Raw genomic sequence first — 54184 nt, 5'->3', positions numbered from 1 at the left:
TTCCCGTGCCCGGGAAGTGCATGACGCCGATCGGCAGGAGTTCGAGCATGGCGTCGTTGCGCTTGAAGGGCGCGGCCTTGGCATGCTTCGTCCAGTCCGGCTTGAAAGCGATCTGAGCTACCTTGCGGGTGGTCGCCCATTTGCAGGCGATCAGCTCGGCACCCTTCGGGGAGCCGCCATGGAGCAGGACCATGTCGGGATGCTTGGCATGAACCTTGTCGAGACGATCCCAGATGAGGTGGTGGTCGTTGAAGTCAAGCCCTCCGGTGAGCGCGATCTTCGGACCAGCGGGCAGCATGACCTCGGTCTCGGCGCGGCGCTTGGCTGCGATGAAGTCGCGGGAGTCGATCATCGCTGCGGTCAACGTGCGGTGGTTCACCAGCGATCCCGATCGAGGGCGCCAGAATGAGCGGGTATGAGCCTCGAAGCGCTCTATGGCCTGGTCACGGAAGAGCTCCAGGCAGTTGCGGCGCTCAATCAGCGTGATGCCTTCCGCCGTGATGCGTTCGAGTTCGACGGATCGCACTTCGGAGCCGTCCTGCTCGCGCTGGCTTTTTTGCTGCGCCTTTTCGTTGTCGTCAAGTTGGCGTTCGATGCGGTCTACGGCACGATGGAACAGGTTGACAGTCGACCAGAGCAGATCGTCGAGGTCCGGCTCGAGCCGAGTGTCGCTCAACGTGGCGACCAGGGCATCGAAGATATCAGCGACGGCACCGGTAACGATCCTGCCCTCGGGAAGCGGCCGCGGATCGGGCTGGTCGTCGAAGGGACGGTACCCGAAGAGCTGCAATTCGGTAAGAACGTGTTCGGTCGCAGATGCGGCGTGCGGCGGTTCGATGTCATCGTGGTCGGTCATGGAGGCGATCCTTTGCCGGATCGGCCGCGACCATCGCGGCCTTCGTGGCGATCACTCAAACGGCAGGCTGAACGGGCCAGAACCCGGAGCGGCTTGTCCGCCGAAGCCCCGCGTAGGCGGAAGCGGAGGGCCGAAGCGCAGCGGAGGATGGCGGAGTCCGGCTATTTTGCTTCGCGATGCAAAGCGCGCTCGCCATGTGGCTAATATGTCTTCTCGTCGCCGGCGCGCGGCGGAAAATAGCCGGACACAGCCATTGCCGGCCCGAGCCGCCTGCCGTCCGATCGCCCTCTAGAAGGCCGTGGTTGCGTCCTCTTCCGGCAGTGGCCGCACCGCGACCGACCTGTCGACGCCCATCGAAATGCCGAGGCTATTCCGCAGTTGCCATCGACAAATGCAGGAAACGGACGACGTCCTCCGGTGCGAGTTGAAGTAGCAACGCTGCTCGAAGGGCCTCGAGGCCGAAGATGTGCAGATCTTCGTTGAAGTCGCCTAGCCGGGGCGACAATCCGATCGCTTCGATGCCGGCGGCTTCTGCGCGCTGGGTGAGAATAGCCTGTACGGCATCTCCGGCGGCATCTGCGTCACGAGCGATATAGAGTCGGCGTAGGCCAGACGGCAGCAACATGGCTGAGAGGTGATTGGCCGAGAGCGCAGCGGTCATGGGCAAGGTTGGCAGCACGTAGCGAAGCGAAAGCATGGTCTCGATCCCCTCGCCCGCAGCGAGCACGTCGTCCACCACGCCGAAGCGAACGGCGTTACCAAGCAGGTCGCCCATGGCCCGTCGTGGCGTGTCGATCGGGGCCTTGCCGAGCCGCACGCGATCAAAGCCGTGTGGATCTAGCCAGGTGCGATGCACGCCGGTGATCCGTCCCTCGAGGTCCGTGACCGAGCCTATCATCGCCGGCCATGTTTCGCTCGGCAAATGCTCGTCCGGTCGGTAGTAACAACGCGGGTGGAAGCGAAGGCTGCCACCATGATGGATTTGGCCTATTTCGCGGCCTTGCAAGTACGTCTCGGCTAGCGTCCCTTCAATCGGGCTTGATATCGCAAAGAGCCGACGAGCGGCTTCCTGCGATCCGGCTGGCGCGACTGAACGAATGGGTTTCGGAGCGAATTGCAGTTCTGAACGAGGCAGCTTTAGAAACCGCCTCGCCTCCTCGGCGACCTCGCGAAAGTCTCGCAAGGCCAGACTTTCGCGGATGATGTCGAGGAGATCACCATGTTCTCCGGTCGCGGCGTCGGTCCATTTCCCAGCGGGTCCCTTCGGCGATTCGTGCAGCCGCACGAACAACGAGCGGCCCGGCGTGTTGTGGACGTCGCCGACCAGCCAGTACCGCCCCGCCCGCCTGCCATTGGACAGATAGTGTCGGCACACCGCCTCAGCCTCGCGCGAGAGGCGGTGTGCCAGTTCGGAAGCATCGCGGGACATCAGGCGGCCTCCCGCCCGCCGATGCGCGCTACCGGATACGTGTCGAGCACCTTGGATAGAACCTCCACGCCGCTCGTATCCGTGGGCACGAACATGCGCAGCTTCCAGGAGATGATCTCCCCAAAGAGGCCGTAAGCACGGAGGCGATCGCGCATCGTGTCGTTGAATCCCGACAGCTCGATGCGATATGCACCCATCACCCGGACGCGGCGAAGCTGGAGCCCCTCCGCAAGATCGAGGACGGTCCGTCCCTCCATCAGTGCGGCAAAAGCAGCGGCCGGTGTCAGCGCAGGGGCGTCCGTCGCAAGGACGCTTGCGACCCAGGCGGCGGAGACCTTGCGGCCGATGATGCGTTCGCCCGCGTCGGTCTGAAGCCGATAGACGCGGGTCGATTCGTTCGGTAGCCGCTTCCAGATGGGGAGCAGCAAGCCCGCCACGACGTGGATCGTGCTTTCCGTGAACTCGGGCACCTCGGCAAGCTCCGCCAGCCAGGTCGAGGCAAAGCGTTCACGATCCGCTTCGTCCCAATGACTTTCGGCCATGGTGGTCAAGGGGACCGTGTGCTGATCCATCGGCCGGAACAGACGGACGCGCCGCTCGATCTCGCCGTCGTCGAGCATGACGCTCGCCGCGGGCACTTGCACGGCGGCTCGTCCCGAGCGCTCATTGACCAACAGGACGGCCTGACGATCGGAAAGACGAGCAAGAGCGTCATCCAGACTCACCGGATGATTGCGCTGGCGCTGGGTGACCGTGAGCAGCCGGGTTTCGGCGCCGGTGCCCGGATGGTCATAGATCGTCCGCCGGTCGGTGACGACAAAGCTTTCAGCGCGCAGCGTTTCCAGGCCGAGGTCGTAAGTGCCGGACGCAACCGCGCCTTCGATCCGAGCGGTCAAAAGCTGCTCGAAGGCGGTGAAGAGGACATTCTGCAGATCGATGGTGAGCGCCAGCAACCTGTTGAGGAAGGTCGTGATCGGCGGCAGGTCATCCCTGAGCCCATTGGCATCCATGAGCTTCAGACCGGTCGCATCCTCGAACCTCCCAAGCGAGCAGCCGTCGACCTTGCCTCGCGCGAGCAGGATGTAGAGCTGACGCAAGGCATCACGACCGTACTGGCTTTCAAGGTTGTCCTCTGGCCGGAACAGGCCCTGCCCCCCGGTCTGGCGTTGGCCGCGCGTGATGGCCCCCAGCGTGTCGAGCCGGCGGGCAATGGTGCTGAGGAAGCGCTTTTCGGCCTTCACGTCGGTCGCAATCGGACGAAACAGAGGCGGCTGCGCCTGGTTGGTCCGGTTGGTCCGGCCGAGCCCCTGGATCGCGGCGTCGGCCTTCCAGCCGGGCTCGAGCAGGTAATGGACCCGCAGGCGGCGATTCCGAGCCAACAGTTCGGCATGGTAGCTCCTCCCTGTGCCGCCCGCGTCGGAGAACACAAGGATCCGCTTGACGTCATCCATGAAGGCCGAAGTCTCCGCGAGGTTGGCCGATCCGGCTCGGTTTTCGACCACCAGCCGGTCGCGCTTGCGCACAATGCGGCGCGAGCGGCCGGTGACCTCGGCGACCATGTCGGTGCCGAAGCGCTGGACGACTTGATCCAGCGCGCCGGGTACCGGCGGTAGCGATGCAAGCTTCTCGATGAGGCGGTCGCGTCGTGCGACGGCTTCCCGGCTCTCGACCGGCTGGCCGTCGCGATAGACAGGCCGGGAGCAGAGGTTACCTTCCGAGTCGGTGAAGGGTTCGTAGAGCTGGACTGGGAAGGAATGAGCGAGGTAGTCGAGGACATACTCGCGCGGCGTGATGTCGACTTGGATGTCGCCCCACTCTTCAGTCGGGATCTCAGCGAGCCGGCGCTCCATCAGCGCTTCGCCCGTCGACACGATCTGGATGACCGCAGCGTGTCCGGCCTCAAGATCGTTCTCGATCGATCGGATGAGCGTCGGCGTCTTCATCGAGGTCAGGAGGTGGCCGAAGAAGCGCTGCTTGGCGCTTTCGAAAGCGGAGCGTGCCGCAGACTTGGCTTGCCTGTTCAGCGTTCCCGTTGCGCCGGTGATGTTGGCGGCTCGCATCGCCGCATCGAGGTTGTTATGGATGACGCTGAACGCACCGGCATAGGCATCGTAGATGCGAACCTGCTCCGGCGTCAGCTGGTGCTCAACGAGATCGTAAGCGACGCCCTCGTACGAGAGCGAGCGGGCTGCGTAGAGGCCGAGCGCCTTGAGGTCGTGCGCCAGGACCTCCATGGCCGCGACGCCGCCCTCCTCTATGGCTTCGACGAACTCGGCACGCGTGGCAAACGGGAAGTCGGCGCCGCCCCAAAGGCCAAGGCGCTGGCCATAGGCGAGGTTATGGACCGTGGTGGCGCCCGTCGCCGACACATAAACCACGCGTGCATTCGGCAAGGCGTGCTGAAGCCTCAAGCCCGCGCGCCCCTGCTGAGAGGCCGCCTGATCGCCGCGCTCGCCCTTGCACCCGACCGCATTCTGCATGGCGTGGCTCTCGTCGAAAATGATCACTCCGTCGAAGTCCGAGCCCAACCATTCGACGATCTGCCTGACGCGCGAAAGCTTTTCGCCGCGCTCATCGGTGCGCAGCGTAGCGTAGGTGGTAAATAGGAGGCCTTCCGCGAGGCGGATCGGGGTGCCCTGGCGAAAGCGAGAAAGAGGCGTAACCAGCAGGCGCTCCATGCCGAGCGCGGACCAATCGCGCTGCGCGTCCTCGATCAGCTTGTCGGATTTGCTGATCCAGATCGCACGGCGGCGGCCCTTGAGCCAGTTGTCGAGCAGGATCCCCGCGACCTGCCGCCCCTTGCCCGCCCCGGTGCCATCGCCCAAGAACCAGCCGCGGCGAAAGCGGACGGCATTTTCCGCGTCGTCGCGCGCGGCGGCTAAAACATCAAAGGTCGCGTCGACCGTCCAGGAGCCCGCGAGAAACTCGGAATGCGCCTCGCCGGCATAGATGACGCTCTCGAGCTGAGCGTCCGACAGAACTCCGTCTGCCAACAGAGTCGAAGGCAGGTGCGGACGATAGGATGGCTTCGGTGGCGCAACGGAAGCCATCGCCGCGGATTGCACGAGCTTTGTAGGGTGTGCGCACGATCCCGGAATACGGATTGACTGCAATCCATACTCCTCGTAAAGCGCATCGGTCAGTCGGGTGCCTTCCGGCGACGACCATTCGATGGTCTCATACGCAAGTTCGAGGCCTTCTGGCGCGGCGCTTATCGAAGAGAGCGGTGAACGCGGTGCAATGGCGCCGACCGACGGCGACATCGCTGACCGGCCGATAGCAACGATTTCCGATGGCGCGGCGACGGGCAGCCGTGGAGGCACATGCTGCTTCACCCAGCCAAGCAAGGCAGCGACATCGGCCGCCATTCCTGGCGAGGCAGGAAAAGCTTTCGGATCTGCGGCGGGCAGCTTGTCGATCACAAGCAGCCTCGTTTCCGCCCGAGTGCCATGCTTGGCGTAAAGGCTGCCGTCGATAGCCGCAGAAAACACGACCCGCCCGCGTTCCTGGAGCCCTACAAAGGCATCTCGCCATGCCGGGTTATCCGGCGCGAGGTTAGCGCCAGCGATGGCGACAAGGCGTCCACCGTCGCAAAGACGCGCGAGCGCCGAAGCGATGTGGCGGAGGGCCGCATCCGCCATCCGCCGATCGACATTTGCCAGCGCGGAGAACGGCGGGTTCATCAGAACGACACTCGGCGCGACACTCACGTCGAGGTGGTCATCGATCTGAGCAGCATCGAACCGCGTGACCTCAACACCCGCAAATAGATGATCGAGCAGCTCCGCACGGGCCTCGGCCAACTCGTTCAACACCAAGGCGCCGCCGGCGAGCTCGGCAAAGATGGCGAGCAAACCGGTGCCCGCCGATGGCTCAAGAACACGATCAGCCCGCGTAATGCCCGCTGCGGCGCATGCCGCCAGCCCGAGCGGGATCGGCGTCGAGAATTGCTGAAATGCCTGGCTGTCCTCGGACCGCCGCGTGTGGGTCGGCAGGCAGTTCGCGACCTTCGCAAGCATCGGCAGCATGGCGACGGTCGAGCCGGCCTTGGCGCGCATGGCCGGGCCGAACTTGCGAAGGAACAGAACGGTTGCCGCCTCGCAGACGTCATAGGCGGTTTTCCAGTTCCAAACGCCGGCTGTGTCCGAAGCGCCAAAGGCGGCTTCCATGGCGCTACGCAAAACAGCGGCATCGATGCGCCGGCCCCGTTCGAGCTCGGTCAGGAGCTGTCGCGCAGCCCTGACGGCGGCGGAGGTGAAAGTTGCAGCGGCGCGCATCGAGAGCGGCGCGGCGGCAGCGCCGCCCGCGAGAGATTCGGTCATGGCAGGATTTCTTTCGGAGAGCAGGAACGGGTCGAACCATCAGGCGCTCTCCTCCGCCCCAACGGCTCAAACCCTTCCCGGCCTGCCTCTCCCTCTGAGCCCTCGCCCATAAGAATGGGGACCGGCGCTGAGCACCGGTCCCCAAGCAACCGCAGGACGGCCGGAGCCGTCCCGCTTTCTGTTTTCACTCAGCCGCGTCGAGCTGTTGCGGATCTTCGTCGCCGGCGTTCTCCTGATCCTCATCGTCGGCGAGGAATTCGGGCAGCGGGCCCGCTTCGCCCTCCTGTCCCACTGGCGCCGCATCGGGATCGACGAGACGCAGCGGCTCCGGCAACCAACCCGAGCCATCCAGAAGGCGCTCAGCCTCCTTGGCCATATCGGCCTTCTTCAGATGGTCGATCAGTTGGGCCGACGGCTCGCCCTTCGCTTCCCGCACCGCTTCCAGAATACGCGGCTTGGTGACCCGGCCGAGATAGTTGTCGACGGTCGGTCGCCAGCCGGCCTGCACCATGTCGAGCCCGACCGCGCGGGCCAGCACCTCAGCCTGGTCGAGACGCGTGCGAACGCCATTGGCGGAGACGCGCCCCTGATTGTAGCGATTCGCCGGCTCATAGACGGCGTTGACGGCAAATGATGCACAATGGGCGAACAGCGATGCCTGTGCACCACCATCAAGAGCCGTGAGCGCATCCCAGAGATCGTTTTCGCTCTTCGGCAATCGTGCCTTCCAGGCCTCATGCCGCGCCTCGACCGCCTTCGCAGACACGCTTTCTCTCAACCCAGGAGCTTGAGCGGGAAAGTTCGGCGTGCGAAGGCCGATCTCAAGACAGCTCCCAGACGATGCGAACCGGTAAAAGGCCGTCAGCACGAAGTTGTGCAGGACCGCCTGGAACGCGATCGCAGGATTTTCTACCAGCGCATCCCGCAAGGCCAGCGTCCGATGCGCCGTCAGCTCGGTGATCAGCCGATCCGGCAGAGGCTTGGCCGCGTCTTCATCATCATCCTCGGCATCGGACGCACCACCCGCGACCGCGATGACCGTGCGCTGGAGGGAAGGGCCCTCTTCTTGACCTTTGGTCGACGACACGTCGGTGTCATGTCCGACATCAGAATCCGTTGCCGGCACCTCGTCCTCTGGCCGGACGTAGCCCCGGTCCACGGAGAGACGTCCTTCGGAATCGATGCTGATGAAGACGCCAGCTCGGGCGATCTCGGTCGCTTCGTAAAGCATCGACCGGTCTTCGAATGCCGCCAGCGCCGACTCGATTTCGCCGAGACGCTGATCGACCTCATCGGGCAATTCATCGGCGTCCTGATAATCGGACTCAAGCTTGGCCTGCTCGGCGTTCAGCGCATCGATGGTGGCCTGCTCCTGAGACGAGAGATCGACAGGTCTGCCCTCGATTTCACTTAGGCCTTGGGTGTGACCGTAGGGGAACTCTACGGCGACCGATATCCACTTCCAACCTTCGGCCGCAATCGTCTCAGCCTCGGCCTTGAGCTTTTCGGTTACGAGGCGGTCGAGCAGCACGACGTCCTGAAACCAGCCGCCGTCATCGTGCTCGAACAGATCCCGCAGAACGCCGCCACCCGCGTTCTGATAGGCATCAAGGCCCACAAATTGGGCGCGGCGATCGGACGCGCGTACGGTGTTCTCGGTGAGCAAGCGCCGGATCTGGTAAGGCTCGTCATAGCCGGAACGGCTGACATTCTCCCAGACTTGCTCCTGGCGGGCGTGATCGGCCGTGACCGAGAACGCCATGAGCTGCTCGAGAGGCATGCCGTCTTCGGCATAGACCTCATGCAGCTTCGGCGACACCGACGCCAGCCGCAGGCGCTGCTTGACAATTGCAGGGTTCACGAAATGGCGGGCGGCAATGTCTTCCTCGCTCATGCCGAGATCGCGGAGTGTCTGGAAGGCCCGAAACTGATCGAGCGGATGCAGGCCGACCCGCTCATCGTTCTCCGCCACCGAATCGTCCGCGGCGATACCCCCTTCACGCACAACGCACGGTACCGCCTGCGTCTTTGACATGCGTTTTTGCTTCACCAGGAGTTCGAGAGCGCGATAGCGCCTGCCGCCCGCTGGCACCTCGAACATGCCGGTCTCGTTGCCATCTGCATCAACAACGGCCCGGACACTCAGACTTTGCAGAAGCGTCCGCTGCGCGATGCTCTCGGCTAGCTGCTCGATCGAGACACCGGCCTTGACCCGGCGAACGTTCGACTGGCTGAGCACGAGCTTGTTGAAGGGAATGTCCCGGGAAGGCGACAGCGTGATCTTTTGTACGGCTTTCGTCATTTTAGCTCTCCACGACGGGCGGCCGTGAGACTCTCTCTCGGCTTCCAACCCGTCGCAAACAGCTCCCCTCCTCTTACTCTCGCGCGAGGCCAGGCATCACGCAGCCTCGTGATCGGCGATAGCCGAATCCAGCGATGCGGGCTCAATGGACCCGGGAACGAAACCGAGCAAATAGTCCGCGGCCTTGCTGGCCTGCGAGGCGGCCCGCACGATGGCGCGATTGTCTTCGCGCAGGACTTCCAGCCAGGAGCCGATATAGTCGGCATGGCGCACGGTGGGGACGATCCCGAGCGATGCGCAGCTGAACGCGGAACTCAATTCGGCGACCAGCTCTTCGAAGGCATACTTCTTCGTACCGTAGGATCCGCTCTGGTCGCGATTGAGGCGCGAGGGATGCCCGGTCGCATGACCGAGTTCATGCAACGCGGTGCGGTGCCAGTTGATGGGTTCGAAATAGGCCTGCGGCGGCGGGACCTGAACATAGTCTTCGGCTGTTGCGTAGAATGCGCGATCTCCACCAATTCGAAATGGAATTCCACTGGCCTTGATCAGGGCGTCAACCGTGGGTTCAATCAGGCCAGCCGGCGGTGGCGGCGCAGCGGTGGCAATCTCGTGAGGCAGATCTGCGCACTGATCGACGTTGAAAACGGTAAATCGTTTGAGGAATGGAATCGCCTGCGCGTCTTCACCGGTCTCGGCGGCGCGGCGCTTTTCGTCATCCGGCACGAAACGATCAGCATAGACGACTGTGGTGCCGCGCTCTCCATTGCGAACGTGGCCGCCAAGCGAGAGCGCCTGACGAAATGTGAGCCAACTTTGACCGCCAAATCCGCGCGCGATCACGGCGCCCCAGAGGATAAGGATATTCACACCGCTGTATTGTCGGTTAGTCGATGCGTTTTTCGGCATTGTCAGCGGCGCTTTCGCCACGGCCGTACCCCAGGGCTGAACCCAGGGGACGCGTCCGGCCTCAAGCTCGGCGATGATCTTGTCGGTGATTTCGTTATAGAGGTTCGCCCGGTCCTGGCCGGCGCGCGCGCGAGCAGTAGGGTTTGACATCGCGGGTCTCCGCGACGGGCACCGCGAGCCTCTCTCGCAGCTTGTAACCCGTCACGGAAAAACCCAGCCTGCACTCTTACTCTCAGCTTCTAGCGCAATCTGCCTTAGGCCGCAGGCCCGATCAGGCGTGCGCCCAAGGGCGCATCGCCTCATCGGAAAATGGCACCCGGAGAGCGTGAGCATAGCGACCCGAAGGGGCACGCGGGTCCGAGTGCAGCGACGAGACCGGTTCAATAGCGGCACCCGGGAACGGGGCAGTGATAGCGATCGCCGCAGGCGAGCCCCTTTCCCGAGTGCCCCCGGCGAGGAGCACCAAAGCTCTAGCGCGAGGGATCGAAGCCGCAAGCCCGAGACGATGCGCGGCTCGGTTCACGAGAGCCCGGTGTGGCCCTGGCCGCACGCGCCAAAACCTGAGCGAACGTGATGCAGGCAATGATACGAGAACCGCCTGACATTTTCACAGGCGTCTCACAATTGTGGAAGAGAGGGCCTGTGGGCGGAGCGAAAGCGAAGACCACTTGCGGACGCGGCGAAAGAGGCACCCGCAGGAGGGTCAGCATAGCGCCGACGCGTAGCGGCGGGACCCGGGACCGAGTGCCGTCGCGAGACCGGTTAAGAAGGCACCCGACCCGAAGGGCAGTGATAGCGACGCCGGCATGCAATGACTGCGGGCCCGAGGGCGAGTGCCTCCGGCGAGCGACTCAATGCGGCTTCACGTCTGCTTGGTATCAATTTTGCTTTTGTGATAACGTCTCACTCGTGCGCATGTCTATGCACGTCGTGGGCATGTTCACTGAGAGCCAATTCTTATAGAGGACGACATGGCCAAGAAAGCGAAGAAGGCAAAGAAGGCGACGAAATCAGCTACCAAGAAGGTGGCGAAGAAGACTTCAAAGAAAAAGAAGTAGTCGTATCGGCTACTGATCTATTGCCGCCTCCGGGTCGCAACCCGGATGAAAAGCGAGACCTTCCCAAAGGATATGAAGCGTCCTTTGCAGCCGTTTGGTATCGCGGCACGCTAAGATAAGGCCGGACCTTTGTGCAGGTGGCTGCTGCATAAAGGTCCGGCTTTTTGTTTCTGCCCCGCGAGGGCGTTATCTTCTCGTGCGTGAGGGATCGAAGCCGCAAGGCCGAGACGCTGCGCGGCTCGGTTCACGAGAGCCCGGTGCGGCGACAGCCGCACGCGCAAAACGGAGCAAGGAGCAACCACCTGGGCTCGGACGTCTGAAGCATCGGAAAACGGTTCTTCTGTTCGTTCTTGCCCACCCTAGCATCTGGCCGGGCGGAAAATTCGGGCTTTGAAGGACCACGAGGTCCAACGATCCGGAATCCCAGCCGTGTGTTAGCAATGGGGAACGTCTGCGGGACTAAACGATTCGTCTCAGCGTGGGAGAACCTTTCAATGCTGATGACCAGGCAGAGACGGCCGGCGATACGCACCTTGGGCGGTTGGGCGATCAACGTGCTGAACGAGGCCGGCGCCATTCGCGAGTGCGAGGAGCACGGTTGGATGCAGGACCGGGCCGACCCGCATGCACGACAGCGCGCTTTCGATATCGCCCGTCGAGACCGGCCGGAAGGTGTATCCCGTCAAGCAGCGGAGGCCGCGGTTCGCGACGTGCTGGACTCGATTGGTGATACCTGCCCAGAATGCCCTCCTGACGAGGAGGACCGGCTCTAGGCCCCGACCCCGACCCTTCTCCGCCTCAGCGGCCCAGCCGTTTCTCCACGCGCTTGCGCGCGTTGCCGACCTTTTTGACGGCCTTCTTCACCGCTGGCGCCGACCTTCCCGTCTTCTTTGCCTCGTACTGCACTTCGTAGTCCTGCCCGCCTGCCACCCGCGCCCGGTCCTGCCTTCGTCCGCGCGCCGTTTTGCTCTTTTTCGCTGCCGCCATCGGTGCCCTGTTGTGACATTGAAGCAACGCGACACGGATTCGCAGGTTCCGGAACGATTCGAACTGTGCCAATTTGAATCGGCTGTAGCGTAGAGTTCTCCATGGCGTCTCGCGCGTAATAGGCCGGCAGCTTTCGGCGGCAAGGCGCTTCTCCCCGGCTTCATCGAACCGGCCCTGGCCACCTCGAGCGATAAGGTGCCGTCCCTGCATTACGCAACACGCACTGAAGGATTGGCCCTTGAATGAGCCGGACGTCGACCCTGCCCAAGCGCTTGCAGCCGATGCTGGCTACGCTCACCGACGCGCCGTTCGACGACCCCGGCTGGGTTTTCGAGGACAAGTACGATGGTTTCCGGATGATCGCAGAAATCCGGCGGGGCAAGGTTGCACTCTACAGCCGCAACGGCAAGATCATCAGCCGCAGCTATATCGAGGTCGCCAAAGCGCTAGAGGGGGTGAAGGGCGACGTCGTAATCGACGGCGAGCTTGTCGCGATCGGAAAGGACGGCATCTCGCATTTCCAGCTGCTGCAAAACGCGCTGCGTCATGAAGCGAAGCTCCTGTATTGCGTCTTCGATCTCATGTTTCAGAACGCAGTTGACTTGCGCAAACGGCCTCTTCTCGAGCGCAAGAAGCGACTGAAAACGATCCTGCCGAGCCACCGGCTGATCGCCTTCAGCCGTCACCGCAAAGCGAACGGCACGAAATTTTTCGCCGAGGCCGAGCGGAAGGGTCTGGAAGGCGTCATGGCGAAGCGCGCCGACAGCGCGTATGCGTCGGGAAGCCGGACGGTGGATTGGCTGAAGGTCAAGACAGCCAAGCGGCAGGAAGTGGTGATCGCGGGCTTCACAACGCCGAAGCGCACCAGGCCATTCTTCGGCGCCCTGGTCCTCGCCGTGCGGGAAGACGACGCGTGGCGCTATATCGGACATGTCGGCACTGGCTTCAGCCACAAGGTCCTAGGAGACCTCCATGCCAAGCTCGTGAAGCTCACGACCCCGAAATCACCCTTCCCTGCCAAGGTGAAGGACGAGGCCGCCACGACCTGGGTCAGGCCCTCGCTCGTTGCCGAGATCAAGTTCGCGGAGTGGACGAGTAAGGGCGAACTGCGCCAGCCCGTCTACCTCGGGCTCAGGTCCGACAAGCGGGCGAAGGACGTCGTGCGCGAGCGAGAACGTCCGCGCAAATAGCGCTTCCCTTCGGGCGTAATCGGCAAACGGAACGAATTAACGCACTCGCCTCCTCCACTCTGAATTCCCAGCCCGGCTGGTGCGCTCAGTCGCCTCCGAGGTCGTGGATTTCCGGTCGCATGCCCTCAGGCGTGACTTCGAGCGTCACAAGCGTGATCGGCAGCTTGAAGCGTCGCGGTCCCGCACTGCCTGGATTCAAGTAGAGAACGCCACCGACCGTGTCGATCTTCGGCACGTGGGAATGCCCGGAGACAATGACGTCGATGCCGGCGCCAAGATCGGCCTGCAGCGTCTTCAGGTCGTGCAAAACGTAGATCGACTTTCCCGCCAGTTGCACGAGCTTCGTGTCGGGATATTGGTGGGCCCACTCGCCCTTGTCCACATTTCCGCGGATGGCGGTGACGGGCGCAATCCGGCGAAGCGCGTCGACGATCTCGGGGCGCCCGATGTCGCCGGCATGAATGATGTGATTGACGCCCGCCAGGCCTCGTTCCGCCTCGGGCCGCAACAGGCCGTGCGTGTCTGAAATGATTCCAATCCTGAACGTCATTTCCCGGCGCTCTCAACCGCGATCGCCAAAAGACGATCGAGAAACTCTACCTGAGCGGACAGCATGTTGGTCCGCGCGAGCTCGATATCAAACCATTCGGCGCGGTCGACTTCGGGAAAGCTCTGCCGTCGACCGCTTCTGGGCGGCCATTCGATATCGAAGGTATTGCTGGAAAGCGTCGCCGGGTCAAAATGGCCTTCTCCGGCGAATGCGATAACGCGCTTCCCTCCTCGCTGTCGGACCTCCCCCAGCGGCTGGAGTGGACCAATCGAAGCATTCGGACCGAGTTCTTCGGCAAACTCGCGCCGCGCGACCTGCTCCGGAGCATCCGCGGCGTCGATCTCGCCCTTCGGAATGGACCAGGCGCCATCATCCTTCTTACGCCAGAACGGACCGCCGGGATGAACGAGCAGAACCTCGAGCCCGCGAGCGCCCTTGCGGTAGGCGAGAATGCCCGCGCTCAACATCGATCTCCCTGAAGTCTTTTTCAGCGCAGCCATATCGAAGTAACGGCCGTCTGGCATCACTGGTTGCTTCAGGACACGCTACGCTGACTTCCGCTGCGGTTTGGCCGCCGGCTTCTTCGCGGCCGCCTCTTTCGCCGGCTTCTTGCCTGCGATCGGCATCAGCATTTCCTTCTGCCCGGCCGCCGCCTTGCGCGGCTTTTTGGTTGCCTTCTTGGGTGCCTCTGTCGTGGCCGCCGCGTCTCTTCCAATGCTCTTGCGCAGCGCGTCCATCAGGTCGACGACGTTCTCGCCGCGGGGACGCGCCTTCGCGGTGATGGGTTTGCCGGCGCGCTTCTGGTTGATGAGATCGATGAGGGCCGTTTCGTATTGGTCTTCGAACTTGTCCGGCTCGAAGTGGCCCGCCTTCTGATTGACGATGTGCCGGGCCAGGTCGAGCATGTCCTTGGTGACTTTGACATCCTGGATATCGTCGAAATACTCTTCCGCGGGCCGGACTTCGTAGGGATAGCGCAGCAGGGTTCCCATAAGCCCCTTGTCCAGCGGCTCCAGCGCGATGATGTGCTCGCGATTGGTCAGCACCACGCGACCGATCGCGACCTTGTTCATCTCGCGGATGGTTTCGCGGATAACGGCGAAGGCGTCGTGCCCGACTTTGCCGTCTGGAGTTAGGTAGTAAGGGCGGATCAGATATCTTGGATCGATCTCGCTGCGGTCGACGAACTCGTCGATCTCGATGGTTCGCGTCGATTCCAGCGCGACGTTCTCGAGCTCCTCCTTCGTCACCTCGATGAATGTGTCGGTGTCGACCTTGTAGCCCTTGACGATGTCCTCGTTGTCGACCTCCTCGCCGGTATCAGCGTCCACCTTGGCGTACTTGATGCGGTGGCCGGTCTTCCGGTTGAGCTGGTTGAAGGAAACCTTTTCGGATTCCGACGTGGCCGGATGAGCGCTACCGGACAGGTGACGAGGGAAAGACGCAGGAAGCCTTTCCAGTTTGCGCGGGGAGCCATCGCGGGGAACTCCGATACTGATGCCGGATTCAAGACGAACGACCCGGCTTGGTTCCGACATCGCGACCCGTCCCAAAGGAGGATTTTTCTCCAACGGCTGCCTGGTCGGACTCGACATTTGTTTCTTTTTCCGGAGACGAAGAAGAAGGACGTCGTGTGGTTTGCGCTTGACGACAACCGATCGCTGTTCTGTTTCGCTGGCATCTGGACTGAATTCAGGGGCGATCGCGGCACCAAGTCCAAGCCGATCCCGGGTCCCCATTTGGTGTATGGGTTCCTGACGACATCCCCGAACGCAATCGTCGAGCCGATCCATCCGAAGGCGATGCCCGTGATATTGACGACTGAGGAGGAACGCGAAGTTTGGATGCGCGCGTCGTGGGACGAAGCGAAGGCGCCGCAGCGCCCAGTTCCTGACGAGGCGCTCAAGATTGTCATGCGTGGCGCCGACAAGGAGGACAAAGTCGTCGGAGGGATCACAGGATGAGCAGCTCTATCTACCCTCTGACGCACGATCGATCCTACACGTTCGGCGAGCGATTGAGCGAAATTAACGACGTCGGGCCCGCCACTCGTCAAAATTAAAAGGCGCACTATCCGCAAGGGATAAGAGCGAGAACACGTAGTCGTATTTGTCGGCCACCATTGCCATCTCAACTGTCGGCTCGGCAAACCACACGTTAGCGGGATGCTCCTTCGTTATCGTTCCTGCTGTAATCGCGGCGGGTGTCGCGGCAAGGGATGCGGGAGGAATCGCGATAGGCCCAACCGATGTCCGGAAAAACGCTCCCGTCTTCAAAGCAGGTTTGCTGGAGCGAGCCCAAAGGATGAAACCATCACGCGAGACGACAAGCACGGCGCGCTTATGGGTGTAGTCCAGCCATCGCAAGGTCGCGGCGGCGAGCGAAACGCGGTAGCGGTCGGCGCAATGCGAGAGCATGTCCAATGTCACGTTCTCGGCAGGCTTGATCTGACGCCGATAGTCGTCCAGAGGCATCAGGAGATTGGCCGAGAAAACGTTAGCCTGGTGTTCGATCTGGCCGAACTCGGAATCCCATTGCACCATATCGTCTTCGCCGCATCGGATGCCTTCGGGATACGCCAAGCGATGCAAGAGGTAATGGCCGAGCTCATGCGCGAGAGTGAAATTGATCCGGCCCTTGGAGCTGAGGCGATTGTTGTAGAAGATTCCCCACCCCTTCTTGCCAGCTGGAGCCTTGAACAAGGCACCTTCAAAGCCCGGCAGATCCTCACCCTGGATACGCACGATTGGATCGGAGGGAAATTTTTGCGCCGTGTACTCGCGCGCGACGGCGGTTACGTCGATCGGAAAATGGTCGGCACCGAGCACGGTGTTTAGGACGTGCGTAATTTCAAAGGCCCATCTCTCTGGAGAGAAGCCTTGGTTCACGTATCATCGCTCCAGAGCTTCACCATTTGCCGTATCTTGGCCTTCGTGCTGGGGTCCATCTGTCGGTACTGGCGATAGAACTTGGCGTCGGTAGCATCCTCGGTAGAAATCTCGCCACCGCTGTCCAAAAGGAACTCTAAGGTTGTATCGAGCTTGTTGGCAATCTCGGCGAGCTTAGCAGCGGAAGGACGTGGCGGGTTCTTGTTTTCGAGTTCCCAGATATAGCTTTTGCTGGAGCCCGTTAACTCAGCCAGCTGATCAAGGCTAAGCTTCTTCTCCGTACGGAGGCGTCGAATTTTTGTTCCTAAGATCGTAGGCATCTGCGTCTACTCCCTCCCAAACGCGGAATAAAGCGCGTCACGTCAACCTCTGCCCACAGACTTTTCCGCCGCTCTCTCCCGAATAAGCCGAAATAGCTCTGCTTGGTACTGTGCATCATGCAAGGCGGTATGATCGGATTTACGCGTTGGTTTCAAGGCCGCGTCCATCACACTCGAGCGGGTATCCCCCCAAGCGCAGCCTGTTAACCCCATATAATACGCCTTGATATCCAGTCCTGCGAAGCCAAAAGGATTGCTGCCGCTGAACTTGTGGAAATAATAGTTGATGAAAGACCAATCAAACGGAGCGTTGAAGCCTACAAAGACCAAGCTTTCATCCGCGTTGCGCAGACCATCAAGCCAGGCTGCGAACGACTCCATCCCAGCCTTCGGATCGCGGCCGGTCCGCGCCAACGTCTCAAGAGAGAAGCCACTGATCTCCAAGGCCTTGGGATCGGCCTTGAGTGTTATTGGCTTCAGTTCGCAAGAAAAGGTCTGGTCCGGCCAATCGACATGGCAGGCGCCGATCGACAATAGGCTGTACTCGCCGGGGATCGGGCCTGAAGCTTCCACGTCGACCGAAACAAATATTTCCCTTTTCTTCTTGGTCACGAGATCAACGGCTCCGTCGGGACAAGGGGTGGTCGCGTCTGGATGGCATCCCAATGCTCCCGGAAGGCGCGGCGGCGCTCGTCCACCGAGCCCGTCGTCTTCCAGTGTAGCCCTGCAAACGTATGAATGTCGAAGGGAGTTGCACTGCCCTCCTTAGCCATGACCATGGTCGGAAGGGGGCAGCCAAGCGCATAGCCGAGCTCAAGAAAGCAATTGGGGCGGGCCCCCGTGATGTCCGCAAAGACGACGCGGCTACGATGAAGCTTGACGAAAATCTCCTGATCGATTCGCGGGTGATCATAGGCCTGTCGGCCATCGACCACGACGAGCCGATAACCCAACTCGTCCTCCACCACGGGCTTCACGACAATGTCGAAGAAATTCTGCACGTCGGCGAAGTCGGCATGATCCGGATTGAGCAGGCGCACGGCGAAGGCGCGCGGAGCCTCAAGCGCTTCAAGCAGGTTGATAATACCCTTCACCTGCTCTGCCAGTGCCGTACGTGCCGTGAAGTTGATACGGTTGATCCAGTTATGGGCGTTCGAAGACGTCGGCTGGAAGAACTGCCCGGCCTTGGCGCTGGAAAGACCCAGGGAAAAGAGGCGCCGCGATCCTTGGTCCGTCCCGGTGACCCGAGCATTCAGCGGAACCACCGGCTTGCCTGCGTCGTGGTAAAGATTGGCGAGGTATAGAACGCCTTCCGCACCGCCGATGGTGATCAGGATGTCGCCGAAGCGGGCCTGCGCCTCCATCCGCTTGCTGGCCATGTTCCAGTGCGAGACGTTTTCGATTTGAATAAGGTCGGAGGCGCGCAAGTCATCCCAGAGCTTATGGAACTGTGTCGGGATCTGATCCTCGGTCTTGTGATGCTCGACGGCGACAACGAGGGGGTGCGGCGCCCCGGCTGGCCAACGTGCCAGACTGTCGTGAACCGCCTGCCAGATCAACCAGTCGAAACAGATGGGTTGGCCATCGGAGCGAAGCTTTTCGTCGTCGACCGGCAGGACGAACGTCGCCCCAAGCGCCATGAGCTCTCGCGTCAGTGCGACGACGAGATCGCGCGCGTGCTGCACATCCTCGGCACTGGCGACGGCCGGATCGGTGGCGATGCTGCCCGAAAGGTGAATTCTCCTGCCGAAAAGGGGGGATCGCGCTGTCATTGGTCTAAAACGGCGGGCGAGGGCTTCATGGTCGAAACGACGCTGCGCAGGTGCTCGAACTGCAGCGGCTTGTCCGGATAGGCGAGCGCGAGCGCCGCGGGGTAAAGACGCGTGCGGATATCCGAGAAGGTCCACGGCGGTTGGCCGCCCCTCGCATCCATGGCCGTCACCAACTGGCCGATCTGCGCTTCCGACAAATTCATGGCGCCGAGGTCCATTTTAAGGAGCTGGCGCCGCTCTTCCGCTGTTGGACGCTTGAATTCTTCGACGATCGCGGCGCGCCGCTGCAGCGCGGGATCCACAACGGCCATGCGGTTTGTGCAAAGGAACACCACTACCCTGCCACCGAAGCGGCGAAGATCGTCGACGCCCTGGATGAGCGTGTTCACCGCCACCTTGTCCTCATGGTGGCTGTGCGCCTGGGAGCGTGCGGCCGCAATGGAATCACCTTCGTCGATGATGAGGATGGCTCTGCGCCCCTTGCCAGCCGATTGCACCACGCGGGCGAAGGCTTCGGAAAGCAATGATCCCATCTCGCCGACCTTGCCGGAGCCGCGCACGCGGTTGCTGAGCTTGAAGAGGATCGAATCCTCGGTGCGGCTTTCAGCAATCAGGCGGTTGGCGAGACACTCCGCCGTCGCCGTTTTGCCGGTGCCGACGTCGCCGTGAAAGATAACGAGCGGATACTGTTCGGCGACGAAATCACAGATCGCGAGCTTGCCCCCGAAGTGCTTCTTGTTCCAGGCGCCGAGCTCGCCGAGGTTCAGAAGCAGGCGCAGTTGGCTGTGGACCCGTTGATAGCGGTCATCGAAGCCGAGCAATGTCTTCTCTCTCTTCGTGAGAGGTTCATTCGGCAGCACCAGTTCGGCGTCGAAGACTTTGACCGCGGGCTGGTTCATCAGGACGGGCTGGTTCACATGAAATCCTTTCGCTGCATGCCGAATGCGTTGCTCGCATAATCGCGGTTGCCCGACGCCTTCAGGCCGGCGTGGCTGGTGTCGATGTTCGAGGGGCCCCAGCTGATTTTGAGCGAGTCGCGCATGCGCTCCTTTTCGGCAGCCGTGTAAGCGGAGGTGTAGAAAAGGATGATCTCGAAGGAGGCATCGGGCAGCTTGGGCCACATCACGCCGCCCGGCCGGCTCATGGTCAGGTCACCGGATGCGGTGTTCACCAGATACTGCACAGCCCGCTTCTCGATGCCGCCGCTGTACAGCATCAGATCGACCCGTGCGAGGTAACCCTTCTTGGCAAGCTTCTCGACATCGTGCGCGTAATCCCGCGCCTTGGCCTCGGTGAGAGCACCGGAGCTTTGCGCGATCATCACGATGTCGGCAGTGAACCGTCGAACGACGGCTTCCACGTCGGCGTTGGTATAGGTGTAGCTGGTGCTGGTGGTGGCGGTTGCGGCGTAGCTCATGCGTCTTCCTCGACACGGAAACGGGGGCCAAACAGTTCCTTCCAGACGTCGTTATCGTCTTCGGCGGAAGCGAAGTGCGCAGCCTCCCAGGCGGCTTCGGCGGCCGCGACGATTGCGGCGCGCTCGGCCTCGGTGATGCGGCTGGCGACGTTGTTCTTGCTGTTCACCGGGTCGATGATGACGACCGGATCGGAAAACATGCCGAGGGGGGCGGCGTTCTCGGGAAACGAGATCGTGTCCTTGAGGCCGGACTGCGCGATATAGAGAAGGAAACGGCGGAAGCGCCGCTCGATGCTGCCGGACTTACCCTCCTTGTCGAGGATGTAGGCCATGATCAGCTCGATGATGAACGACTTCAGCGCCTTCAGCTCGGCGTGGTTGCGCCACTTCTTGGCGAGCCGCACCAGGGTGCGGAAATCCCCGTCCTCATTCTTGCGGTCGCGCACGAACTGGATTTGACAGGGTGCGCAGGTTTCCATGGCCGAGCCGTCCTGCAGGTCGAACTGCCAGCCGTAGCCGGGCTTGTTCGGGTCTTCGATCACCGGCACCACATCGACGCTGAGGCCGCTGCTGACGAACGAGACCGTCGCGGCTTTGCGCTGGATTTCGAAATCTTCGACATCCTTGTTCGGATAGATTTCGATCAGCAGCTTGTAGATGGTGTCGTTGAGGGTCTGGAGGGTTTCGGTGTCGACGCTCTTACCAGAAATGTAGAAGACAACGTCGACGTCGACCGGGTCGGTCGAGGTCTTGCGCAAGATCGTGAACTTCGCGAACGAGCCCGCCTTCACGACCTTCGTGATCTTGATCGTGGTCTTGTCGCGGATGCTCCGGCTGAGCTCCGCGATCAGGCGGTCGACTTGGGCGTGGTATTCCTTACGCTTATCGGCGGGCAGACGCAGGATGTTGGCGTCGTAATAAAGGAGTTCGGTGTTGTTGAGGGGCATCCGGGGAGTTCTCCAAGGACTCACTATCTGTTCGGAACTCCGAACATAATGAGGTGCTGCGTTCGCAATTCAAGCCCTAATCGTACGGAATCGCGAACTTTCCTAGGGAGATCGCAAGATCGGCCAAAAAGGTGGCCAAAAGAGACTTGTGGGCGTTGTTTTTCGTTTTTATTCAATGGCTTACAAAAACAAGGATCAGCCGGCCGAACCCTGCCTGCGATCGGCCAGCTCATTGGCCAATTTTAATGACAAATTCAAATTTCTGTTGTATAGTCAATATCTTGCTTGGGATCAAAGATCGGCCAAAATGCCTAAAGAAACACCGCAGCGTATCGAGCCTGCAAGGCTGGAAGAAACGTCCGAAGCCATTGCCGACGTGATCGCCGATCTGTCGGCGGCCTCGGCAAAGCTCGGCCACGGGCTACATCCACGCACGGCCGCCAACCTGGCCGACCTCGTGCGGCTGATGAACACCTATTACAGCAATCTGATCGAAGGTCATAACACCCGGCCGAAGGACATCGCCCGCGCCCTCGAAGGCGAGCTCGACCCGGACGAAGGCCGTCGGAATCTCCAGCTCGAAGCTGCCGCGCATGTACGGGTTCAGGCGGAAATCGACCGGCTCGCCGCCGACGGCAAGCTCGGCGAGCCAGCGTCGGTCGAGTTCATCAAATGGCTCCATCTCGAGTTCTACCGTGATGCGCCCGAGGAAATGCTGCGCATCCGCGGCAAGGACACCGAATTCATCATGGAGCCGGGTGCTTGGCGCTCGAAGGCAGAGCATGACGTTGCCATCGGGCGGCACATTCCGCCGTCGAGCCACCGCGTAGACGATTTCCTGCGCTACTTCCAAGAGCGCTACGCCTTCAAATCGCTGAAGACGGCGGGCCGGATCATGGCAATCGCGGCAGCGCATCACCGTTTCAACTACATTCACCCCTTCCCTGACGGAAACGGGCGCGTTAGCCGCCTGATGAGCCACGCCATGGCGCAGCTGGCGGGCATTGGTTCTCACGGGCTCTGGTCAATTTCACGCGGGCTCGCGCGCGGCCTGAAGGCGCCGAGCGAATACAAGCGCATGATGGATCTGGCCGATACGCCGCGTCAGGGCGATCTTGATGGGCGCGGCAACCTGTCCCTGAAGGCGCTTAACGAATTCGTGCTCTGGTTTCTCCAGGTGTGCCTCGATCAGGTGAAGTTCATGGACAGTCTGTTCGAACTCGACAGCCTCGGCCCGCGCTTGAGCACGTATGTCGAGCGCAGCAAGACCTTGAAGCCGGAGGCCAAACGTCTGCTTGAGGAAGCGCTGATCCGCGGTCAGTTCGAACGCGGCGACGTGGCGCGTATCACCGGCCTCCCCGAACGTTCGGCGCGCCGTATCCTGTCCGATGTTATCGCCGAAGGATTACTCGGCTCGGAGACGCCGAAAGGCGCCGTGTCTCTGCGTTTCCCGATCGAGACCCTCGACATCCTTTTCCCAAGGCTCTTTCCAGAGACGTAACACAAGGTTTTAGTGCTGCCGAAACCATGTCGAGCGCAATTTCGCCAATGCGAGCGCCGGAGGCGGCAGCCAGTGCACTTTCCGGCATCGGAGCCATCAACACCTGCTCTTGCACATCGGATTCTGAATCAGGCAGAGTCGTTCGGCAATCAATTTGAAGCGCTTCGGATATTAATTCCTGTTTGACGCGCCTGCATTGGTGGGAGAGCCATGAGATGAATTCTAACAATATGCTCGATGTCACCGACCCTGACACGCCAATCTACCGGATTTTCTCGAAATCGCGATTCCTCGATCTTCTTCGGACTCGCAAGAACGGCCTCGTCAATCCGGCCAAATGGGACGACCCGTTCGAGAACTTTTTCCTTCGCGCGAGCGTCACCGGCCCCAACGGCGAGGTCATATCGATCAGTAATCTTGCCAAAGACTGGTACGGGCAATGCTGGACGCTTCACGAAGACACCGACGCCATGTGGCGCATTTATAGTCCGGGAACGGAGCGGGACGGCATCAAGGTCAGAACGACGATCCGGAAATTATTCGAGAGCCTCTACGATGACGCGGACTCGTTTGCTGCCCTGAAATACGTTATCGGCACGGTGAGCTACGAAACGGAGGCGGAGATTGCGGCGTTCATGAGCGGCGTGACGTTTCAGGATATCGCGTTCGGAGGCCAGGCGACGCCGTTTGCGCGGCTGCTCTGCGTGAAGCGCGAGGCTTTCGCGCACGAAAAGGAAGTCCGGCTTCTTTTCCAAGACCTCGATCCGAAGCGCGGCGCAAACGGGGTCGCCCTCTTCGACTTCGACGTGAACGGGATTTGCGATGACGTAGTACTCGATCCGCGCCTCACCGAGACGGAAGCTGCGGCTCTGACAGATGAGTTAAAACGGGCCGGATGCACCCTGCCGATCGGCCGCTCGCCGCTCTACCGGGTTCCGGCGTTCTCGATCAGCCTTCAATAATCGCTGCTCGTCAGAGCGCCGCGCGTCTCACCAATACTGCACGAGCATCGCCCGCGGTAGGCCTATTGCTTAGTCGTGTTCGAAGGTCTGTGCGAAGCTCGGCCAAACAGAGGACCGTTAGAGGTAGGCCGCATAAGGCGAGCACCACGCTACGACCGCATCAAGATGCGCCCGTTCGCGCGCCGGCAGGCTGCCTAGCCCGGTGTTGAGCTTTATGCGGAAGAGATCGTCGATCTGCGGCATTTCAAATAGACGTGGATTGAGCGCTGTTGGCTTGCCGACACGTTCGCTCAATAGCGCCTTCACTGTGTTGAGAGCATGGGCAAGGAAGATCGCACCGTTAGCTCTTCCAATCGTCCTCCCAATGGTCCAGGTGCATCGGTGCGATAAGGCGATCTTTCTTTCCGGCTGCACGCCGCTTTTCCCCCTGGTGCATACCAAGGGAAAGATAGATCAGCGCCGCACGCGCGCGGCGCAGGACGAGAAGCGTCTTGGCGATGAACGCCTCGCGCTGCACCGAATGGGCGAGGCGGTCGCGAAAGGGATCGTGGGTGGCAGCACGAGAAGGCAGCATTTCGTGTACCTTGAGATAGCTGTGCTCAAGGCAGTTTCGAATGACATAGAGTTCCTGTGCCTCCGGTTCGGCGGAATCCCGCAAGTCAGGATCGAACAGGTCTTTCGCAAGCCAAAATAGGCCTCGCAACGGCCAATTTTGCATTTTGACAAGTTCATCGCGAATGACACCACGCTTTGCGTCCTGGCCGGTGTACCAGATCGTGCGGAAATAGACCTGGTTCAGGCGCACGCCCAGGCTTGCGTAGTCGTTGAGGAAGAACGCGATCTTGTCGAAGAGTGAGTAGGCGATGCGATATGCGGCCTTCGCCCGCTCCACCGCGAGCGCGTAGCTCGGGTAATCAAGGGTGTTGTAGAGCGTTACGTCGCGATCGGAGAAGTGAGGCTCGCTTGATTGGATGCATTCATACAGGAACCAGCGCGCCGAGACGAACTCTTGTTTCATTTGGTTGAAGAAGCCGATCAAGGTTGGCGGCTCGCTGATCGGCGTTGTATAGCTCGGCAGGGAGAGAATATCTCGCGCCGCAATGGTGTAGGGCCCAAGGTCGTTGAGCGGGTTCAGAAAGAGCCGTTCATTCAGTACCCAGCGGCGGTATGCTTGTTCCTCGCTCGACTCGCCGAGGTCGTAGCCCTCAAGTTTAATTGACGAGCGCACAGCCTCGACATCGATATGCTCTTCGATCTTCGAAAGGAGTTCCGCGAAGCGCGCTTTGATCTGGTCCTGGTCATAACTTTCTAACTCCGCTCCGGGAGCGAGCGCGGCCGAGAATTGCGTGTGAGCCGTGGCAAAGAACACCTGTGCATGGCCTGGGTCGTAGAGCGCATGGCCGTATTGCTTCAGTCCGTAGCCACGGTTGCCAAGCGCCATTCCGAACCGCGGCCGAATGGCGAGAGCGCCCTCCCAGCGAGGAAGAGATTCAACGAACCGGCGGATGTGGCTGAGTTGGTTTCCGAGGTTCGTCTGAATCTGGCATTGGCGGACGCTGTCCAGTTTCTGGTACCCGGGATGCCGCATCGCTTTGCGAAGATGAAGAACTTGCTGTTGGGCCTCGGGCTGCTCCCAGTTCCACAATGCAGTGTCGTCGCGATGCTTCTGAAGCTTCCTTGCTTCCCACGCATTTGCACGGAAGTATTCGAGCAGGGTTGCATCCGCATCGCTCAGCGGGCGGCACGCCAGCTCGTCGGACCAAGCGAGGGCCGTAGCGATGCCCTGCTCTCTTCCAAGATCGGTCGCGACATCGATCAAGGTCCCGATGCGGTTCATCGCGACGTCGTCGGAGCGGCCGTGGATGCCGCCGCTCGCCATTAGTTTGTCGAAGATGAGCTGAATGTCTTGGGGCATTGTCGGCTACAGTCGCAAAACGCATTATTCCTCTCGCGGAGGTCGCCCTTAAGCAGGCGTCACCGCACCAGTTTCGCACCAGAAACGACCCAGCCGAAGCGCAACGAGCGCGATCAGATTCGAACAAAAGGTCAGCAAAATCAATGAAGCCAATCGCTATCCCGCCGCTCATAACGGTCTGGTTGCAGGTTCGAGTCCTGCCGGGCCCACCAGCGTTCGCTCGCTTCGGCTAGGCAAGCCAGCGCCACGAACTCCCAGCGAAGCAAACGAAGGCGGTCGCGCCGAAGCCCGCAGGGGCGAGAAGGCGAACTGGATTTTGCCGAATGCGTTGCCGAAGGTTCGCCGCCTCGCTCGATGGGGTTATCGAAAGGTGGTTATAGCCGCGTGAAAGATGACCATGATAGAAGTACAGAAAATTCGAAACCCGAGCTCGGGGATAACCCCTGCGAAATCTTGGATGCTCGCTCCGTTTTATCGTAAGGGGAGATCATGATCGCAAGCATTCTACGCGAGGTGCGCATCAAAGCGCTATTCGGCCACCTCGACTACACAATCAACTTTTCAGAATCTGAAAATGTCTCACTGCTGTATGGAGAGAACGGCGCGGGAAAGACCACGGTACTAAGAATGATCTACGCGGCCTTGTCTCCTAACAATGGCGAGGGCTTGCGCAGCTACTTTAGATTTATCTCATTCCGAGAGCTTTCTATTGAAACCTCTATTGGCACAACCGTCCTAATTCAAAAGAAGAAACCGTCAGATTCCTTTTATCGGTACGTCGTTTCAACTCCGATAGGCACAGTCGACAGCGTTCTTTTTCGGAAGGACGACAATTCCACTTCAAAAGTGGAGGAGGCTGATCTAGATCGTGCTCGCGATTTGCTTGCTAACTCCGGTTTCGACATCCACTACTTGAGTGACGACCGCCTGTTGCGCTCGTCGTCTAGCTATCTCGCAACGACTATCCAAACTGAGAGCGAGCATCGTCCCGATCGGCGGAACAAGATCCCATGGCTTATAGAAGAGGCACGGGGAATAACCGATCGTACTTGGCTCAATATTGATGTTACAGCCAGTCAAGTCACGGACGCGTTTCGGCGTCAGTTGCTCGAACAAGGCAATCAAGGACAGCGAAGAACGAACAACATCTATCTTGATATGGCGAATAGATTGGTCTCGAGCTGGAACACACCATCAGAATCGAGCGACGATGCCTTCGTCCGCATGGCACTTGAAATTGAGACGCTTGAGCGGGAACGAGACGAGCTTCCATTGCTGAAAACACTCGTCAGCTTTCCGTCTAGAGAATTCGCAGAGATACTGAACAATGCTCCAGCAGATCGCCGGCATGACCTCGTTCGCATTCTCCGACCCTACCTCGATTCAACGCGAGCAAGAACCACTGCAGTGACGCCGCTGGCTCGGATCTTAGGACTCCTCGTCGACGAGCTGAGCGCTTTCTTCAAGCGAAAGACGCTGAATTTCGATTTTTCTGACAGCTTTGTCGTTCGCTCACCTCAAGGTGAGCCAATTCCGCTAGGGATGCTCTCATCAGGAGAGAAACAGATATTTCTTTTGCTGTGCAGCGCCATTCTCAGCCGGCGCTCGCCGTGTATTTTTCTGATCGACGAACCTGAACTATCTCTGAATGTGTACTGGCAACGCTCACTGCCGAGAACACTCCAGCGACTCGTCGAAGGTGGCAACACTCAATATGTTCTAGCTACTCACTCACTCGAAATACTTACAGAATTCAGTGAACATATCACAAGCCTTAGCGAGAGCGAGAATGCCGCCACGTAGGAGATTGACTGAAATCCTTGTCTCTTCAATGCTCGAGCCAAAAGTAGTTAACCTGATTGTCGAGGGACGAAGCGATCAGATTATTGTTAGATCGTTTTGCGAAGGCGCACGCATTCCAAGCATGATCTACCCGATCTCTTTAGTTGAGCTCGATTGCGTGGCACCGAACGGTGAAGGAGGCGATAAGGGTCGGGTAATCAGAACATCGGCTCATCTTTCCGCCAGACAGATTCGCCGCATATGCTGCATCATAGATCGGGATGATTTGCCCTTCATAGACTTCATGTACAATTCGCATTGCTTAATCACGGACTTTGCTTCGTTGGATATGTATCCGCTGGATTGCGATGACCTTGCGGGCTACACGCGTCGACACTTCCAGAAAGACAAAGTATCCAGTCGTGAGATTTCTCGCGTTTTTGAAGTCGCGGCATTGGCCAGCATTTTGCGATGGAAGAGGATTGGCTGCGTTCCTAGTGCCGCCTTAGCTGATATTGAAGGCTCCCTTTCGTTTAACAGCGGACTTGTTGAGCTAAGCGTGAAGAATTGGATCGAGAGGTCGCGAGCGAAGGGCGGTTTCAAAGCGGATTGGGACGCGTTGCTTGCCTCGGCCGATGCAATCGAATTGGACAATCTTGGAGACAGCCGCCACTTCATTTCCGTGCATCTGTTGGATGAAGTGTTCCGTCACTGGATGAAATCGGTCCACAATGTAAAGCTTGAACCACATTGGATCGAGGGCCATCTTAGGGGTATGGCAACCTATGAGCGGCTACGTGGATACGATTTTTTTCAAGTACTGTCTCATCATTGCGCAGGTGAACTCCAGACTATCTAATCTCTTGCGTGCCGGTCACGCTTAAGTTCACACCACGCCAAACCTAAAGCTTCCGATACGTCACATGCGCCGTCGCGAACGGGATGCCTGCGCGCCCAGCGCTGCCGCGAACGATACAGGCGCGATCGTCGATCGCATAGAACCAATCATCGAAGTTCAGCTTGAACGACTTGCCGTCGCCCTGGGGCGTGTCGCGCGTGTACGTCCAATGGAATGCGCAACCGGCCTGCTCGCCGGTGGCTTCGCCTTCCAGGCGATTTTCATGGCCGGTGTATCGGCCTTCGCTCAGCTTGTGGATGGTCCAGCGCAGCGTGTCGCTATGGCCGTCATCGAAGGTGTAGGTTTCGGTCAGGACGACGGTGTCGGTGTCGGCGTCCAGTTCGCCATGAGCGGTGATCGACGCGCGCTTCAGGAGCCCGCCGACGAGGCTCTCGACCACCGCCCATCCTTCCAAGCGGCCGACGAAGAACTGCTCGGGGAGAAACACCGGCGTGGTGCCGGCGAACGCGTCTATGGCCATGGCTTGTCCCTTCTAGAACCGACGACGACATAAGCCGCCCCTCAACACAGGGTTCCTCGGGACAAAACTGCTGGCTCCGCGGAGGCCTGCAGCACCGCCATTCCGTCGCGGTTAGATTTCCAGTGCGGCCAGCGCGGCTCGCTCCGCGCTCTTATTGCTTTTTGGCGATGGCTCGCTCCAAAGCCTTCTTGCGGCGTGCTCGGAGGGAGGCCCGCCTTTTCATTCGCCTGGTTTGGTATTCCGGGCCCGTTGCCGAAGGTTTCGACGCATCTGCCGGCGGTGTTGCGGGCGTGCTCGGCGTCGCGGCGGTTTGAGCTTCGGCCTGCAACGCGGTGAGACCTGCAGACGACGCAAAAAGTCCAAACACAGTCGCGGATCCAAGAAAGCCGAGTGCGTTTCGGCGACAGACCTGTTTCAGCTCGGAACGCTCGCCCATTTCATGCTCCAATATGCCGTTTCCAAGGAATGCACCGAAACCCGGGAGCAAGCTCTTGATATGGATCAACCGATACTCGCGTGTCGCTATGGCGGTCATCGAAAATGCAGGCTTCAGTCAGCACGACGATATCGATGTCCGCGTCGAGCTCGCCATGAGCCGTGATAGCCGCGCGCTTCAGGAGCCTGCCGACGAGGCTCTCGCCCCCCCGCCAGCACCTCGCCTTCTCCACAGCCCCGCGGAACACGTGGACAATGCGCAGCCCTGCCGTTTGGGAATCCCTGACCCGTGCTAACCGCCGGGAACGAGCAGGCGGGCGGGCGGATTCGTCCCGGCGAGGAGCGTTCTCATGCTGATGACGAGGGACAGACGGCCGGCGATCCGGACGATGCGCGGATGGGCCATCCATGTGCTGCATGAGGCCGGCGCCATCTGCGAATGCGAGGAGCATGGTTGGGCCAGGGATCGTGCCGACCCGCACGCGCGCGAACGTGCCATCGATCTCGCCCGCGAGATGCCGCCGGCCGGTGTCTCGCCGGACGAAGCAGCGGCGGAGCTGCGCGACGTCCTGGACTCGATCGGAGATACCTGCCCGGAGTGCCGGGACGAAGATTGCTGAGACGGCACCGATCGGGATATCCGTCCTCCGCATGGAGAGACGGGGGCAATGCACTCAAGAACGCCGCCTTCTTCTGCGTTCTTCAGTCGCATTTGCGTAAGAGCTGGTGACCAACTCCGATGAGCCGACGAGGAGACCACGGTCCCCTCCGCGAGAGCAGCCTAACTCGCCGGGCGAAAGGATTGCCTCCGGGCGCGCGCCAGTTAGATTGAGGGCTCGCCCGAGACACCTGAACGGTGAATACGGAGACGACGCATGAAACTCGCGCGTGACGGGATCCAGCTCTCCTTCGACATCGCCGGGGCGGGACCGCTTCAATTCCTCTTCGTCCATGGCCTGGGCGGGGATCGCACGCATTTTGCGCCGCAGATGGCGTATTTCGCCCGTCAAGGTCGAGCGTTGAATGCCGAGCTGCGGGGGCATGGTGAGAGCGACAAGCCGCAACAGGCATATTCGATCGAAGGCTTTGCCGACGATCTCGTCTGGCTGTGCAACCGGCAGCAGATCACGAAGCCTGTCATCGTGGGTCAGAGCATGGGTGGCAACATGGCGCTCGAGATCGCCGCCCGCTATCCGGACTTTCCTGCAGGCCTGGTGCTGCTCGATTCAGGGGTGCTCTTCCCTGCCTCGGCAGGGACGGTGTTTGCCGGGTATCTGGATGGCTTGAAGGGCGCGAATTTTGCGGACGAGGCGCGCAGAATCGTGGCGGACTCCTGTCTGCCGACCGACAGATGCCGCGCCCATGTCGAACGGACCTTTCTGGCGACACCACAGCACGTGCTGGTGTCCACGTTTACAAGTCTGTTTCCCTGGGATGTGCATCGGGCGCGTGAGTGTGCCCAGGCCTGCCGGGTCCCGGTGCTCTACATCGAGGCGGCCCATCGGCTCGCGGACCTGGATGGTTTTGCGGCGTTGTGCCCGCAACTGATCACCGCCAAGGCGGTCGGCTCCGGGCATTTCCTGTCGCTCGAAGTGCCGGAGCAGATCAACCCGATGATCGATCGGTTCATCTCGCTCTACGTGCAAAGGCCCGGGTAAGCTTCGTCGCGGCCGGGCCGTGCGGCGGGGATCAATCGGCGCGGATCAACCTGGGGCCCAGGGAAATACGATTCGCCTGGCATTGCACTCCCGGATGCTTCAAGCCGACTTCCGCCGCGCCCCCGCCGCTGGCTTCTTCACCGCCGCTTCCTTCGGCTGCTTCTTGCCGGCGATCGGCATCAGCATCTCCTTCTGGCCGGCCGCCGCCTTCCTCGGCTTCTTTGCCGGCTTGCCGGCCTTCGCGCGCGCGGCTTCCTTGCCTGTCTCCTTCCCTGCCTCCTTGCCGACGCTGCGCCGCAGCGCCTCCATGAGGTCGACGACGTTCTCGCCCTTCGGCCGCTCCTTGGGCCGGATCACCTTGCCGGCGCGCTTCTCGTTGATCAGCTCGATCAGCGCGGTCTCGTAATGGTCCTCGAATCTTTCGGGCTCGAAGCGTCCGGCCTTCTGGTTGACGATGTGCCGGGCGAGATCGAGCATGTCCTTGGTGACCTTCACGTCCTGGATCTCGTCGAAATATTCGGCCTCGCTGCGCACCTCATAGGGGTAGCGCAGAAGCGTGCCGACCAGGCCCTTGTCCATCGGCTCCAGCGCGATGATGTGCTCGCGGTTGGTCAGCACCACGCGCCCGATCGCGACCTTGTCCATCTCGCGGATGGTCTCGCGGATCACCGCGAAGGCGTCGTGGCCGACCTTGCCGTCGGGACGGATGTAATAGGGGCGGATCAGATAGCGCGGGTCGATGTCCGACCGCGCGACGAACTCGTCGATCTCGATGGTGCGCGTGGATTCGAGTGCGATCTCCTCGAGCTCCTCCTTGGAGACCTCGATGTACTGGCCTTTCTCGAGCTCGTAGCCCTTGACGATGTCCTCGTTCGTCACCTCGTCGCCGGTCTCCGCGTCCACCTTCACATATTTGATGCGATGCCCGGTCTGCCGGTTGAGCTGGTTGAACGAGATCTTCTCGCTCTCGGAAGTGGCGGGATAGAGCGCCACCGGACAGGTGACGAGGGACAGTCTCAGGAAGCCTTTCCAATTGGCGCGCGGGGCCATTTACGCAGAACTCCGGTTCGAGGCGGCTTGGATTCAAGACGAACGGCCGGCCTGGGTTCCGACATGGCTTGTGGAGAAAAGGCAGAACATCTGCGGGACGGCCAAATCCCGCTCGACCGGTTCGGTTTGGGCCGAAAGCGGCAGGAATCGCGTGCTTTTCGGGTCCCTCATGGGCCGCGGAGCCGGAATCCGCCCCGCGGCTATCGCCGGCGCATTTGCTCGCGCCTCACATGCCGTACAGGATCTTCAGCTCGGCGCTGGCGCGGACCGCGATCACCACGCCATCGGCGAGCAGCGATATGGTCTCCAATCTCGCGGATGCGAGGTTTCCCTCCATGCGAAAGCCGTCATTCAGCGGCCTGTTGAGCCTTGCGTTGGCCGCGCTCAGCAGATTGTCGTAGGCGAGGCCGTAGTCGGCATTGAACTTCGAGCCGAGTGCGGCCGCGATGGGATTGACCAGTCCAGACAGACCTTCGTCAGTGGTCATGACATCGAGGCCGGACAGCCGGATCATGCGACCGTCGGCATCGGCCTGGACCGCGCCGGAGAGGTAGACCCATTTCCCCGCGTCAGCGCCGGTCTCGGCGGAGCCGGCAACGCGCAGGCCGACGACGAGCTTGCCCGATGACGGATATATCTCGACATCCCGAACCGCAAAGCCCGCCGCGGGCGGCATCGCCGCAACCGCCTGCATCAGCCGGTCCTTGAGCACATCATAGCCGATCCGCACCGGCAGGATGACGTCGAACGCGCCGGGCGCGTCAACGCTATGAGCAAGCGGCGGCAATTCCGTTGCAGTCAACGCCGGCGGGTTCTGCCCGATGAGCGTTTGCGCCGTTCCGGACAGTTCGATCGAGCCGCGCAAGGTTCGGGAGCTGGCCTGCATTCCCGCAAAGGAAACGCTTTGCGGCGTCATCTGCAGCCAGACCGCAGGACTGCTCGAAAGCTCGATCGGCTCGAACGCGTGCCGCCAGGCGGCCGCTGCCTTGTCGCGCAGATCGAGGCGGCGCGCTGCCGCCAGCGCGTGCGACCTCACCGTGCCCAGTTCAGACCTGATCCTCGGCTCGGCATATTTCGCCAGCGGAATTTCGTGTCCCATCACACGCAGGACCGGCGGCTCGCTCCATCGAAAGCCGTCACTGAAATCTAGATCCAGCGACCAATCCTGATCGAGCCGCGGACGTGCCGACGCCTCGATCGTGGCGCTGGCCTCGGTCTCGCCATGGATACGCGCGGTGAAGCGATTGGCTCCCTGCCCCTCCAGCGCGCCATAGATCGGCACCGAACCGTAAACGCGGTCGCCGCGGCCATACAGCGACACCGGACCAGATCGCTCGACATAGCCCCACACGTCGCAATTGGCATTGACCTTCCAGAACAAGACACGCCGATGCACGCAGCTGATGCGCTCATCGATGCTGGCAAGCCGACGCGGAATATTCCGCTCGATATCCTCAGCCAGCGCCGGCAGACTGAACTCGAGCGAGGCCGAAAGCCGCGAGTTCGTGCTGAAAGGCACTGCGGCGTCGGGCGCCAGCGGCGGCTTGTCCGCTGCGTTTGCCGCGGAGCAGAGGCCGACAGCGCCGACCAAGGCAAGGCTGGTGAGAAGCGAGTACCGAACTGCGCGTTGGCCACGCTGAAAACATATCGTCGAAACGGAATTCATGATCGAACCTCTGTTCTGGTGTGAAATTTCTGACGGAATCGAGATCTATTGCGCGGCCTCGGCCGCCGCGGCGCCGGCAACCGACCTGCCGCAATCGCTCGGCGCGGGCCGGCCTGCGAAGCGATCCATCATCCAGGCGACCGCTGTATCGGCGCTGTCCCGCGCGACAAATCCGTGGCCCACGCCGGGCACCCACATCATGACGACCTTGCCGCCCGCCTCGCATTGCCGCTGCATGTAGCCACGCGTGACCTCCGGCCGGACGATGTTGTCCTCAGTGCCCTGGGCGAGAAACAGCGGCATCTGCGGCGGCAGCGGGTCCGGGCTGTTGCGCATCGCCAGCGATCGCCAGGGCTGCACGGCAGCGATGTTCGGCACCGACAAGAACTGCTGCTCGAGCGGTTTCTCGGTCTTCTGACGCTCCATGATATCGAAGATCGACTCGATGCACTCGTTCGAAAGCCGGTCGACGGTCGGCATCGCCTTAGGCAGCACGACCTTGTCGATCGGCGCACCATAGACGCGCGACCACGACCACAGCGTCATCGCGGTGAGGTTCTTGCCACCTGCACTGCTGAAGTCGTCATCCATCAACGCCACCAGGGACGTTGCAGGCGCGGCGGCCGCAACACCGACGAGGCGAAGCTCCGGCGCATAGGTGTGCGCGATGAGGCCCGTATAGAGCGACGCCTGGCCGCCCTGCGAATGACCCCATACGGCAAAGCTGCTGCCGCCGCCGACGTCGGGAAGGGTGCGCGCCGCACGCACCGAGTCGATCACCGCCCGCGCCTCGCTGTCGCCGACGAGATAAGGATGCGGACCTGCCGTGCCCAACCCCGGATAATCGGTGGCGGCAACGACGACGCCCTGCTCGATCAGCCGGCGCAGCCCGGCCATCTGCTGGAAGACAAAGATCGCAAGCGAGGGCGCGCAATGCGGCACCACGCCGGTGGTCGGGTGCGCCCAGGCCACGATCGGCCGGCCTCCCGCAGGCGCAGGCCCGGGCGGAACGACGATGACGCCGGACACGGCGATCGGCTCACCCTGCATACCGACCGAACGATAAAGCACCCGATAGGCCTGCGAGCCGGCGGGAGCAAACATCATCGGCTCGGAACGGATCAGCGAACCGGGCGGCACATCGAGTTCACGGGGCGTCGCGCGATAGAACGGCGTTTGCGCGCCGGCATTGCTGATCTGAAACAATAATGACGCCAGGCACACCGCGGCTGCAAGGCAACGCGTCAGTCGCAACTTTCCGGTGCTGGACGGCGAGTAAGCAGTCATGGTCGCCTCATAAGTTCGGAGTTTTGAACGGATGGCGGTCGCCGCGTTACTGATCGTCGCCGGCACGCATGCGTGCCGCTCGCTGGTGCGGCACGTTCGCGTCAGAGAACATGACCTGGTGGCAGGGCTCACTCAGTCTCGGCTCGTTGCCGCGCAGACAGGCGACGATCGCACCGACATTGGGGATGTAACTGCTGCAAAGCCGGAACACGTCCGGGCGGCAGGCTTCCTGCTGCTGCATCGTGCCCTGAGCGGAGGCCGCGCCGCCTTCGGAGGCAATCATCACCAGCGCAGCGCTCATAATCCTGGTTGAATTCCGGAACATCGTTTTCTCCATTGAATGACGGCGTCCTTCGCCATGTGCATCGGTCGATGCATGCGTTGACGCGCAAATACGAAAACTAGATCACTTCGTAGGCGAACAAGGTCGCGACGAGCGTGATGCCGGCCAGACCGCAAAGGAAGATGGCGTCGGCCAGTCGCTCGATACGAGTGCTCAATTGCGCGCGATCCGACCAGCGGATCGACAGGTATGACGTCATCGCGCTCGCCAGGAACGTCACGGCGGCCAATGCAGCGTACTGGTCGACATGCGACGTGCCGTGCCTGAGGGTTGCGATCTTCACCAGGCCGATCAGGGTCGTGCAGACCCCGATCATCGTTCCTGACACCGGCAGGATATGCGACGACAGGCTGTCGCCGCGTGCTCTGACGGCTAATCGATTGGACATGACGCTGGACTGATTATTGCCAGCCGCCGCCGGGGAGCCGGCCGTGATAGGGCGTATCGCGGCAATGACCCCACGGACCATGCCAGTAGCCAGGAGGGCAGCCGTTTGACGCCATGCGCGGGCCATAGAACCCGTTCGGATATGGGCCGCGGCCGAACCAGTGGCAGGCACCGCCCGGCCCGCGATAGCGATTGGCGCCGCAGCCGTCCCGCGCCTCTGCGGGCTGTGCGCCGGCAAGTGCCGTTGCAAGGATGACCGCAATGACGGCTGCGGCGCCGAAGCAGGTCTTAACCATGAGAATTCTCCTTTTTTGCTCATGTGAGGGTTGATGAAATGAAAGAATCGCGGATTGCCGCTTCGTCGCGGCAAACCGTTGAACTATTGTGAGAGACCGACTGTTCGGCGGCTCTTGAACGAGGATGCTTCTGCAAAGCGCCGCGGCACCGATCGGGACGGCGGAGCAGTCCGGACGGATCGTTGCCAGCGCGGGCGGATCAATGATCCAGACCTCGATCAAAAACAAATATGGCCTCGATATAGAGGTATCGGCGGCTGATATGGCCGATCAGGCCGACAAGCGTTCGTGATTCCGGCCGATTGAACCTTTCAGGGCTTCGATCGACAAAGTCCGCCGCACTGCATGCGCAGCTGGCAGAGTGCCGGACCGGCGCCCCGTCGCGGCAACCTACGCGCAACCCCTTGGATCATCGCGACAACTTTGCAGGTGCCGGCTCGCCTGCTGCGTGTAATAGTGCAAACTGACGGCTCCGCGGTCGGAGGGAACGGCACGCGCCAGCCGGGAAAGCGGTCGGGGCGGCACGCGGTCATGCAGTTTCGTCATCTGCGCTATTTCGTGAAGGTGGTCGAAGCCGGCAGCTTCTCGCGCGCCGCCGCGGAGATTCATGTTGCGCAACCTGCGCTCAGTCAGCAGATCGGCGAGCTCGAAGAGCGTCTCGGCATCGTCCTGCTCGAACGAAGCTCGCGCGGCGTGCGGCCCACAGCCGCCGGCGAGATCGTGTTTTGCGAGGCCACGGAAATCCTGCGCCAACTCGAGCAGCTTCCCGGAATTGTGCGGTCGAGCACCGGCGATGTCGAGGGTATCGTCAACTTCGGAATGACGGTGGCGATCGCTGGCGCCCTTGCCGGTCCCGCCGTGGCGGCATGCCGCGAAGCCCTCCCAAAAGTGACCCTGAAATTCTCGGACGGCGACAGCGACGTCCTTCAAGCCCGTATCGAGGCGCAGATGCTCGACCTGGCCGTCGTGTTCGAAGATCACTTCGTGCCGAACTTCTCGCGCTATCCGCTTTATCGGCAACGTCTCTACCTGGTGACAGGTAAGCAGCTGACCGAATACCGCGGCACGATTCCCCTCGAGCAGGTTGCGAGATTGCCGCTCGTGCTCCCGCCACTCCCCAAGCACCGGCGCATCGTCATCGACCGCGCTTTTGCGGAGGCAAGGCTGACCCCAAACATCGTCGCCGAGACGGATGCAGCGCTGAGCGAGCTTTCCGCGGTACGCTCGGGGGTTGGAAGTTCGATCTTCAACGCAGGCACGTTCGAGAACGTCTATCCGGGTGCGTTCGCCGAACCGCTGCTCATCGAGCCGCCGATATTTCTCACATGCTCGCTCGTTTCATCCGGCGATTTCCCGCTTACGCACGCCGGCGAAGCCGTGAAGAACGTCCTGATCCGCTTCATGAAAGACCAGATCGCCGCGAACACGCGGCCCGGCGCGGACCTCATCGCATGATGCAGTACCGTCATCTGCATTACTTCGTCAGCGTGGTAGATGCAGGCAGCTTCTCACGGGCAGCATCCACGATCCACGTCGCGCAGCCGGCGCTCAGCCAGCAGATCGCACAACTCGAGGAGCAGCTCGGCGTGGGCCTGCTCCTGCGTAGCGCGCGCGGCGTTCGCCCGACCGCCGCCGGCGAGGTACTCTATCGAGAGGCATCCTCCATTTTGCGACGGCTGCAGCAGCTTCCGGGCATCGTGCGATCCGGCACAGGACAGGCGAAGGGGATCGTGCGGCTCGGGATGTCGTCGACCCTCCTGACGACCGCGCCCATGGCATTCATGGAGAAATGCAAGGAGTCCCTTCCCGACGTCGTGCTCAAGATGGCGGTTTCCGACAGCCCAACGATCCAGCGGCGCGTGATCGAGCATGAACTCGACCTTGGCCTTGTGCTGGAGGACGAATTCGCTCCGACGGTTGCACGTACACCGCTGTTCAGGCAGCGGCTATTTCTGGTTCGCCATCGCGCGGCGTCGAAAGGCAAGCCGGTGCAACTCGTCGATCTCGCATTGCTGCCGCTCATCCTACCACCTTCCCCGAACATGACGCGCACCGCGCTCGACCGTGCGTTTGCAACAGCCAAGCTCTCGCCGAACGTGGTGATGGAAGCCGACGTCGTGGCAAACATCATTAGCGCTGTGCGGGCGGGCGTCGGCGGCTCGGTACTGCCCAAGGGCGATCTTTCCGACATGTCAGGCGACGACCTCGGCGCGCCGGAGGCGATCGAGCCACCTGTTTATCTGACCTGTTCCATGATCTCGTCCGGCAATTTCCCTTTGACCAACGCAGCTGAAGCGGTGCGAGATCTGCTCGCCCCGTTTGTCGAAACCATCTTGCGTCAAACGCAGGCACCTGGGATCGAATGGATAGACACTGCGCATGCCCCTTCACGCCTATCGCGCTGACACTGTCTCGATGTCCGGCCAGTCATTGGCGCGACAACCGCAGAACACGCAATGCGCTCACCTTTCCACCTCGATACAGTCTCCGCCCCGGCGAGGGTGCGGAGTGGACAGCGCCCTGTTCGTCAGCGGACCCGCTCAAACGTGATGCGGATCTTGGTGCCGTCAGGGCGTTGGAAATTCTCGGTCATGGTGTCGCCGTCGACCACCAGACGCAAGTCCTGCCGCGTCCGGACGCTGCCGATCCAGTTCGGGAAGGTGCAGCCTTCGACCTTGTTGCCGCTGAACTCGCCGTTCTCATCCACCGTGTAAGTCCCGAAGAAGCCGATGCTGCCGGCCATGGCGGCGCGGTTTTCCGCATCCGTGCCCTCGCCCCGCGCGTTGGAGGCAAAGCGCGGGATGTCCGCATCGGTCAGCACCTCGATGAAGTGCATGTCCGGCGTGAAGGTCAGCATCCCGTTCGGCCGCGCGCCATAGGCCGGCAGGTTCTTTCCGTCGGGATCGATCTGGGCGGAGACCATTCTCCAGGTACCGAGCACCTTGTTCGGCGGCGTTGCGTTGACTGGAGCACTCATCAGGCAAACTCCCAAGGTGATCAGCACCAGATGTCGACGGTTCATGTTGGAGTCCTCGGCTACGTCCTGCTAAGCGACCATTTGCTCAACGTCATCGCCCGCCGACGGTTTCGGGCCGCTGCCTCCTCACGAGCCGCAACGACGTATTGGAGGCGCCTCGCAGCCGCGCCAACGTGAGGCCGGCCAAGGCCCGCAGCTTCGCCCGCATGCCGGCGCGAACGACAGTCAGCGCAGGAAGCAGTGCGACCAGCAGGCTGAGACCGATCCAGCGCAGAAGGCGCCCGGCGAGGAAGGCCTGGATGGTCGGGGTCCAGTCGTTCACCACGAGATTGACCGTCGCTGCGAACGCCGCCTTCGCACCGAGGCACAGGACACTGTTCGACACAATCTTCGCCAGATCGAAGCAGGGATGGAACGACATGACGCACAGCAGAATGAGGACGCCGATGTTGCCGAGATATGGCGATCGCAACGCCTTGCCCGCGCGGGCGAGGCTGCGCGCGATGAATCGGCGCTCTTCATGCTCTCTGGGGGAGGCTTGCACGATGCCGGCGTGGCGATGCGCGACGGGATGAGCTGGCCGCACGGCACGCACGCCGGGCGCCGTTCGCAAGCGCCAATGAGGCCTGCCGGTTGCACGCCGGGGCCGGTGCATCGCATTGTCGCGATGAGTCATCGTCATCCCTTCGTCTGGTTTAGACGCGCCTGATCGGCCGAGCCTTGCCGCGCGGCCACACATGCAGTAACTTCGCACTTGATGCGAATATTTATCGCACTGAGTGTAAGTTTGAATGAGGCCGTTTCGTGTCGAAACAAGCCGGAGAGGACGCATCTCCGAAAAAGGAAGGATTGAGGGAGCAAAAGCGCCGCGAGACGTTGCGTCGCATTGCCGACACCGGGCTGAGGCTGTTCCTTCGCAACGGCTATGAGGCGACGACGCTCGACGCCATCGCCGAGGAAGCCGGAATATCGCGCCGGACCTTCTTCTATCATTTCAAGTCTAAGGAAGACATCATCCTGGCCTGGCAAGGCGGCCTTGCCGAAACCATACGGCTCGCCATTCTGGAGCAATCAACCAAGCAGACGCCGCTTGAAGCGGTGAAAAACGCGCTGGTGAAGCTCACCGCATCCTACGAGAACGCCGAGGCCCGCAAGCAGATGATGGCGATCGATCGCTTCATCCGCGCCAATGAGATGCTGCAGGCCCGTAAGGCCACGAAATATGCGCAGCAGGAGCAGGCGGTGTTCGACGCGCTCTGCGCGATGTGGCCGCAGCCGAAGCGGCGCCCGGCCTTGCGCATCGTTGCGATGATGTCCGCCGGTGCCTTTCGCCTTGCGATCGACAATTGGAGCCAGGACGAGGGAAGGCGCCCGTTCGCCGCTTACTTACGGGACTGTTTCGCCAGCATCAAAGCGGAAACTTGAAGCTGGGCACAGCCCTCGCGGCAGCTGTTGGGATCCCTCAGCCCACCACCCGCCACAGCCTCCACCGTTCCGGCACACCCTTCAGCCGGTGCATGCCGTGATCCTTCAGGCTCACCGCCGCCTGAGCCGTCATCAGCTCCTTCACCGCGCTCGACACCAGCACATCGCCGGCACGCGCCTTGGCGGCAACGCGGGTGCAGATGTGGAAGGCGAGCCCGACCATCTCGCCGCCGCTGATGGTGTATTCGCCCGCGTGCAGGCCGACCCGGATCTCGAGGCCGAGCGTGCGCACGGCCTTCTGGATCGCGGCCGCGCAGGAGATGGCAGCGGCGGGTTTCCTGAAGGTCGCGAGCACGCCATCGCCGGTGGTCACGACCTCCTTGCCGCCGCATGTCTTCAGTTCTTTACGGACCGCGGCGTAGTAATGGCCCATCACTTTGGTCCAGCGCGCATCGCCGAGCTTTGCCGCCTTAGCGGTGGAGCCGACGATGTCGACGATCAGGATGGTGGCGAGCGCCTGCTTGAGCTCGGGTCCGCGCGCGGCGGGGCGGCGGCGCAGCACGATGGCTCCCGTTAGCGGCTCGTAGCGATGGCTGCGGCGCCGCGCGATCGCGGCCTTGGCATAGTCCTGCGCGCGCTGCGCGGTGCGGCAGCGGATCGTCTTCTCCTGCGGCAGACGCGACCAGTAGACCTTGCGCGCGGCGCCGGTGCCCTGCACCTCCACGGCGCCCCATTTCAGGAAGATGGTCGAGCCGGTGCGCCTGACGCACCAGGCCTTCGACGTGTACCCGGAGACGTTCGATTGATGGACACCGATGCGAAGGAATTTCGGCATGAACGTGCGACGGAAGACCGTTGGCGTAGCGTCCGCAAAGCGTAATCGCACAACCCCGCGTTGGCAACCGGGCGGCTAACCCGCAAAGCCGCCCTCCGACCAATCATGTTCGGTCCTGGCGGCCGTGCGCGCCACGGACCTCTCGGCATCGGCGCTCGAAGCCTTCTCGGCGCGGCGCTGATAGTCGTCGGCCAGCAGCTTCAGCCGCGTCGCAACCACCTCGTCGGTCATGCTCATCGCAGCGCGCAGCAGGCTCTGCGCCGTTTCCATATATTGCTGGCCTCGTCGTGACATCTGCGTCATGGCATCCTCGCTGGGGCAGCGGCATTGGTCCGAGCCGCCGACGACACCACCCTACGCGTCCCGCGCGGCGATATCTTTCAACAAGGCGCCTGCATTTGCCCATCCGCACGACGCGGCCCGATGCCGCGAACAAGCCGACAAAACGCCGCGCGTGAGCATCCATCGACTGGAGCAGGCACGGTTGAGATCCATGTGCTATCGTCAGGCGGGGGACGGCAAGGGAGAGAGAAATGGCAATAAGCGTCAAGCAAATGCTGGAAGCTGCGAACGCGGCAGTCCCCAAGATCAGTTCTGACCAGGCGGCCGAGATGATCAAGAACGGCAACACGCTGGTCGTGGACGTTCGCGATGCGCCGGAAGTCGCCGCAAGCGGCAAGATCGCGGGCGCCGTGCACGTCTCGCGCGGCATGCTGGAGTTCCGCGCCGATCCGGAATCTCCCTATCACGACAAGGCGTTCGACAAGAGCAAGACCGTCATTCTCTATTGTGCGTCCGGCGGCAGGTCGGCGCTGGCCGGCAAGCTCCTGAAGGATATGGGCTACGAGAACGTCTATAATGTCGGCGGCTTCAAGGATTGGTCGGGCGCCGTCGAGAAGTAGCCGGCCCTCAGGATGAGGTTGCGTTTTGCGGCGGCATCTTAGGCACTTCCTGCGGCGGGCGGCGTTGCGGTCTTTTCGAGGAGGTGCCGATGACCAGGACCAAGACGTCAGACGCGCAAGGCGCAACGACGGCGAGAACGCAGCCCATGCTCAATCCCGGCGACGAAGCCGCGCCGGGAACCACGGGCACCGGCGAAGATGTCTGCCCGGACTGCCACGGCAAGGGGCGCGTCGACGGCGCGCCCTGCGCCACCTGCGGCGGCAGCGGGACCGTCACCCGGGCAGTTGGCGGCGCCTGAGAAACTGCGTCGATCCGGCTTCATCCTGGTAGCAACGATCGGCCGTCCTGCGGGTTGTCCTGTTCGAGGACATCATGAGGCGCGCCATGAGCAAGGAAGCCGGACTGAAGCCCGACGACTTCCCGATCGAAGCCGACAAGGACAAGTTGAAGACGCACAAGGGCGAGCCGGTGGCCTCGGCCGAGACCGAAGAGATCGCGGACGAGATCGCCGACCGGCTGAACGAGCACGCTCACCAGGAAGAGCAGGATCGCTGGTCGGCGTAGTGACGCTACCTTGTGTCATCAGCGGGGAATAGGAACGCCCCGCATTCCCGCGCATTGCCCCGCGCCGGGGTCCCACAATTCCGGCCAATGGCGGCCCCGGCTCGACCCAGCCCCCGGACCAGAGCCGGGGCTGCCTGACGTCAATTCACAGGAGCGGACATGAAAGCACTCGTTCTCGCAGCGCTCATTGCGGCTCTCGGCTCGCCCCTCGCCGCATTTGCCCAAAGCGGCACTGGAGCATCCAGGACCGGATCGGGCATCAATTCCACGGGGACCGGCGCCACGACCGGCGCGGGAGCCTCCAGCCTCAATACGTCCTCGGACAACAACAGCGGCGGCGCCAGCGCACCGGCGAAATCGTCGACGATGCGGCCGGGCGACAACGACCCCGCCAGGCAAACCCAGGGCGGCCAGCAGGCCGAGCCGAACGCCCCCGGTACGAAAAGCAAGTAGACCCCGGCGACGCGTTCGGCAGCCGTCCGCTACTCAGCCCGGATAAGCAAACAGCTCGATCGGCTCGCTGAAGCCGCGCACCTCGTGCCGGCCGACATGGTCCAGCGCGAACTCCTTCTCCACCAGCGCGGCGAAATCGCGCGACAGCAGCACCTTCTTGCCGATCGTCTTGGTCAGCGCCTCGAGGCGGGAGGCCATGTTGACGGCGGGGCCGATCACGGTGAAGTCGAGCCGGCTCGACGATCCGATATTGCCGTACATGACGTCGCCGACATGGACGCCGATGCCGTAATTGAGCGGCGCGCGGCCCGTGCCGTTGTTACGCTCGTTCAGCGCTGCCATGGCCTGGCGCGCCTCGGTCACGGCATGGAGCAAATTGGCGCAGGCATTGGGCTGGCTCAGCGGGAAGATCGCAAGCAGGCCGTCGCCGATGAATTTGAGGATCTCGCCGCCGTGCCGCGCGATCGGCTCGGACATCGCGTCGAAATAGTCGTTGAGCAGATCGATGACGTCGTCGCGCGGCCAATTGTCGGAGATCTTGGTGAAATCCCGGAGGTCGCAGATCATGATCGCTGCGCGCACCGTCGTACCGGTCCCGCGCCTTGTGGCGCCGGCGAGGATCAGTTCGCCGGCATGGGAGCCGACATAGGTCTCGAGCAGCGTACGCGCCAGGCGGTTCTTGATGCGGATTTCGCTGACCAGCGCCAGCACCGGCAGCAGCTTCTTCAGGCCGGCGATGTGGGCATCCTCGAAACCGCCGGGGCGGTCAGTGGCAAAGGTCACGACGTGGCGCTTGCCGAGCGTGTGGAACATCGGCCAGGCCACATAATCGGTCATGCCCAGCGACCGCATGTCGTCATAGAGGGCGTGCTTGCGGCCCAGCGAGGAATCCTGTTCGAGCTTTTCGCGCACCTCGTCGGCGCCGTCATGGATCTCGTTGGCGGCGCTGCCGATATATTCGGACCGCTCGCGAACATTATAGTCGGCGAGCGTGATCTCCGCCTCGCTCTTGCCGTTGGACCACATCATGCGGGCGCCCAGCCATTGCGGATGATGGATCATCACGTGAAGCGTCGACCGCTTGAGCGGGATGCCCGCCTGCTGGAGGCGGATGCACATCTGCGCGAAGATGTTGTCGATGAAGCGCTCGTCGCGCGTGCCATTGGTCAGCCAGTCGATCACGCCATCGGCAGGCGTAGCGGAGGCGGGATGGTCTGATAGCGCGTTCATGTCCTGCCTCTCGAGCGGCGGTCTGCATCGGGGCAGATATCGTGCTCCGGCGTTGCCGCGTCAACCTGCCCGATTGCCGGGCTTGTACGCAGTTTGGCGGGGTTTCTAGCCGACGATGCGGATCGAGGCCAGCACGGCCAGGCCCGCGACGAGCGCAAGCTTCGACGGCTCGGTGAGTTCGGCCTTCAGCGTGCCTTCGCGGGGAATCGCAAAATCCTCGCTGCCAAGACGGATCTGGCAATCGCCGCGCGCGGCGTAGACGAGATGCGTACCCGCGGCAAGCGGTCGCTGGCCGGGCTCCCGGAGCGCTTCGAGCGCGATCTCCGCCGCCCCGCGCCGCGCCATCAGATTCACCACCTCGACCGGACCGGCCTCGAGCGCGGTGACGATCTCCATCTCGCCGGTGAAGCGCACCGTCGTAAAAGGTTCACGTTCGTCGAACTCCTGCGCCGGCGATTTCAGCACCAGCCCGCGTCCGCCGACGACCATCTGCAGGCGGTCGATGCCTGGCATGTAGGAGAACGGACCGGGCGACACGATCGGCGTCGAGGCAAACCGCCAGAGCAGGCTGTCCCAATCCTTCACCGGGCTACCTGCCCGATGGGCATCGGCGATGTCGGTGAAGATGCCGCCGCCATTCTTCCAAGGCGAGCGGGTGTAGTTCTCGGGGTGGAGCAATGTGGTTTTCATGGGTTCGAACCGCCTGGAAAACGCCGGAGTATCGACCAGCGTTGTAGCCCGGGTGGAGCCAAGCGCAATACGCGGCAGCGTCATTCCGGGGCGCGACGAAAGTCGCGAGCCCGGAATCCATCCGTCCACCAACCCTGCTGCTCCATGGATTCCGGGTTCGCGCTGCGCGCGCCCCGGAATGACGACGGTGGTCTATGGCCGTGAACCGCGCTACGCCTCACATCCCACTGAGGCCGCTATCCACCGCGAGCGTCTGGGCGGTGACGTAGACGCTTTCGTCCGAGAGGAAGAACAGCACGGCATAGGCGATCTCCCAGGCGGTGGCCTGGCGGCCGAAAGGGATATGGCCCTTGCCGCGCGAGGGGCGGCCGGCGCCGGCTTCGCGGCCGTTGGGGGTGTCGACGAGGCCGGGATAGACGAGGTTGGCGCGGATTCCGCGGCGCGCGCCATGATGGGCGATGTTGCGCATCAGGCCGCCGAGCGCGGCTTTCGAGGAATCATACACCGCCATCTGCGATCCCGCCTTCAGCGCCGCGATAGAGGAGATGAAGACGATGGCGCCGCCATCGTCGAATTTCGGCAACGCGGCGCGGCAGCACAGCATCGGACCGCGGACGTTGACGTCGTAGATCCTGTTCCACTCCTCGGGACTGACATTATCGAGCCCGACCTTGCCGAAGGTGCCGATGTTCAGCACCATGCCGTCGAGCCCGCCCATGGCGCGATGAGCTTCCTCGATCATGTGCTGGACGTCGGCTTCGCTCGTCACGTCGGCTGTGATGGCAAAGCCCTCGCCGCCTTCATCGGTGATGCGCTTCACCGTCTGCTCGGCCGAGGTTCGGTTGAGATCGGCCACCGCGACCTTTGCGCCTTCGCGGGCACAGAGGATGCTCATGGCGCGGCCGTTGCCGATCGGATCGGTGGCGGCATCGAACACGCGCTGGCCGCCGCCGACGATCAGGATGCGGCGGCCTTTCAGGCGGCCCCTGCCCGGCGCCTCGCCCAGGGACTCCGCGCTGGGCGGACGGACGTAGCGCTCCGGCTTGGTTTCGGTTTCCGTCATCTCAGCCGCCCTGCTTCTTGCCGCCGTCATAGACCTTCATGCCGGCGGCGGGATCGAGATCGGTCTCGGTCGCCTCGGTGAGCCGCGCCATCATCATGTAGAAGCCGAGCGCGACGATGGACTCCACGATCTCCTGGTCGCTGAAATGTTTTCGCGCAGCAGTGAACGTTGTCTCGGGGACGCGGACGTTCTCGACGACCTCGCGGCCCAATTTCAGCAGCGCGCGCTCGGCCTCGCTGAGTGCTGGGGCATCGTAATCCGCGCGCTCGACGGCATCGATCTGGGCTTGCGTGCAGCCGACGCCGAGCGCGATCGGCACGTGCTGGCGCCATTCATAGGCGCCGCCCTCCAGCTGCGCCGCCTGCAGAATCAGGAGCTCGCGATTGACGGCAGAGAGCTTTTGCTTGTGCAGGATCGAATTGCCGAGTCGCATCGCCGGGATCATGTTGGCTTCGGCATGGGCCATCATTCGGAAGATGTTGAGCTTGACTGGCATGCGGTCGAAAGAGGCGCGGATGTCGCCGCTCGTCGTCTCCGGATCAATCAGGGGCAGCCTTGCCACGGTTCTCTCCCTTGGGCTTTCGTTTCTTGTTGTCGGCCTCGTTGCCTGCCGCGATCAGCGACAGGAAGAAGGCGAGATAGCGGTCGATCGCCTCGATCACCTTCGGCCGCGGCGAGGGCGCCGCGCCCATCACGTAATGCTCTAGCCGAATGTAGATGAGGCCGGCGGCGAACAGCCGCGCGGTCTCGCGCGGATCGGGCGTCGAGATCAGGCCGGCGAGCGCGAAACCGCGAAAATAGTCCGTCATCATGCTCTGCTCGCGCGCGTAGAAATGATCGGCGAATTTGGCGCGGATGCCGGGCACGCGGTTGCGCTCGGCAGTGATGACCTTCTGGAACTGGTGCTCGCGCGGATCGGACCATTGCTCGACGAGATCCAGCGCGAACTGACGGCAGAACGCGGCGGGCTGGCGCGCGAGCTGCTTGTAGCGCGGCTCCTCCAGCCGGCTCGCCGAGCTGGCCGGGCCATGCTCGGACACGATGGCTTCGAGGATCGCGGCCTTTCCGGAGAAGTGATTATAGAGGCTGCTCTCGCGGATGCCGACGCGGCGCGCCAGCTCGCGCATCGAGGCGCCGCCATAACCGCTCTGCGCGAACAGATCGAGCGCCTCGGCGAGGATGCGATCACGGGTCGTGGGCGCAGCCGCGTCCGTGGCGCTGGAGGTGTGAACAGCCATGCGACTTGACTAACGAACGATCGTTCGCTAGTCAACCGTACGAACGATCGTTCGTTTGCAAGTCTGGCAGCGACGATCGCCGTCCGCAAGTCCGCTTCGGGCGTCGTTCTCGCGTTTCAACTCCGCTCCACCGAGAAGCGGAGAGCAATTTCAGGGAGATTTTTCATGGCGCGCCTTGCCCGCCTTCGCCTGCCCGCGGCCTGCTTCCTCCTGCCGCTGCTCGCGGCCACCGCTCAAGCCCAGAATGCGAAGTACGATCCCGGCGCCGACGACAAGACCATCAAGATCGGCACCACGGCGCCGCTGAGCGGACCGGTGTCGGCCTTCGCGCAGATCGCGAAGTCGGCAGAGGCCTATTTCCGCAAGGTGAACGACGAGGGCGGCGTCAACGGGCGGCGCATCCAGATGATCATTGCTGACGATGCCTACAGCCCGCCGAAAACGGTGGAGCAGACCCGCCGCCTGGTCGAGAGTGAAGAGGTGCTGCTGATCTTCGGCGGCGTCGGCACGCCGACCAACAGCGCCGTGCACAAATATCTCAACGACCGCAAGGTGCCGCAGCTCTTCCTGGGGTCGGGCGCGGCGAAGTGGGACGATCCCAAGAATTATCCATGGACCGTCGGGTGGCAGCCGACCTATCGGGACGAGGCGATCGCCTATGCCAGATACATCAAGGCCAGCCACGCCAACGCGAAGGTCGGCGTGCTCTACCAGAACGACGACCTCGGCAAGGACTATCTGAAGGCGCTGGAGGAAGGGCTCGGCGGCGGTGAAGCCATCGTCGCGCGCGCAGCCTACGAGACCTCGGCGCCGACCGTCGACACCCAGGTCCTGCAACTGAAGACCGCCGGCGCGGACGTGGTGCTGGTGGCGGCGACGCCGAAATTCGCCGCGCAGGCAATCCGCAAGATCGGTGAGATCGGCTGGAAGCCCACGACCATCATCTCCAACGTCTCGGCTTCGATCAGCGGCGTGCTGGAGCCGGCCGGCAAGGACAATTCCACGGGCGTCATCTCCAGCCAGTATCTGAAGGACGCGACCGATCCGGCGCTGAAGGACGATGCCGGCTACAAGGAATGGCTCGCCTTCATGGACAAGTACATGCCTGAGGCCAACAAGAGCGACTGGCTCAATGTCTATGGCTACACCATCGCGCAGACGCTGGTGACGGTGCTGAAGGCTTCCGGCAACGACCTCACCCGCGCCAACGTGATGAAGCAGGCCACGACAATGAAGGACGTGCGGCTGCCGATGCTGATCAACGGCACCGCGGTCAACAACTCGCCCGAGCGCCATACGCCGATGACGAGCCTTCAGCTCATTCGCTTCGACGGCACGCGCTGGGTGCCGTTCGGCGACCTCCTGAAGAACTGAACCGATGCGAAGCTTGCGGATCGGCAGCATGCGGGTCGATCTCGTCAGCGAGATCCCCGCGCTCGCCTTCGACAAGAGCTGGCTCTTCGCCAACGTCACCGATGAGGTGATCGCGGAGAACCGGAGCTGGCTCGATCACCGCTATATTGAGCCGGAGACCGGCCGCTTCATCCTCAGCCATCACTCCTACCTGGTGCGCGCGCCGCGCTGGACCGCCATCGTCGATACCTGCTGCGGCAACCACAAGAAGCGGCCGCGCGTGCCGGCGTGGAACGACCTCGACCAACCCTACCTCGACAACATGCGGGCGCTCGGCGTTGCCCCTGAAGAGATCGACTTCGTGATGTGCACGCATCTGCATGTCGATCACGTCGGCTGGAACACGCGGCTCGTCGACGGCCGCTGGGTGCCGACCTTTCCCAACGCGCGCTATCTGATGGGCCGCGCCGAATATCGGCATTTCGAGGCCGCGCACAATGCCGCGCCGAAGAGCCCGGTGAACCACGGCTCGTTCGCGGATTCCGTGCTGCCGGTGGTTGCGGCCGGCCTTGCCGAACTGGTCGAGACCGATCATCGTCTGTTTAGCGATCGCGACGCTGCCTTGCGCTTTGCGCCGGCGCCGGGGCACACCGCCGGCAACATGCAGATCCATCTCAACGGCGGCCACGATCACGCGGTGATGTCCGGCGACGTCATCCATCATCCGATCCAGTGCGCCGCGCCGTGGCTCTCCAATGCCGCCGACGTCGATCCGGCCGCCGCGATCGCGACGCGGCTTGCGCTGCTGGAAGAGCTTGCGGACACGCCGAGCTATCTGCTCACCGGCCATTTCCCGGCGCCGACCGCGGGCCGCGTCGTTAGGCACGGCGAAACCTATCGCTTTCGTTTTGAGGATTAGGGGGGACCATCATGAAGCTCAGCACCGTCACGCTCTCTCTGCTCGCATTGCTGTCGGCGGCATTGCCGGCGCGCGCCGAGGATCCGGCCGCCTACCCCACGCGCAAGATCAGGATGCTGCTGCCCTATGCGGCGGGCGGCGGCGGCGACGTGGTCGGCCGGCTGCTCGCCGACAAGATGGGCAAGATACTCGGGCAGACCATCTATATCGAGAACCACACGGGCGCAGCCGGCACGCTCGGCACGCAGATGGTGGCGACGTCGCCCAATGACGGCTACACCATCACCGTCGGCGGCATGACCACCCATGTGCTCGCCCCCGCGATCTATCCGAAGCTGCCGTACGATTCGATCAAGGATTTCACGACGATCGGGCGCGTCGGGACGTCCTCGATCATGCTGGTGGCCACCAAGACCTTTCCCGCCAACGACATCAAGGAACTGATCGCGCTCGCCAAGAAAGGCGAGCCGGTCCAATACGGCAGCTGGGGCGTCGGCTCGACCGGGCAATTCTGCGCCGAAATCCTGATGCAACAAACCGGCATCAAGATGGATCACGTGCCGTTCAACGGCATCGCCAAGCTGGCCGGCGACTTGCTCGGCGGCCATATCTCGCTGGCGACGCTCGACATGGCAACCGCGACGCCGCTGGTGAAGGACGGCTCGCTCAAGGCGCTGGCCGCCTGCGGCGAACGGTCGCCAAGCCTGCCCGATATCGCCAGCTACAAGGAGCAGGGCGTGCCGTTCGACCGCAGCCTATCCTGGGCGATGTATGCGCCCGCCGGCGTCGCGCCGCCGATCGCACAGAAATTGTCGGCGGCCCTGAAGGACGCGCTCGCCGATGCCGAGGTGAAGCAGAAACTCTTGGGGCTCGGCATCACCGCGCAATTCGTTCCCGGCGAGGAGCAGCGCGACATCAATGCCCGCGACATCGCGGCCTGGAAGCAGGTTGCCAAGGACGCCGGCATCGAGGTCAAGTGAAGAGCGGTGCCCTTGCACATGAAGACAGCTTGGCGAGGAGCTTGCTCGCGGCCCATCCTTCGAGACGCCCGCCTGCGGCGGGCCCTCAGGATGAGGTCGCGCTTTGCGGCAAAGACAGGAGCGCGGGCATGAGCCGCATCTTCGGCGCGGTGCGCCAGAACGGATATGTGGTGCGGGACATCCACGCCGCGATGAAGCACTGGATCGAAATCATGGGCATTGGCCCCTGGTATTACATGGACCGGGTCAAGACAGACTGGTTTCGCCATCGCGGCCGGGATTCCGCGTTGGAGATGAGCATCGCGCTGGCCAACTCCGGCGATCTCCAGATCGAGCTGATCCAGCAGCGCAACGACGCGCCCTCGCTGTACAAGGAATTCCTCGACGCCGGGCACGAAGGCCTGCAGCACATGTCCTATTGGAGTCATGACTACCAGGCGCTCTACGACAAGGCGCTCGGGCTCGGCTACAGGGTCGGCCATGAAGGCCAGATCGGCGGCGACAAGGGACGCTTTGCCTATTTCGACACGCAGGCCCATCCCGGTACGGTGATCGAGATCTCCGACATCAGCGGCACCAAGGGACCATTCTTCGAAAAGGTCCGGCAGGCCGCGCTGAACTGGGACGGCACGCGGCCGATCCGCGAGGTCGGCGGCGCGAAATAAGGCTTGATCACCAACTGCCGATTTCCCGGCCCGCTGAGGCAGCGGTCCGTGGTAGGGTGAGCCTCACGTCCGAACCTTCAGCGAGGCAATCATGTCCGACACTGACAAGGTTTTCGCCGGCTCGATCCCGAAGCTCTACGACGAGCATCTCGTCCCGATGATCTTCGCCTTCTATGCAAACGACATCGCAAGACGCATCGCCCCGCTCTCTCCCTCCGCGCTGCTCGAGATCGCGGCGGGCACCGGCGCGGTGACGCGCGCAGTGGCGACGGCGCTGCCGCCCGGCATCCGCTATGTCGCGACCGATCTCAACGAGCCGATGCTCGCGATCGCAGCAAAGCGTCAGGCGGACGATGATCGCATCACCTGGCGCCAGGCGGACGCCTTGGCGCTTCCTTTCGGCGATGCCGGGTTCGACGTGGTCTGCTGCCAATTCGGCGCCATGTTCTTTCCGGACCGCGCCAAGGGCTATTCGGAAGCGAAGCGCGTGTTGAAGGGCGGCGGCACGTTCCTGTTCAATGTGTGGGACCGCATCGAGGAGAATGTGTTCGCCCATGATGTCACGATGGCCCTCGCCAAGCTGTTTCCGGATGATCCGCCCCGCTTCATGGCGCGGACACCGCACGGCTATTTCGACCAGGCGATCATCCGGGCCGATCTCAAACGCGCGGGCTTTGGCGACGTCGCGATCGAAACACTGGCAGCGACCAGCCGCGCGGCGACGCCTGAGCTCGTGGCGCTCGCCTATTGCCAGGGCACGCCGCTGCGCGGCGAGATCGAGGCGAGGAGCAGCAGTGATCTTCAGGCCGCAACCGATGCGGTCGCGGATGCGCTCCGCGCGCGCCATGGACCTGGACCGGTCGAAGCCAAGATTCAGGCCCTGGTGATCACGGCGCGGCTATAAGGGCTGCGCCGCGGGCAAACTCGGCATCCTTACCAGAAGCCCCGCGGCATGGGCTGCGTCGACTGATAATACTGATACTGGCCGCGCTGACGGCGCGGATTGGCCGGCTGCACGTAGGGATCGCGCGGGTAGAAGAAGCCGAAGCCGTTGCCGCCATTGTCCCAGCCGTCGTCGCTCGCGACCATGGCAGGCGCGGTCGGCTTGCGCGTGATGAAGCCGCCTTGCGGCTGGTTGCTCAGCACCGCGACGAATTCGGTGCGGTAGTTGGTTTCAGCGCTCAAGGGCTCGTCGGAGATGACGATCGACGAACGCGGCAACGCGGTCGGCCCGATGCGATCCCATACCTCCTGGGGAATGGTGATCCGGTCGAGCGCATCCCTCGCCTCGTCGCCGTTCTCGATCGTGACGACGCTCCAGCGCAGGCCTGCATCGGTCTTCGCCATCGCCGTGAAGATGTGCGTGCCGAGCGGCCGGTCGGGATTGCGGATCGTGACGGGGACCTCGATGCTGGTGTCGAACACCTCGCCGCCGCCGTCGGGCGCCGGCTTGTGGGTGTTCCGCCGCACATAGAGCTTCTGCGTGGAGCGGCTGATGTAGACCGAGACCGGCTCGAGCGCGAGCTTTGCGTCGGTCGCCGCCTTCACGGCGTCGGTCTTCCTGGCCGCCGTCGCCTTTGCAGCCTCCTTCGTGGCGGCGACCGCATCGCGCTTCGGCTGCGCGGCCGCCTTGGCGGCATCAAGCTGCGTCGACGCGTCCGCGGCCTTGGCAGTGGCCTTCTGCTTCAGCTCCTCGGCCTTGGCACGCGCCTGGTCGGTCTTCGCATTCGCCAGCGTCTTGTCGGCGAAGGCGAGCTCGGCATCCGCGCGGGCCTTCTGCTGCTCCAGCTTGCGCAGCGTCGCCGGGAGGGACGTTGCTTCCTTTGCGGCTACCGACGCGGCCTTCTTGGCTTCATCGGCGGCGCGCGTCGCCTCCTCGGCCTCAGCGGCGAGCTTGCCGATACGGCTCGGTGCCGCCGCGATGGCCTCCTGCTTGGGCACGAACAATGAGGGGTGCGAGATTTCGGTCGGGACCGTATCTTCCGGCGAGACGATCACCCGCATTCCGATATAGGTCTTGTCGAACACGTTCTCGGCGAAGCCGAACGGAAGCCGCACGCAGCCATGCGAGGCGGCATAGCCGGGCAGCGGTCCGCCATGCAGCGCGATCCCGTTCCATGTGATGCGCTGCATATGCGGCATCCACGCATCGTCATACATGCTCGAGCGATGCTCCCGGTTCTTCTCGAGGATGGCGAACACGCCGGCCGGCGTCTCGCGTCCCGTGGTGCCGGTCGACACCGGCGCGCGAGCGATCCAGCCGTCCGCATCATAAAAGGTGATTTGCTGGCTCTTGATCGACACGATCGCCATGATGGGCTCGCCGGCCACGCGCTGGGCCACCGCCTCGGCCACTTGACGGGCCTGCTTGGCTGCAGTCGCCGGGGCCGCTCCCGCAAACAGGGCCAGCGTCGCCAATGCTACAATCCCGGCAGGCCCCCGACGCCGCATCGCCCTGGTGGATCGCGTCGTCGTCGATCGGTTTTTCATGCCATCCTCGGTCGAACTGCCAGTCTGCTGGTGTCGCTCAGAATATCAATTTGCGATCTCTGGATTAAGAAAGCGCAGCCGCCTTACGTTCCGTCTGTGGCGAGATTCGGCACGTTCCGGCGACAAATCCTGTCATATACGACCGTTCGCACACGCGGAAGGCGGCCTCGGGCTGAAGCTACCCCGATGCCGCTCCCAAGCGCTGCGGCAGAATGTCCGGTTAACCGCCCGCAGGTGCGCCTGGGCCCGCTAACTAGACCCCAAGTGCCTTGCGATTGAGCGTGCGCAGGAAACGCAGCGACAAGGTCCGCACGTTCGCGACGTTCAACAGCCAGGCCGCAGCGGCATAAGCGAGGCCGCCGGCGAGGCTGACGATGACAAGCGACACCGGACCGGTGCCGCCGGCTTGCGATCGCGCGATCAGAATCGCGGCCGCCATCGCCGCGGCAGAGACAGCGACACCGGCGAGGCGATGGAGGTCGAATGGCACCGGATGGGCACGGTGCATCAGGACGACCGCAACCAGGAAGCCAATCGCCTCGGTCGCGAAGGTCGCCAGCGCCGCACCGTAGAGGCCATAGCCCGCGACCAGAGCGACCATCAGGACGATGCTGACGACGAGTGTGAGGAAGGATTGCGCGGCCAGCATGAAGGGCTTTTCGGCGAGCTGGAAACTGATCTGGACATAGAACTGATTGGCAATGCCGAAGAAGCGTGCGAGCACCAAGATCGGCAGCAGCGCGGACACCCCGGCGCGGAAATCGACGCCGACCAGCGTGCCGGCGACCTGG

General features: G+C 62.4%; 57 protein-coding genes and 2 pseudogenes (2 of these 59 cut by a window edge). 22 read left to right on the top strand and 37 right to left on the bottom strand.

Features of this window, described 5'->3' with window-relative positions:
• The 5 genes from BCCGELA001_RS08215 to BCCGELA001_RS08195 form a co-directional block, all read right to left on the bottom strand.
• Positions 1 to 856 carry the 5' portion of a DUF2493 domain-containing protein gene (locus tag BCCGELA001_RS08215; RefSeq protein WP_008561583.1) on the bottom strand. The gene continues 68 nt to the left of window position 1, outside the view, so only the first 856 of its 924 coding nucleotides appear in the window; its start codon is at positions 854 to 856; the stop codon falls past the left edge of the window.
• A 367-nt stretch (positions 857 to 1223) separates the two neighbouring features.
• On the bottom strand, positions 1224 to 2285 hold the full coding sequence (locus BCCGELA001_RS08210; RefSeq protein WP_008561586.1) for a DUF7146 domain-containing protein: 1062 nt from the start codon (positions 2283 to 2285) through the stop codon (positions 1224 to 1226).
• Positions 2285 to 6607 carry a strawberry notch-like NTP hydrolase domain-containing protein gene (locus BCCGELA001_RS08205; protein WP_008561588.1) on the bottom strand — a complete coding sequence of 1441 codons (4323 nt, stop codon included), beginning with the start codon at positions 6605 to 6607 and terminating at the stop codon, positions 2285 to 2287. Before BCCGELA001_RS08205 ends, BCCGELA001_RS08210 begins: the two co-directional genes overlap by 1 nt.
• Positions 6608 to 6791: 184 nt before the next feature.
• Entirely contained in the window at positions 6792 to 8909 is a 2118-nt protein-coding gene (locus tag BCCGELA001_RS37885; RefSeq protein ID WP_008561590.1) for a ParB/RepB/Spo0J family partition protein, read from the bottom strand.
• A 96-nt stretch (positions 8910 to 9005) separates the two neighbouring features.
• Positions 9006 to 9968 (bottom strand): ArdC family protein, encoded by a 963-nt coding sequence (locus tag BCCGELA001_RS08195; RefSeq protein ID WP_008561592.1) that lies wholly within the window; start codon positions 9966 to 9968, stop codon positions 9006 to 9008.
• A 1402-nt stretch (positions 9969 to 11370) separates the two neighbouring features.
• Between BCCGELA001_RS08195 and BCCGELA001_RS08190 the strand changes: the two genes are divergently transcribed.
• On the top strand, positions 11371 to 11649 hold the full coding sequence (locus BCCGELA001_RS08190; protein ID WP_060737553.1) for a hypothetical protein: 279 nt from the start codon (positions 11371 to 11373) through the stop codon (positions 11647 to 11649).
• A gap of 25 nt (positions 11650 to 11674) precedes the next feature.
• On the opposite strand, the gene BCCGELA001_RS08185 is transcribed toward BCCGELA001_RS08190, so the two are convergent.
• A complete protein-coding gene (locus BCCGELA001_RS08185; RefSeq protein ID WP_060735029.1) occupies positions 11675 to 11863 on the bottom strand; it encodes a DUF3606 domain-containing protein in 189 nt (62 codons plus the stop codon).
• Positions 11864 to 12105: 242 nt separating this feature from the next.
• Here BCCGELA001_RS08185 and ligD point away from each other — a divergent pair, with 242 nt between their 5' ends.
• Positions 12106 to 13053, top strand: coding sequence for a non-homologous end-joining DNA ligase (ligD, locus tag BCCGELA001_RS08180; RefSeq protein ID WP_060735028.1), 948 nt, complete (start codon positions 12106 to 12108; stop codon positions 13051 to 13053).
• Between the two features lie 85 nt (positions 13054 to 13138).
• Here ligD and BCCGELA001_RS08175 read toward each other — a convergent pair whose 3' ends face one another.
• From BCCGELA001_RS08175 to ku (BCCGELA001_RS08165), 3 genes and pseudogenes are all read right to left on the bottom strand, one after another.
• Positions 13139 to 13603, bottom strand: a complete 465-nt coding sequence (locus BCCGELA001_RS08175) for a metallophosphoesterase family protein (RefSeq protein ID WP_008561618.1) — start codon at positions 13601 to 13603, stop codon at positions 13139 to 13141.
• Positions 13600 to 14103: an NUDIX domain-containing protein gene (locus BCCGELA001_RS08170; protein ID WP_060735027.1), complete on the bottom strand. Its 504-nt coding sequence runs from the start codon at positions 14101 to 14103 to the stop codon at positions 13600 to 13602. Before BCCGELA001_RS08170 ends, BCCGELA001_RS08175 begins: the two co-directional genes overlap by 4 nt.
• A 45-nt stretch (positions 14104 to 14148) precedes the next feature.
• A pseudogene (ku, locus tag BCCGELA001_RS08165) lies at positions 14149 to 15080 on the bottom strand (non-homologous end joining protein Ku).
• 130 nt (positions 15081 to 15210) lie between these two features.
• Between ku (BCCGELA001_RS08165) and BCCGELA001_RS08160 the strand changes: the two are divergent.
• Positions 15211 to 15567 (top strand): annotated as a pseudogene (locus tag BCCGELA001_RS08160) (SOS response-associated peptidase family protein); the annotation flags it as partial.
• A 63-nt stretch (positions 15568 to 15630) separates the two neighbouring features.
• Here BCCGELA001_RS08160 and BCCGELA001_RS08155 read toward each other — a convergent pair.
• Genes BCCGELA001_RS08155 through BCCGELA001_RS08125 form a run of 7 tightly spaced genes read right to left on the bottom strand, consistent with a single transcriptional unit; the run spans position 15631 to position 20947 of the window.
• Positions 15631 to 16491: an ImmA/IrrE family metallo-endopeptidase gene (locus BCCGELA001_RS08155; protein ID WP_008561626.1), complete on the bottom strand. Its 861-nt coding sequence runs from the start codon at positions 16489 to 16491 to the stop codon at positions 15631 to 15633.
• The gene (locus BCCGELA001_RS08150; protein ID WP_008561628.1) at positions 16488 to 16811 is read right to left on the bottom strand and encodes a helix-turn-helix domain-containing protein; all 324 of its coding nucleotides are present in this window, start codon (positions 16809 to 16811) and stop codon (positions 16488 to 16490) included. The genes BCCGELA001_RS08155 and BCCGELA001_RS08150 overlap by 4 nt, the downstream gene beginning before the upstream one ends.
• A gap of 42 nt (positions 16812 to 16853) precedes the next feature.
• Positions 16854 to 17423, bottom strand: coding sequence for a 3'-5' exonuclease (locus tag BCCGELA001_RS08145; RefSeq protein ID WP_008561631.1), 570 nt, complete (start codon positions 17421 to 17423; stop codon positions 16854 to 16856).
• On the bottom strand, positions 17420 to 18583 hold the full coding sequence (locus BCCGELA001_RS08140) for a hypothetical protein (protein WP_008561633.1): 1164 nt from the start codon (positions 18581 to 18583) through the stop codon (positions 17420 to 17422). The genes BCCGELA001_RS08145 and BCCGELA001_RS08140 overlap by 4 nt, the downstream gene beginning before the upstream one ends.
• The gene (locus BCCGELA001_RS08135) at positions 18580 to 19500 is read right to left on the bottom strand and encodes an AAA family ATPase (protein ID WP_008561636.1); all 921 of its coding nucleotides are present in this window, start codon (positions 19498 to 19500) and stop codon (positions 18580 to 18582) included. The genes BCCGELA001_RS08140 and BCCGELA001_RS08135 overlap by 4 nt, the downstream gene beginning before the upstream one ends.
• Positions 19497 to 20000 carry an HORMA-1 domain-containing protein gene (locus BCCGELA001_RS08130; RefSeq protein WP_008561638.1) on the bottom strand — a complete coding sequence of 168 codons (504 nt, stop codon included), beginning with the start codon at positions 19998 to 20000 and terminating at the stop codon, positions 19497 to 19499. Before BCCGELA001_RS08130 ends, BCCGELA001_RS08135 begins: the two co-directional genes overlap by 4 nt.
• Positions 19997 to 20947 carry a CBASS oligonucleotide cyclase gene (locus BCCGELA001_RS08125; protein WP_008561640.1) on the bottom strand — a complete coding sequence of 317 codons (951 nt, stop codon included), beginning with the start codon at positions 20945 to 20947 and terminating at the stop codon, positions 19997 to 19999. The genes BCCGELA001_RS08130 and BCCGELA001_RS08125 overlap by 4 nt, the downstream gene beginning before the upstream one ends.
• Before the next feature lie 307 nt (positions 20948 to 21254).
• On the opposite strand from BCCGELA001_RS08125, the gene BCCGELA001_RS08120 reads away from it, so the two are divergent.
• Positions 21255 to 22448, top strand: a complete 1194-nt coding sequence (locus BCCGELA001_RS08120) for a Fic family protein (RefSeq protein ID WP_060737551.1) — start codon at positions 21255 to 21257, stop codon at positions 22446 to 22448.
• A 215-nt stretch (positions 22449 to 22663) separates the two neighbouring features.
• A complete protein-coding gene (locus tag BCCGELA001_RS08115) occupies positions 22664 to 23410 on the top strand; it encodes a DUF2971 domain-containing protein (RefSeq protein WP_063921140.1) in 747 nt (248 codons plus the stop codon).
• Positions 23411 to 23527: 117 nt separating this feature from the next.
• Here BCCGELA001_RS08115 and BCCGELA001_RS37880 read toward each other — a convergent pair whose 3' ends face one another.
• Together BCCGELA001_RS37880 and BCCGELA001_RS08110 are read right to left on the bottom strand one after the other, a co-directional pair.
• Complete coding sequence (locus BCCGELA001_RS37880; RefSeq protein WP_158511612.1) at positions 23528 to 23704, bottom strand: hypothetical protein; 177 nt, start codon at positions 23702 to 23704, stop codon at positions 23528 to 23530.
• 46 nt (positions 23705 to 23750) lie between these two features.
• On the bottom strand, positions 23751 to 25325 hold the full coding sequence (locus BCCGELA001_RS08110; RefSeq protein WP_008561660.1) for an LA2681 family HEPN domain-containing protein: 1575 nt from the start codon (positions 25323 to 25325) through the stop codon (positions 23751 to 23753).
• A 489-nt stretch (positions 25326 to 25814) separates the two neighbouring features.
• Here BCCGELA001_RS08110 and BCCGELA001_RS08105 point away from each other — a divergent pair, with 489 nt between their 5' ends.
• Both BCCGELA001_RS08105 and BCCGELA001_RS08100 read left to right on the top strand, forming a co-directional pair.
• A complete protein-coding gene (locus BCCGELA001_RS08105) occupies positions 25815 to 27128 on the top strand; it encodes an AAA family ATPase (RefSeq protein ID WP_008561670.1) in 1314 nt (437 codons plus the stop codon).
• Positions 27115 to 27966, top strand: coding sequence for a hypothetical protein (locus BCCGELA001_RS08100; RefSeq protein ID WP_144441204.1), 852 nt, complete (start codon positions 27115 to 27117; stop codon positions 27964 to 27966). The genes BCCGELA001_RS08105 and BCCGELA001_RS08100 overlap by 14 nt, the downstream gene beginning before the upstream one ends.
• A gap of 43 nt (positions 27967 to 28009) precedes the next feature.
• Here the strand turns inward: BCCGELA001_RS08100 and BCCGELA001_RS08095 are convergent, their stop codons facing one another.
• Both BCCGELA001_RS08095 and BCCGELA001_RS36870 read right to left on the bottom strand, forming a co-directional pair.
• Complete coding sequence (locus tag BCCGELA001_RS08095; RefSeq protein ID WP_008561675.1) at positions 28010 to 28486, bottom strand: DUF3833 family protein; 477 nt, start codon at positions 28484 to 28486, stop codon at positions 28010 to 28012.
• A 151-nt stretch (positions 28487 to 28637) separates the two neighbouring features.
• A complete protein-coding gene (locus BCCGELA001_RS36870; protein WP_144441203.1) occupies positions 28638 to 28991 on the bottom strand; it encodes a hypothetical protein in 354 nt (117 codons plus the stop codon).
• A 280-nt stretch (positions 28992 to 29271) separates the two neighbouring features.
• Here BCCGELA001_RS36870 and BCCGELA001_RS08085 point away from each other — a divergent pair, with 280 nt between their 5' ends.
• Together BCCGELA001_RS08085 and BCCGELA001_RS08080 are read left to right on the top strand one after the other, a co-directional pair.
• Positions 29272 to 29541, top strand: a complete 270-nt coding sequence (locus BCCGELA001_RS08085; protein ID WP_008561679.1) for a hypothetical protein — start codon at positions 29272 to 29274, stop codon at positions 29539 to 29541.
• Positions 29542 to 29796: 255 nt separating this feature from the next.
• Positions 29797 to 30579 (top strand): alpha/beta fold hydrolase, encoded by a 783-nt coding sequence (locus BCCGELA001_RS08080; RefSeq protein ID WP_060735025.1) that lies wholly within the window; start codon positions 29797 to 29799, stop codon positions 30577 to 30579.
• A gap of 99 nt (positions 30580 to 30678) precedes the next feature.
• Here BCCGELA001_RS08080 and ku (BCCGELA001_RS08075) read toward each other — a convergent pair whose 3' ends face one another.
• From ku (BCCGELA001_RS08075) to BCCGELA001_RS08050, 6 genes are all read right to left on the bottom strand, one after another.
• Positions 30679 to 31629 carry a non-homologous end joining protein Ku gene (ku, locus tag BCCGELA001_RS08075; protein ID WP_008561692.1) on the bottom strand — a complete coding sequence of 317 codons (951 nt, stop codon included), beginning with the start codon at positions 31627 to 31629 and terminating at the stop codon, positions 30679 to 30681.
• A gap of 226 nt (positions 31630 to 31855) precedes the next feature.
• The gene (locus BCCGELA001_RS08070) at positions 31856 to 33220 is read right to left on the bottom strand and encodes a DUF4403 family protein (protein WP_060735024.1); all 1365 of its coding nucleotides are present in this window, start codon (positions 33218 to 33220) and stop codon (positions 31856 to 31858) included.
• Between the two features lie 120 nt (positions 33221 to 33340).
• Positions 33341 to 34582, bottom strand: a complete 1242-nt coding sequence (locus tag BCCGELA001_RS08065) for an alpha/beta fold hydrolase (protein WP_060735023.1) — start codon at positions 34580 to 34582, stop codon at positions 33341 to 33343.
• Between the two features lie 46 nt (positions 34583 to 34628).
• On the bottom strand, positions 34629 to 34907 hold the full coding sequence (locus tag BCCGELA001_RS08060; RefSeq protein WP_236840829.1) for a hypothetical protein: 279 nt from the start codon (positions 34905 to 34907) through the stop codon (positions 34629 to 34631).
• A 76-nt stretch (positions 34908 to 34983) separates the two neighbouring features.
• Positions 34984 to 35313: a hypothetical protein gene (locus BCCGELA001_RS08055; protein ID WP_060735021.1), complete on the bottom strand. Its 330-nt coding sequence runs from the start codon at positions 35311 to 35313 to the stop codon at positions 34984 to 34986.
• 13 nt (positions 35314 to 35326) lie between these two features.
• Positions 35327 to 35608, bottom strand: a complete 282-nt coding sequence (locus tag BCCGELA001_RS08050) for a hypothetical protein (protein WP_008561713.1) — start codon at positions 35606 to 35608, stop codon at positions 35327 to 35329.
• 124 nt (positions 35609 to 35732) lie between these two features.
• On the opposite strand from BCCGELA001_RS08050, the gene BCCGELA001_RS37875 reads away from it, so the two are divergent.
• The 3 genes from BCCGELA001_RS37875 to BCCGELA001_RS08040 are packed head-to-tail and all read left to right on the top strand — an operon-like array spanning position 35733 to position 38013.
• Complete coding sequence (locus tag BCCGELA001_RS37875) at positions 35733 to 35900, top strand: hypothetical protein (protein WP_158511611.1); 168 nt, start codon at positions 35733 to 35735, stop codon at positions 35898 to 35900.
• Between the two features lie 53 nt (positions 35901 to 35953).
• On the top strand, positions 35954 to 37063 hold the full coding sequence (locus BCCGELA001_RS08045; protein ID WP_236840828.1) for a LysR family transcriptional regulator: 1110 nt from the start codon (positions 35954 to 35956) through the stop codon (positions 37061 to 37063).
• On the top strand, positions 37060 to 38013 hold the full coding sequence (locus BCCGELA001_RS08040) for a LysR substrate-binding domain-containing protein (protein WP_144441202.1): 954 nt from the start codon (positions 37060 to 37062) through the stop codon (positions 38011 to 38013). The genes BCCGELA001_RS08045 and BCCGELA001_RS08040 overlap by 4 nt, the downstream gene beginning before the upstream one ends.
• Before the next feature lie 122 nt (positions 38014 to 38135).
• Here BCCGELA001_RS08040 and BCCGELA001_RS08035 read toward each other — a convergent pair whose 3' ends face one another.
• Positions 38136 to 38585, bottom strand: coding sequence for a lipocalin-like domain-containing protein (locus BCCGELA001_RS08035; protein WP_008561720.1), 450 nt, complete (start codon positions 38583 to 38585; stop codon positions 38136 to 38138).
• Positions 38586 to 38676: 91 nt separating this feature from the next.
• Positions 38677 to 39267 (bottom strand): hypothetical protein, encoded by a 591-nt coding sequence (locus BCCGELA001_RS08030; RefSeq protein ID WP_060735019.1) that lies wholly within the window; start codon positions 39265 to 39267, stop codon positions 38677 to 38679.
• A gap of 122 nt (positions 39268 to 39389) precedes the next feature.
• Here BCCGELA001_RS08030 and BCCGELA001_RS08025 point away from each other — a divergent pair, with 122 nt between their 5' ends.
• On the top strand, positions 39390 to 40010 hold the full coding sequence (locus BCCGELA001_RS08025) for a TetR/AcrR family transcriptional regulator (protein ID WP_060735018.1): 621 nt from the start codon (positions 39390 to 39392) through the stop codon (positions 40008 to 40010).
• Between the two features lie 37 nt (positions 40011 to 40047).
• On the opposite strand, the gene BCCGELA001_RS08020 is transcribed toward BCCGELA001_RS08025, so the two are convergent.
• Positions 40048 to 40845 (bottom strand): adenylate/guanylate cyclase domain-containing protein, encoded by a 798-nt coding sequence (locus tag BCCGELA001_RS08020; protein WP_008561737.1) that lies wholly within the window; start codon positions 40843 to 40845, stop codon positions 40048 to 40050.
• Positions 40846 to 40920: 75 nt separating this feature from the next.
• Positions 40921 to 41148: a hypothetical protein gene (locus BCCGELA001_RS08015; protein WP_193409767.1), complete on the bottom strand. Its 228-nt coding sequence runs from the start codon at positions 41146 to 41148 to the stop codon at positions 40921 to 40923.
• A gap of 230 nt (positions 41149 to 41378) precedes the next feature.
• On the opposite strand from BCCGELA001_RS08015, the gene BCCGELA001_RS08010 reads away from it, so the two are divergent.
• From BCCGELA001_RS08010 to BCCGELA001_RS07995, 4 genes are all read left to right on the top strand, one after another.
• Entirely contained in the window at positions 41379 to 41747 is a 369-nt protein-coding gene (locus BCCGELA001_RS08010) for a rhodanese-like domain-containing protein (RefSeq protein ID WP_060735017.1), read from the top strand.
• An 89-nt stretch (positions 41748 to 41836) separates the two neighbouring features.
• Positions 41837 to 42046, top strand: a complete 210-nt coding sequence (locus BCCGELA001_RS08005) for a hypothetical protein (RefSeq protein WP_008561743.1) — start codon at positions 41837 to 41839, stop codon at positions 42044 to 42046.
• 86 nt (positions 42047 to 42132) lie between these two features.
• Complete coding sequence (locus BCCGELA001_RS08000; protein ID WP_008561745.1) at positions 42133 to 42312, top strand: hypothetical protein; 180 nt, start codon at positions 42133 to 42135, stop codon at positions 42310 to 42312.
• A 159-nt stretch (positions 42313 to 42471) separates the two neighbouring features.
• On the top strand, positions 42472 to 42765 hold the full coding sequence (locus BCCGELA001_RS07995) for a hypothetical protein (RefSeq protein ID WP_008561747.1): 294 nt from the start codon (positions 42472 to 42474) through the stop codon (positions 42763 to 42765).
• 33 nt (positions 42766 to 42798) lie between these two features.
• Here the strand turns inward: BCCGELA001_RS07995 and BCCGELA001_RS07990 are convergent, their stop codons facing one another.
• The 5 genes from BCCGELA001_RS07990 to BCCGELA001_RS07970 all read right to left on the bottom strand — a co-directional run bounded on the left by BCCGELA001_RS07990 (position 42799) and on the right by BCCGELA001_RS07970 (position 46986).
• Positions 42799 to 43995 carry an adenylate/guanylate cyclase domain-containing protein gene (locus BCCGELA001_RS07990; protein WP_008561749.1) on the bottom strand — a complete coding sequence of 399 codons (1197 nt, stop codon included), beginning with the start codon at positions 43993 to 43995 and terminating at the stop codon, positions 42799 to 42801.
• A gap of 105 nt (positions 43996 to 44100) precedes the next feature.
• A complete protein-coding gene (locus BCCGELA001_RS07985; protein WP_060735016.1) occupies positions 44101 to 44685 on the bottom strand; it encodes a HutD/Ves family protein in 585 nt (194 codons plus the stop codon).
• A gap of 217 nt (positions 44686 to 44902) precedes the next feature.
• On the bottom strand, positions 44903 to 45748 hold the full coding sequence (locus tag BCCGELA001_RS07980) for an SDR family NAD(P)-dependent oxidoreductase (RefSeq protein ID WP_008561760.1): 846 nt from the start codon (positions 45746 to 45748) through the stop codon (positions 44903 to 44905).
• A 1-nt stretch (position 45749) separates the two neighbouring features.
• On the bottom strand, positions 45750 to 46310 hold the full coding sequence (locus BCCGELA001_RS07975; protein ID WP_060737550.1) for a carboxymuconolactone decarboxylase family protein: 561 nt from the start codon (positions 46308 to 46310) through the stop codon (positions 45750 to 45752).
• Complete coding sequence (locus BCCGELA001_RS07970; RefSeq protein WP_060735015.1) at positions 46288 to 46986, bottom strand: TetR/AcrR family transcriptional regulator; 699 nt, start codon at positions 46984 to 46986, stop codon at positions 46288 to 46290. Before BCCGELA001_RS07970 ends, BCCGELA001_RS07975 begins: the two co-directional genes overlap by 23 nt.
• Positions 46987 to 47151: 165 nt before the next feature.
• On the opposite strand from BCCGELA001_RS07970, the gene BCCGELA001_RS07965 reads away from it, so the two are divergent.
• The 5 genes from BCCGELA001_RS07965 to BCCGELA001_RS07945 all read left to right on the top strand — a co-directional run bounded on the left by BCCGELA001_RS07965 (position 47152) and on the right by BCCGELA001_RS07945 (position 51807).
• Positions 47152 to 48360: an ABC transporter substrate-binding protein gene (locus BCCGELA001_RS07965; RefSeq protein WP_060735014.1), complete on the top strand. Its 1209-nt coding sequence runs from the start codon at positions 47152 to 47154 to the stop codon at positions 48358 to 48360.
• Positions 48361 to 48364: 4 nt separating this feature from the next.
• A complete protein-coding gene (locus BCCGELA001_RS07960; RefSeq protein WP_060735013.1) occupies positions 48365 to 49258 on the top strand; it encodes an MBL fold metallo-hydrolase in 894 nt (297 codons plus the stop codon).
• Positions 49259 to 49269: 11 nt separating this feature from the next.
• Positions 49270 to 50238, top strand: coding sequence for a Bug family tripartite tricarboxylate transporter substrate binding protein (locus BCCGELA001_RS07955; protein WP_060735012.1), 969 nt, complete (start codon positions 49270 to 49272; stop codon positions 50236 to 50238).
• A gap of 128 nt (positions 50239 to 50366) precedes the next feature.
• Positions 50367 to 50903: a VOC family protein gene (locus tag BCCGELA001_RS07950; protein WP_008561787.1), complete on the top strand. Its 537-nt coding sequence runs from the start codon at positions 50367 to 50369 to the stop codon at positions 50901 to 50903.
• A gap of 91 nt (positions 50904 to 50994) precedes the next feature.
• Positions 50995 to 51807: a class I SAM-dependent methyltransferase gene (locus BCCGELA001_RS07945; protein WP_060735011.1), complete on the top strand. Its 813-nt coding sequence runs from the start codon at positions 50995 to 50997 to the stop codon at positions 51805 to 51807.
• Between the two features lie 29 nt (positions 51808 to 51836).
• On the opposite strand, the gene BCCGELA001_RS07940 is transcribed toward BCCGELA001_RS07945, so the two are convergent.
• Positions 51837 to 53393 (bottom strand): L,D-transpeptidase, encoded by a 1557-nt coding sequence (locus BCCGELA001_RS07940; RefSeq protein WP_060735010.1) that lies wholly within the window; start codon positions 53391 to 53393, stop codon positions 51837 to 51839.
• Positions 53394 to 53646: 253 nt separating this feature from the next.
• Positions 53647 to 54184: the end of a lipopolysaccharide biosynthesis protein gene (locus tag BCCGELA001_RS07935; protein WP_060735009.1), read on the bottom strand. It continues 899 nt past the right edge of the window; the window shows 538 of its 1437 coding nt (coding positions 900-1437); the start codon falls outside the window, past its right edge; the stop codon is at positions 53647 to 53649.

Source organism: Bradyrhizobium sp. CCGE-LA001, from assembly GCF_000296215.2.
GTDB lineage: Bacteria > Pseudomonadota > Alphaproteobacteria > Rhizobiales > Xanthobacteraceae > Bradyrhizobium.
Note: the sequence above shows the minus strand (reverse complement) of the source record. Positions and strands in the feature narration are given on the sequence as shown.

What these genes read in the sequence shown, in the direction of transcription:
- BCCGELA001_RS07940 (WP_060735010.1), bottom strand. Translation starts at nt 53,393, where the DNA reads ATGAAAAACCGATCGACGACGACGCGATCCACCAGGGCGATGCGGCGT.
- BCCGELA001_RS07980 (WP_008561760.1), bottom strand. Translation starts at nt 45,748, where the DNA reads ATGACGGAAACCGAAACCAAGCCGGAGCGCTACGTCCGTCCGCCCAGC.
- BCCGELA001_RS08130 (WP_008561638.1), bottom strand. Translation starts at nt 20,000, where the DNA reads ATGAGCTACGCCGCAACCGCCACCACCAGCACCAGCTACACCTATACC.
- BCCGELA001_RS08120 (WP_060737551.1), top strand. Translation starts at nt 21,255, where the DNA reads ATGCCTAAAGAAACACCGCAGCGTATCGAGCCTGCAAGGCTGGAAGAA.
- BCCGELA001_RS08045 (WP_236840828.1), top strand. Translation starts at nt 35,954, where the DNA reads ATGCGCAGCTGGCAGAGTGCCGGACCGGCGCCCCGTCGCGGCAACCTA.
- BCCGELA001_RS08015 (WP_193409767.1), bottom strand. Translation starts at nt 41,148, where the DNA reads ATGACGCAGATGTCACGACGAGGCCAGCAATATATGGAAACGGCGCAG.
- BCCGELA001_RS08185 (WP_060735029.1), bottom strand. Translation starts at nt 11,863, where the DNA reads ATGGCGGCAGCGAAAAAGAGCAAAACGGCGCGCGGACGAAGGCAGGAC.
- BCCGELA001_RS08190 (WP_060737553.1), top strand. Translation starts at nt 11,371, where the DNA reads ATGCTGATGACCAGGCAGAGACGGCCGGCGATACGCACCTTGGGCGGT.
- BCCGELA001_RS08110 (WP_008561660.1), bottom strand. Translation starts at nt 25,325, where the DNA reads ATGCCCCAAGACATTCAGCTCATCTTCGACAAACTAATGGCGAGCGGC.
- ku (WP_008561692.1), bottom strand. Translation starts at nt 31,629, where the DNA reads ATGGCCCCGCGCGCCAATTGGAAAGGCTTCCTGAGACTGTCCCTCGTC.
- BCCGELA001_RS07965 (WP_060735014.1), top strand. Translation starts at nt 47,152, where the DNA reads ATGGCGCGCCTTGCCCGCCTTCGCCTGCCCGCGGCCTGCTTCCTCCTG.
- BCCGELA001_RS08050 (WP_008561713.1), bottom strand. Translation starts at nt 35,608, where the DNA reads ATGGTTAAGACCTGCTTCGGCGCCGCAGCCGTCATTGCGGTCATCCTT.
- BCCGELA001_RS08195 (WP_008561592.1), bottom strand. Translation starts at nt 9,968, where the DNA reads ATGTCAAACCCTACTGCTCGCGCGCGCGCCGGCCAGGACCGGGCGAAC.
- BCCGELA001_RS37875 (WP_158511611.1), top strand. Translation starts at nt 35,733, where the DNA reads ATGCTTCTGCAAAGCGCCGCGGCACCGATCGGGACGGCGGAGCAGTCC.
- BCCGELA001_RS08055 (WP_060735021.1), bottom strand. Translation starts at nt 35,313, where the DNA reads ATGTCCAATCGATTAGCCGTCAGAGCACGCGGCGACAGCCTGTCGTCG.
- BCCGELA001_RS08105 (WP_008561670.1), top strand. Translation starts at nt 25,815, where the DNA reads ATGATCGCAAGCATTCTACGCGAGGTGCGCATCAAAGCGCTATTCGGC.
- BCCGELA001_RS07990 (WP_008561749.1), bottom strand. Translation starts at nt 43,995, where the DNA reads ATGAACGCGCTATCAGACCATCCCGCCTCCGCTACGCCTGCCGATGGC.
- BCCGELA001_RS08060 (WP_236840829.1), bottom strand. Translation starts at nt 34,907, where the DNA reads ATGTTCCGGAATTCAACCAGGATTATGAGCGCTGCGCTGGTGATGATT.
- ligD (WP_060735028.1), top strand. Translation starts at nt 12,106, where the DNA reads ATGAGCCGGACGTCGACCCTGCCCAAGCGCTTGCAGCCGATGCTGGCT.
- BCCGELA001_RS08115 (WP_063921140.1), top strand. Translation starts at nt 22,664, where the DNA reads ATGAATTCTAACAATATGCTCGATGTCACCGACCCTGACACGCCAATC.
- BCCGELA001_RS08150 (WP_008561628.1), bottom strand. Translation starts at nt 16,811, where the DNA reads ATGCCTACGATCTTAGGAACAAAAATTCGACGCCTCCGTACGGAGAAG.
- BCCGELA001_RS08085 (WP_008561679.1), top strand. Translation starts at nt 29,272, where the DNA reads ATGCTGATGACGAGGGACAGACGGCCGGCGATCCGGACGATGCGCGGA.
- BCCGELA001_RS08125 (WP_008561640.1), bottom strand. Translation starts at nt 20,947, where the DNA reads ATGCCCCTCAACAACACCGAACTCCTTTATTACGACGCCAACATCCTG.
- BCCGELA001_RS08205 (WP_008561588.1), bottom strand. Translation starts at nt 6,607, where the DNA reads ATGACCGAATCTCTCGCGGGCGGCGCTGCCGCCGCGCCGCTCTCGATG.
- BCCGELA001_RS07970 (WP_060735015.1), bottom strand. Translation starts at nt 46,986, where the DNA reads ATGGCTGTTCACACCTCCAGCGCCACGGACGCGGCTGCGCCCACGACC.
- BCCGELA001_RS08080 (WP_060735025.1), top strand. Translation starts at nt 29,797, where the DNA reads ATGAAACTCGCGCGTGACGGGATCCAGCTCTCCTTCGACATCGCCGGG.
- BCCGELA001_RS07960 (WP_060735013.1), top strand. Translation starts at nt 48,365, where the DNA reads ATGCGAAGCTTGCGGATCGGCAGCATGCGGGTCGATCTCGTCAGCGAG.
- BCCGELA001_RS08175 (WP_008561618.1), bottom strand. Translation starts at nt 13,603, where the DNA reads ATGACGTTCAGGATTGGAATCATTTCAGACACGCACGGCCTGTTGCGG.
- BCCGELA001_RS08020 (WP_008561737.1), bottom strand. Translation starts at nt 40,845, where the DNA reads ATGCCGAAATTCCTTCGCATCGGTGTCCATCAATCGAACGTCTCCGGG.
- BCCGELA001_RS08040 (WP_144441202.1), top strand. Translation starts at nt 37,060, where the DNA reads ATGATGCAGTACCGTCATCTGCATTACTTCGTCAGCGTGGTAGATGCA.
- BCCGELA001_RS08210 (WP_008561586.1), bottom strand. Translation starts at nt 2,285, where the DNA reads ATGTCCCGCGATGCTTCCGAACTGGCACACCGCCTCTCGCGCGAGGCT.
- BCCGELA001_RS07985 (WP_060735016.1), bottom strand. Translation starts at nt 44,685, where the DNA reads ATGAAAACCACATTGCTCCACCCCGAGAACTACACCCGCTCGCCTTGG.
- BCCGELA001_RS07955 (WP_060735012.1), top strand. Translation starts at nt 49,270, where the DNA reads ATGAAGCTCAGCACCGTCACGCTCTCTCTGCTCGCATTGCTGTCGGCG.
- BCCGELA001_RS08100 (WP_144441204.1), top strand. Translation starts at nt 27,115, where the DNA reads ATGCCGCCACGTAGGAGATTGACTGAAATCCTTGTCTCTTCAATGCTC.
- BCCGELA001_RS07995 (WP_008561747.1), top strand. Translation starts at nt 42,472, where the DNA reads ATGAAAGCACTCGTTCTCGCAGCGCTCATTGCGGCTCTCGGCTCGCCC.
- BCCGELA001_RS07950 (WP_008561787.1), top strand. Translation starts at nt 50,367, where the DNA reads ATGAGCCGCATCTTCGGCGCGGTGCGCCAGAACGGATATGTGGTGCGG.
- BCCGELA001_RS08000 (WP_008561745.1), top strand. Translation starts at nt 42,133, where the DNA reads ATGAGCAAGGAAGCCGGACTGAAGCCCGACGACTTCCCGATCGAAGCC.
- BCCGELA001_RS08035 (WP_008561720.1), bottom strand. Translation starts at nt 38,585, where the DNA reads ATGAGTGCTCCAGTCAACGCAACGCCGCCGAACAAGGTGCTCGGTACC.
- BCCGELA001_RS08065 (WP_060735023.1), bottom strand. Translation starts at nt 34,582, where the DNA reads ATGACTGCTTACTCGCCGTCCAGCACCGGAAAGTTGCGACTGACGCGT.
- BCCGELA001_RS08030 (WP_060735019.1), bottom strand. Translation starts at nt 39,267, where the DNA reads ATGACGATGACTCATCGCGACAATGCGATGCACCGGCCCCGGCGTGCA.
- BCCGELA001_RS07945 (WP_060735011.1), top strand. Translation starts at nt 50,995, where the DNA reads ATGTCCGACACTGACAAGGTTTTCGCCGGCTCGATCCCGAAGCTCTAC.
- BCCGELA001_RS08010 (WP_060735017.1), top strand. Translation starts at nt 41,379, where the DNA reads ATGGCAATAAGCGTCAAGCAAATGCTGGAAGCTGCGAACGCGGCAGTC.
- BCCGELA001_RS37885 (WP_008561590.1), bottom strand. Translation starts at nt 8,909, where the DNA reads ATGACGAAAGCCGTACAAAAGATCACGCTGTCGCCTTCCCGGGACATT.
- BCCGELA001_RS08170 (WP_060735027.1), bottom strand. Translation starts at nt 14,103, where the DNA reads ATGGCTGCGCTGAAAAAGACTTCAGGGAGATCGATGTTGAGCGCGGGC.
- BCCGELA001_RS08005 (WP_008561743.1), top strand. Translation starts at nt 41,837, where the DNA reads ATGACCAGGACCAAGACGTCAGACGCGCAAGGCGCAACGACGGCGAGA.
- BCCGELA001_RS08140 (WP_008561633.1), bottom strand. Translation starts at nt 18,583, where the DNA reads ATGACAGCGCGATCCCCCCTTTTCGGCAGGAGAATTCACCTTTCGGGC.
- BCCGELA001_RS08095 (WP_008561675.1), bottom strand. Translation starts at nt 28,486, where the DNA reads ATGGCCATAGACGCGTTCGCCGGCACCACGCCGGTGTTTCTCCCCGAG.